The organism is Pseudomonas putida, from assembly GCF_028682635.1.
Taxonomy (GTDB): domain Bacteria; phylum Pseudomonadota; class Gammaproteobacteria; order Pseudomonadales; family Pseudomonadaceae; genus Aquipseudomonas; species Aquipseudomonas putida_AE.
Genome location: NZ_JANHLK010000002.1, coordinates 224,733 through 280,451, shown reverse-complemented (window position 1 = coordinate 280,451; position 55,719 = coordinate 224,733). Strand labels below are relative to the sequence as shown.

Sequence of the window (55,719 nt, the reverse complement as noted above, 5' to 3'; positions counted from 1 at the left end):
CGTCGAGTCCAGCGTCTACCGCCTGGTGGAGACCAGCCAGGTCAATGACCGGCGCCTGGAATTCATCCTGATCAACAGCCCGCAGCTCAACGCGTTCGCGGCGCCCGGCGGGATTGTCGGGGTCAACGGCGGCCTGTTCCTCAATGCGCAGACCGAAGGCGAGTATGCCTCGGTACTGGCCCACGAACTGGCTCACTTGTCGCAGCGCCACTTCGCCCGTGGCGTCGAGGCCCAACAGCGCATGCAGGTACCGATGATGGCCGCGCTGCTGGCCGGTATCGTGATTGCCGCGGCAGGTGCCGGCGATGCCGGTATTGCGGCGATTGCAGGGACACAGGCGGCAGCCATCCAGGAACAACGGCGATTCTCGCGCCAGAACGAACAGGAAGCCGATCGCATCGGTATCCTCAATCTGGAAAAGGCAGGCTACGACCCCCGCTCCATGCCTACCATGTTCGAACGCCTGGGGCGTCAGTACCGCTTCGACGCCAAGCCGCCGGAATTCCTGCTGACTCACCCGGTGACCGAATCGCGTATCGCCGACACCCGCAACCGCGCCGAGCAGGCCCCGCAGGGCGGCATCGAAGACACCCTGCGTTATCAGTTGATTCGTGCCCGGGTCCAGCTGATCTATGAAGAAACCCCAGGCCTGGGCGCCAAGCGCTTCCGCGCCCTGCTGGATGAAAACCCGAAAAGCGATGTGGCGCGCTATGGTCTGGCGATCGCCCAGATCAAGGGCGGACAGCTGAACGAAGCACGGGAAAACCTCAAGCAGTTGCTGGCCAAGGCGCCGAACGAGATCATCTACAACCTCGCCCAGGTCGATCTGGACATCACCAACAATCGCCTGCCGGATGCACAGTCCAGGGTTGACCGCCTGCTGACGCAATACCCCGGCAATTACCCGCTGAATCAGGTTCGCGTCGACCTGCTGCTGAAACAGAACCGCGCCGCCGATGCCGAAAAGGCCCTCGAAGGCCTGCTCAAATCGCGCCCGGACGATCCGGACGTGTGGTACCAGGTAGCCGAAACCCGCGGCCTGTCGGGCAACATCATCGGCCTGCACCAGGCGCGCGCCGAGTATTTCGCACTGGTGGGCGATTATCGCCAGGCCATCCAGCAACTGGATTTTGCCAAGCGCAAGGCCGGCAGCAATTTCCCGCTGTCGTCGCGAATCGATGCCCGCCAGCGCGAGCTGATGGAGCAGGAACGCATGATCAAGGACATGATGGGCTGACGTTTCCAGCGACAAAAAAAACCGCCTCATTCGAGGCGGTTTTTTATTCAACCAACAGGCGGGTTATTCAGCCAGCTTGAAGGTGATGAAGCTCGCGCGGTTCTGGCGCAGTACACGCATCGATACCGAACGGTTCTTTGGCAACGCCTTGGCAATGTCCGTGAACTCCTTGGCCGAACCGATCGCCTGATTGTTCAGGTGAGTGATGATATCGCCCGGCTGCAGGCCGATCATCGACGCAGGACCGTCCTGAACTTCCTTGATCAGCACGCCACCCTTGAGGTCGTAGGTTTTCTTCTGCTCGTCCGTCAGTTCGACTACCGAGACGCCAAGGCGGTTGCTGCTGCGCTCGATGCTCGACTGCGGCAGGTCATCAAGCTCCTTGCCTTCTTCCGGGATAGCGCCAACCGTCAGCTCGACATTCTTGCGCTTGCCTTCGCGGATCACTTCCAGATTGGCCTTGGAGCCGGCCTTCAATGCGCCCACCAGGTGTGGCAGATCGGCGGACATGATGATCGGCTGACCGTTCATGGTCAGGATCACGTCGCCTACCAGCAGCCCGCCCTTGGCAGCCGGGCCGTCATCCTGGATCTGCGCGACCAGCGCACCGGCTGGTTTTTCCAGGCCGAACGATTCGGCCAGGTCCTTGTTCACTTCCTGGATTACCACACCCAACCAGCCGCGACTGACCTTGCCACCGCTTTTGAGCTGATTGGAAACGTCCATGGCCACGTCGATAGGGATCGCGAACGATACGCCCATGAAACCACCGGAACGGGTGTAGATCTGCGAGTTGATACCGACTACCTCACCGTTGAGGTTGAACAGCGGCCCACCCGAGTTACCCGGGTTGATCGGCACGTCGGTCTGGATGAACGGCACGTAGTTTTCATTCGGCAGGCTGCGGCCGACGGCACTGACGATGCCCTGGGTCACGGTATGGTCAAAACCGAACGGCGAGCCGATGGCCACGACCCATTGCCCGGCTTTCAGATCCTGGGATTTGCCCAGCTTCAGGACCGGAAGATCCTTGCCTTCGATTTTCAACAGCGCCACGTCGGAGCGCGGATCGGTGCCGATCAGCTTGGCCTTCATTTCACTGCGGTCGGACAGACGCACGAGGATTTCGTCGGCATCGGCGATCACATGATTGTTGGTCAGGATGTAGCCATCAGGCGAAATGATGAAACCCGAACCCAGGGATTGCGCCTCGCGCTGGCGGTCGCCACGGGGGGATCGAGGTTGCTGTGGCGGCATGCCACGTTCGAAAAACTCGCGCAGCATCGGCGGCAAGCCTTCGAGGTCAGGCATCTGCTGGTTGACTCTGCGGTCAGGCAATTTTTGCGTGGTACTGATGTTCACCACCGCAGGCGATGCCTGTTCGACCAGTTGCGTGAAATCAGGCAGTTCGACCGCCTGGACAGCGGCCGCCTGACCGAGCACCAGCACGGTGGCAAAAATGGAGAGGTAAGACTTCAAGCGTGGTATCGACATACGGCTCCCGTTACGACGAGCATGGTTAAGCGATATGGAGCAAGGAACACCGGGAAAGATACGCCGGTATTTTTGTTCCGGGAACAACAAACAAGGCCAGAGCCGAGGGGCTCTGACCTATAAAAAATATTGGGGGGATTTGCAAATTGAAATGCTCACTAAACATTTCGATTTCAAGTCACTGCTGGGTTGCAGTAGCGTCGGTGCGCATGGACAAGGCGATCCGTTCAGCGGTGCCGATCGGGATCTCACCCACCACAGTCACCATCATCTCGCCTTGCGGCGTGCTCAAGCGCCGGGAGACGGCGGCGGTTGGGCCCAGTTGCGTACGGGTGTCGGTGGTACCTGCACCGCTCAAGGGCTCGAGGAACACTGAAAACCGCGCCAGACCATCGTCATACAGCAGGCTGTTGACCTGGGCCTTGGTCTCTGGATCCTTGCGGGTCGTACTGCTGGTCAGTTCAAAACCCGGTGGCAACCAGTCCGAATGCCAGACCCGGGCGTCCTTGACCGCCGAAGCCTTGTCGCTGTCGAGCTTGACCGCCTTGCAGTCAGCGCCCGGTTGCAGGTCACTGTCGGTGGGAACCGTGGCGGGATCGAGTCGAGTGAACTGGAAGCGCTCGAGCAGACGGCCCTTGTCATCAATCAGCAATGACTTCAGGGGCAGGCCGGTTTCCTGATCGAGATGCAGTTCAAAACCGTAACGATGCTGGTCACGGGGTGTCAGGGAAACAATCACTGCCGGGCGACCGGCCACGCGCGACTTGCCGATGACAGCAAGGTCATACCAATTCTTGAGCTTTTGTGGATCGAGTGCACGAGCGGTGGAGTTGGAGGTATCCCCCAGCCCTGCCATCAGGTTGCCGCTGACGCATTGAGTATGCCCATCAATGCGTACGACCTCCTGAGCGGAGCCGTCGAGCTGGATCAAACGCTCGCGGACCTTGCCATCCTGGACGCGGTGCCAGATGTTGTGGGTAGAGAAACTACCGTTACGCTCGTAGACAAAAGTACCTTGGAAGCTTTGCTTCTGCTCGGCCTGGCCCAGACGGGTCAACCAATCTTGAGCCTGATCGGCGTGGGCTGGAACAACGAACCAGCCACTGAGCAAAAGCGTAAGTAGAGGTATGGCGCGCATGATCCTCCTTAACGGTTTTCCAGGCTTGCTGCACGCGCGTAAGGCAGAGCGCTCTCGGTACCTTTCAGTGCAGCCTGTTGAGCATGTTGGCGCAAGTAGCCTGGCAAACGTTGATCGTTCCAGCCTGGCTGACCTTGCAACACACCATTGGCCATGGGACCAGTGGCTTCTGAACTCTCATTGTAGCCTGCCAGAACAGCCGGGCCCTTGACTTGTGGAACCGCCAGGCCAGGTTGGGTGGATTGCTGCGCCAACTCGACGCCTGCGATCTCGTCCTGGTTGTACAGACGAACACCTGCCAGCACCGCCAGGGTTACCGATGCGGCAACGGCCAGACGACCCAGGCTGCGCCATGGACCACGGGTGGCTTTTGCCGGTACGGCTTCGTCGGCCAATGCAGCAGAAACAGCCGCGGCAATGTCCAGGCGTGGAAGCAGCAGGTCCTTGTGCATCACTGCCCGAGCGATCTGATAACGAGCCCAGGTTTCACGGGTTTCAACATCGTCACAGGCACTGAGTACCCGACGCAATTCCAATTCGTCCGCTTCGTTATCCATCACTGCGGACAGCGATTCCTGCAGGGCTTCACGACTCATGGCGTTCCTCTCTTGGCTGTCGCCGCTGTCTTTAGTTTTCCTGCAACAAAGGCTGCAGGGCTTTATCGATGGCCTCCCGGGCGCGGAAGATCCGGGAGCGCACGGTACCCACCGGACATTGCATGACGCTCGCAATGTCCTCGTAACTCAGACCATCGAATTCACGTAAAGTTAAAGCCGTACGCAAATCTTCTGGCAGTTGCTGAATGGTTCGATGGACGGTGCCTTCGATCTCATCCCGCAGCAAAGCCCGTTCTGGCGACTCGAGATCCTTGAGGCCATGATCGCCATCGTAGAACTCTGCATCCTCGGAACTGACATCGCTATCCGGCGGCCGACGGCCGCGTGAAACCAGATAGTTCTTCGCCGTGTTGATGGCGATGCGGTAAAGCCACGTATAAAACGCGCTGTCTCCGCGAAAATTACCAAGTGCGCGGTAGGCCTTGATGAAGGCTTCCTGCGCTACATCCTGGGCTTCATGGGTGTCGTGCACGAAACGCACGATCAACCCGAGAATTTTGTGCTGATATTTCAGCACTAGCAGATCGAATGCACGCTTGTCGCCGCGCTGAACGCGTTCGACCAGCTGCTGATCCTCTTCCTGGGTTAGCATGAACACTCCTCGATAAGCTCGGAGGAGGCTTGCATTACTAAACGACCGGGCTTGCAAACATAGACTCGGGCTTTTCGCAAAAGTTCTCCCCCTCCAGGCAAGTTTCCTGCGGGCTCTGATTCGGCACGCACGAAAAACGCAGCTCGAGATTCCCCGGCTGCGCGAATAATCTTGTCATCGGTCTGACCGCCAGGGATCCAACCGCGATCCTGCGATGAAACCGACACTGTCCCTTGATTCAGGCAACCGTCTATTGATCTTGGGCCTTTGGCAAAAGTTCCAAATATTTATAGCTGCACAGAATCGACATTGTGCAACCCTGAAGCGAAAAAGAGTGTTAAATCCACGATACAGTTCGCTTGTCGCCGAACCGGTGGAAAAAACATCCGACGAAGCGTCGGCAGATTTCCGTCACAGTAATTTCACAATGCCATATCGGCTCGGCTATTGTGCCGCTCCCCCCCTCTATATACTAGTGGGCTGTGCGGTTGCCGGGCATGCCTGTCCAGATGTCTGGCGCCTACCCCGACCCGGGTCGCTTTGAGCGGAATCCTGAAATGAGCCAACAGTTTCAACACGATGTCCTGGTAATTGGCAGCGGTGCTGCCGGCTTGAGCCTTGCGCTGACCTTGCCCGGTCACTTGCGCATTGCCGTATTGAGCAAAGGCGACCTCGCCAATGGCTCGACGTTCTGGGCCCAGGGAGGGGTCGCCGCCGTACTGGATGACACCGACACCGTCGAGTCGCACGTCGACGACACCCTCAACGCCGGTGGCGGGTTGTGTCACGAAGATGCCGTGCGTTTTACCGTCGAGCACAGCCGGGAAGCGATTCAATGGCTGATCGACCAGGGCGTGCCGTTCACCCGCGACGAACAGTCCGGCACGGAAGACGGTGGATTCGAGTTTCACCTCACCCGTGAAGGCGGTCACAGCCATCGGCGCATCATCCATGCCGCCGATGCCACCGGCGCCGCGATTTTCAGGACGCTGCTCACCCAGGCCCAGCAACGGCCCAACATCGAGTTGCTGGAACAGCGGGTCGCGGTCGACCTGATTACCGAAAAGCGCCTGGGCCTTGAAGGTGATCGCTGCCTGGGTGCCTACGTGCTCAATCGTGGCACCGGGGAAGTCGACACCTACGGCGCCCGTTTCGTGATCCTCGCCTCCGGCGGCGCCGCCAAGGTCTACCTCTATACCAGCAACCCCGATGGCGCCTGCGGTGATGGCATCGCCATGGCCTGGCGCTCGGGCTGCCGGGTGGCGAACCTGGAATTCAATCAGTTCCACCCCACCTGCCTGTATCACCCGCAAGCCAAGAGTTTCCTGATCACCGAAGCCCTGCGCGGAGAAGGTGCGCACCTGAAGCTGCCCAATGGCGAACGCTTCATGCAGCGCTTCGACCCCCGCGCAGAACTGGCGCCACGGGACATCGTCGCCCGGGCCATCGACCATGAGATGAAGCGGCTCGGTGTCGACTGCGTCTATCTGGACATCAGCCACAAGTCCGAAGATTTCATCAAGACGCACTTCCCGACGGTATACGAACGCTGCCTCGAATTTTCCATCGACATCACCAAACAGCCGATCCCGGTGGTGCCCGCGGCGCACTACACCTGCGGCGGCGTGATGGTCGACCAGCAAGGTCGCACAGACGTGCCAGGGCTGTACGCGATTGGCGAAACCAGCTTCACCGGCCTGCACGGTGCCAACCGCATGGCCAGCAACTCGTTGCTGGAGTGCTTTGTCTACGCGCGCTCGGCGGCGGCGGACATCCTGGAGCAATTGCCACAGGTATCGGCCCCTGTCGCCCTCCCGGCTTGGGACGCCAGCCAGGTGACCGATTCCGATGAAGACGTGATCATTGCGCACAACTGGGACGAATTGCGCCGCTTCATGTGGGACTACGTCGGAATCGTTCGCACCAACAAGCGCCTGCAACGGGCCCAGCACCGGGTGCGCCTGTTGCTCGACGAAATCGACGAGTTCTACAGCAACTACAAAGTCAGCAGGGACTTGATCGAATTGCGCAACCTGGCCCAAGTGGCCGAGCTGATGATCCTGTCAGCCATGGAGCGCAAGGAGAGTCGCGGCCTGCACTACACCCTCGACTACCCGAACATGCTACCTGTCGCCATGGACACTATTCTGGTGCCGCCCACCTACGCCGAGTGAACTTGAGCCGCACCCGCAGGCGTCGGTGCAGATCCGCCGCCTGCGAGTCCCGGGGCACGCAGATTGTCCTGACCCGCCGCTCACCGCGCAGACGAAAGCGCAGCACCACGATCAACGGCAACGCCAGGCTGTCCGGGCGCAACTGCACCGGCTGCCACCCCTTCGCCTGACTCCACAGCTGCCAGCCATCGGCGTCACGACGCAAGCCGCGAAAAGCCTGTGGGTGGGTCAGTAGAATCTGGCGAGGCAACGCCCAGGCGCCGTGCAACAGACAGCACAAGGCACCGGGCAGACTGGCCCAGAGCGGTATGGCGAGCAGGAACAAGGAACCCAGCGCGAACGCCTGGGCCAAAAGGTACGCCGCCAGCAACTGCCGTGAGGCATGCCAGCGGCATTCGAACCCGTTACTTGGGCTGGACACGATCCAGGATCATGCGAACCATGCGCTGAAGTTCCGGATCTTCCGATTCGGCGCGCTCCATGAACCAGCCGAACATGTCCTGATCTTCGCATTCGAGCAGCCTGACGTAGCAGGCGCGATCCACTTCGTTGAGGTGCGGATAAACCTCTTTCACAAACGGCACCAGCAACACGTCAAGCTCAAGCATGCCGCGGCGGCTGTGCCAGTAGAGGCGATTCAGTTCAACATCTTCGACCATGGAGCGCTCCTCAAATAGGCCGCAAGTATACAGCCCCGCGCCCCATCGAACAGTCGGCTTTGGTCGGGCACGACGATCCTTTGTGAACTACCCATTTCAGGGGCAGCCCCTTATCATGTCTGCCAGACTCTTTACCCTGCGATGACCCATGGCCGATTCCGCTTTTTTCTGCACGTTGTCTCATGAAGGTGTCCTGGCGGTCCGCGGCGCGGACGCCGGCAAGTTCCTGCAAGGCCAACTGACCTGCAACCTCAATTACCTGAGCGACAACCGGGCCAGCCTCGGCGCGCGCTGCACGCAGAAAGGCCGGATGCAGTCGAGCTTTCGCATCCTGCTCGAAGGTGATGGCGTACTCCTGGCCATGGCCAGCGAGTTGCTCGAACCGCAATTGGCGGACCTGAAGAAGTACGCGGTGTTTTCCAAGTCCAAACTGACCGATGAAAGCGCTGCCTGGGTTCGCTTCGGCGTCGAGCAGGGCGATGAGGCATTGAAAAGCCTCGGCCTGGAACTGCCGGCAGAGACCGACAGCCTGGTGCGCCATGACGGTTTGATCGCCATTCGCGTCTCGCCCGAACGCGCCGAACTCTGGGTTGCCGCCGATCAGGCCGATGGCATCAAGGGCAAGCTGTCCGCCCTGCTGCCTGAAGGTGAACTCAATCAATGGTTGCTGGGCCAGGTCCGTGCCGGTATCGGCCAGGTGATGCCAAGTACCCGCGAGCTGTTCATCCCGCAGATGCTCAATCTGCAAGCGGTCGGCGGCGTGAGCTTCAAGAAAGGCTGCTACACCGGCCAGGAAATCGTCGCGCGCATGCAGTACCTCGGCAAACTCAAGCGCCGCTTGTATCGCCTGCAACTGGCTGGCGGCGAACTGCCAGAGCCCGGCACCCAGCTCTTTGCCCCGAGTCACGGCAGCTCGATCGGTGAAGTGGTGCTGGCCGCCAATGCCGCCAATCAGATTGAACTGTTGGCCGTGTTGCAAGCCGAAGCTGCAGAAGGCGGCGACATTCATCTGGGCGCACTCGACGGCCCGGCCCTGAATTTGCTCGACCTGCCGTATGAACTGGACCGCGATCGCGAAATCCAGCGTTAACCGCGGTACTTTTTTGCAACACCTAGAGAAGCGTAATGAGTGAGCTGGCGGAAAAGGTCCAACAGGATTTGGTTGAGGCCATCGATAACGATGACCTGGTTCTGCCAACGTTACCGGAAGTGGCCTTGCAGATTCGCAAGGCCGCTGAAGACCCGGAAATCAGTATCGGTAGCCTGAGCAAAGTGATTGGCCGCGATGCCGCGCTTTCAGCACGCCTGATCAAAGTGGTCAACAGCCCACTGCTGCGCGCGGCGCAGGAAGTCACCGATCTGCACACGGCGATCACGCGCCTGGGCATCAATTACAGCAGCAACCTGGCCATCGGCCTGGTCATGGAACAGATTTTCCATGCCCGCTCCGCGGTGGTTGAACAGAAAATGCGCGATGTCTGGCGCAAAAGCCTGGAAATTGCCGGCGTCAGCTATGCGCTGTGCCGCAACTACACCCAGCTCAAGCCCGATCAGGCGGCCCTTGGCGGGCTGGTGCACCAGATCGGGGTCTTGCCGATCCTGACGTACGCCGAAGATCACTATGAACTGCTGGCCGATCCGGTCAGCCTCAACCATGTGATCGACCGCATTCATCCAATGCTCGGCGATAAACTGCTGCGGGTCTGGGAGTTTCCGGAAAAATTGGTGCAGGTGCCGCAGCTCTATCTCGACTTCAAGCGACAGTCCGCGCGAGTCGATTATGTCGACTTGGTCCAGGTGGCCAGCCTGTACTGCCACAAAGGCACTGACCACCCGATTGCGCGCATCGACCCCTTTGGCGTACCGGCCTTCGTCAAGCTGGGGATTGATCCGGAGAACAAGGCGATGTGTGCTGACCTGGAAGAGACTCGGTTGATGTTTTATTGATTGATTGAAGACCGCGTCGCGCCCATCGCCAGCAGGCTGGCTCCCACAGGGATTTATGTAACGCCACAGATCCTTGTGGGAGCCAGCCTGCTGGCGATATGGCCAGAACAGGCCCCATCATTCCCCTGCCATAAAACTCACCCGCACCTTCAACCCCGCCTTCTCCCCATCATGCAGGCTGATCTGCGCCAGGTGCGCACGACAAATTTCGCCAACAATCGCCAACCCCAACCCTGACCCCGCCACCTGCTGATTGCGCCGGTAGAACCGTTCAAACACCCGATCCCGCTCATCAAGGGGAATCCCCGGCCCATCATCCTCGACCTCCAGCACCGCCGGGGCCGACACCCGCAAGATCACGTTGCCACCCGCAGGCGTATGGGCCAGGGCGTTATCCACCAGGTTGCTCAACAGTTCGTTGAGCAGCGTCGGTTCGCCGCGCAACCAGACCGGCTCGTCCGCTTCCAGCGCCAGGGCCACGCCGCGCTTGTGGGCCAGCGGCGCCATGGCCATGCCCAGCTCACGCGCCAACTGACTGAGGTCGAGCAATTGCGCGCCGCCCTCGGCAATCGCCCTGGCACCGTTTTCCACCCGGGCCAGCGAGAGCAGTTGATTGGCCAGGTGGGTCAGGCGATCCGTGCCCTGGGCGGCGGTTTCCAGCGTACTGCGCCAGGTTTGCGCATCGCTCGAGCGCAAGCCCAATTCCAGCCGGGCCTTGAGTGCCGCCAACGGCGTGCGCAGTTCGTGGGCGGCATCGGCGATGAATTGCGCCTGTTTCTCGAACTGCCCGCGCAGGCGCTCGGTGAAATGATTGAGTGCGCGCACCAGTGGCCACAGTTCGCGCTGCACTTCGACCAGGGGCAACGGCCGCAGGTCATCGGGCTGACGCTCCTCCACCGCGGTGCGCAAACGCTCCAGCGGACGCAGCGCCGCACTGACCGCAAACCACACGATCATCAAGGCCCCGATCGCCAGCATGCCCAGGCGCAGCAAAGTATCGCCGGCCAGACTGCGGGCCATGCTGACGCGGGCCTCATCGGTCTCCGCCACGCGAATTTCCGCCATGCCGTTCATGTTCGGCTCGCTGACCGCCTTGAGCAGGCTGACCACGCGCACGTTCTGCCCCTGGTAAGTCGCATTGTAAAAACGCGCCAGCGCAGGGTAGTCGTCGGTTCGCGGCGTACCGGGTGGCGGGGCCGGCAGGTTTTCGTAGCCGGAAATCAGCTTCTGGTTGATGTCGTTGACCAGGTAGAAAATCCGCCCCGCACTGTCGTAGGCGAACGTGTCGAGGGCCACATAAGGCACGTCCAGGCTAAGGCTGCCATCACGCTCGGACAGGCCGGCGGCGATGGTCCGCGCCGAGGCCAGCAACGTCCGGTCATAGGCCGTGTCGGCCGCTTCGCGCCCGTTCCAGTAAGCGCTCAAGCCACTGGCCAGCATCAATACCACCAGCAACAGCGCCAGGTTCCACAGCAACCGCCAACGCAGGCTGCTGGCCTTATGCATCACGACTTTCCAGCAGATAACCGAGACCGCGGAACGTGACGATGGCTACCGGGTGGCCGTCGAGTTTCTTGCGCAAGCGATGTACGTAGATTTCGATGGCGTCGGGACTGGCCTCCTCGTCCAGGCCGAAGACCTGCGAGGCCAGTTGTTCCTTGCTCATCACCCGGCCGGGACGGGCGATCAGGGCTTCGAGTACCGCCTGCTCGCGGGAGGTCAGGGTCAGCAACTCCTCACCGAGAGTGAAGCGCCGCGTCTCCAGGTCGTAGGCCAGCACACCACAGCGCTGCAGACGCTCTCCTCCCAACACGCTGCGGCGCAGCAAGGCCTTGACCCGGGCTTCGAGTTCGGTGAGCTCGAAAGGCTTGGCCAGGTAATCGTCGGCGCCCAGGTTCAGGCCATGGACCCGATCCTTGACGTCGCTGCGGGCGGTGAGCATCAACACCGGAAGGTTCTTGCCGCGGGCACGCAGGCGCGCCAGCACCTCGAAACCATCCATGCGCGGCAGGCCGACGTCGAGAATCGCCATGGCGTATTCCTCGCTGCCCAGCGCCAGGTCGGCCGCGACACCGTCGTGCAGCACATCCACGGTCAAGCCGGTGCTCTTGAGCGCCTGGGCGACGCTTTCGGCGAGCTGCAGATGGTCTTCGACGAGCAGGACACGCATGGATCATTACCTCGTTCAGGGATGGTCGACGCCATTGTTTGGCGCGGAGTTTACAGCGGCATTCACCTCTGTGAAGCCCGAAAAACCTTGAAACCCCGATGAAAGGTTAGCGAAAGGTTCGACCGTTAGAGTCGAGTTACGGATGGTTTCGATCGCAGCCATCGATCCTGCTTTGAAATGTAGCTCCCGAAAAACGCCTCGATGCGTTTTCGCCAATAAGAACAATAACGAGGTACTTCGCCATGCTGTCCACCCAGCGCCAGATTTGCCCGCCCCGCCCCTTTTCCCGCTCCCCATCGTTTACGCTTGCCGGCGCCGTCATCGGCTGCGCGAAGCGAAACCGCCGCATCTGAAACATCCCCAAAAACAACAACTCCCGTGGAGACAACAATGAATGGATCACTGCGCCGTTTCGCCCTCGCCGCCAGCGTCATGCTGTTTGCCGGCCAACTGATGGCTGAGCCCAAGCGCCCGGAATGCATCGCCCCGGCCTCGCCCGGCGGCGGTTTCGACCTGACCTGCAAACTGGCGCAGAGCGCACTGGTCAACGAAAAGCTGCTGACCAAGCCGATGCGCGTGACCTACATGCCCGGCGGTGTCGGCGCGGTGGCCTACAACGCAGTGGTCGCCCAGCGCCCGGCCGATGCCGGCACGCTGGTGGCCTGGTCCAGCGGTTCGCTGCTGAACCTGGCCCAGGGCAAGTTCGGTCGTTTCGATGAAACCAACGTGCGCTGGCTGGCCGCCGTCGGCACCAGCTACGGCGCCATCGCGGTGAAAAGCGATTCGCCCTACAAGAACCTCGACGATCTGGTGCAGGCGCTGAAAAAAGATCCGAGCAAAGTGGTGATCGGTTCCGGCGGCACCGTCGGCAGCCAGGACTGGATGCAGACAGCCCTGATCGCCAAGGCCGCCGGGATCAACCCGCGTGACCTGCGTTACGTCGCCCTCGAAGGCGGCGGTGAAATCGCCACCGCCCTGCTCGGCGGCCACATCCAGGTCGGCAGCACCGACATCTCCGACTCCATGCCGCACATCCAGAGCGGCGACATGCGCCTGCTGGCAGTGTTCTCCGACAAGCGCCTGGACGAGCCGGAAATGAAAGACATTCCGACCGCCCGCGAGCAAGGCTACGACATCGTCTGGCCAGTGGTGCGCGGTTTCTACCTCGGGCCAAAAGTCAGCGATGAAGACTACGCCTGGTGGAAAGATTCCTTCGACAAACTGCTGGCCTCGCCCGAGTTCGCCAAGCTGCGCGATCAGCGTGAACTGTTCCCGTTCGCCATGACCGGCCAGGAGCTGGACACCTACGTGAAAAAGCAGGTAGCGGACTACAAAGTGCTGGCCAAAGAGTTCGGCCTGATCCAGTGATCGTCTCTGTCTAGCGGCTGCGGCTCCGTCTGGCGGAGCCGCGGCACAGGAGTTCCCCATGCTCTTACAACGCATTTTTGCTTCGGTGCTGTTGCTGGCCTGTGTCGGCCTGGCGCTGATGGCCTGGCCGTATCAAGCGGCTTTTTCCTACGAACCGGTGGGGCCTCGGGCCTTTCCGCTGTTGATGCTGGGCCTGATGGGCTCGGCGCTGTTGTACATGGTGTTCCGTCCGGCACCGATCAAGCACAGTGATGACGAGCCGCCGCTGGATCGCGAAACCCTGACCAAGATCGGTATCTGTGTGGTGCTGTTGCTGGTGTTCGCCGGCACTTTCGAACCCCTGGGGTTCATCGTCGCCAGCATCCTGATCGGCGTGCCCATGGCCCGTCTGTACGGCGGTCGCTGGGTGCCAAGCAGCGTGATCATCAGTCTGATGGCCGTCGGCCTCTACCTGCTGTTCGACAAGTTGATGGACGTGCCGCTGCCCCTGGGCGTGCTCGACGTTCTGGAGAACTGATATGGATACTCTTGGCTATTTGGGTCAGGGCTTCGGCGTCGCGCTGAGCCCGTACAACCTGGTGACCGCCTTGTGCGGCACCCTGATCGGCACCGTGGTCGGCCTGTTGCCGGGCCTGGGGCCGATCAACGGCGTGGCGCTGCTGATCCCCATCGCATTCGCCCTCGGCCTGCCACCTGAGTCGGCGCTGATCCTGCTGGCGGCGGTGTACCTGGGTTGCGAATATGGCGGGCGGATCAGCTCGATCCTGCTGAACATTCCGGGCGAAGCCTCCACCGTGATGACCACCCTCGACGGCTACCCGATGGCCCGCAAAGGCTTGGCCGGTGTGGCGTTGTCGCTGTCGGCGTGGAGCTCGTTCATCGGTGCCTTCATCGCCACCTGCGGCATGGTGCTGTTCGCCCCGCTGCTGGCGAAATGGGCGATCGCCTTCGGCCCCGCGGAATACTTCGTGCTGATGGTGTTCGCGATTGTCTGCCTTGGCGGCATGGCCGGTGATCGACCGTTGAAAACCTTCATCGCGGCGCTGATCGGCCTCTTCCTGTCGACGGTCGGCATCGACGCCAACAGCGGCGTGTACCGCTTCACCGGGGACAACATCCACCTGACCGACGGCATCCAGTTCGTCGTGCTGGTGCTGGGCCTGTTCTCCATCAGCGAGATCCTCCTGCTGCTGGAGAAAACCCACCACGGCCAGGAAGCGGTGAAAGCCACCGGGCGCATGATGTTCAACTTCAAGGAAGCGGCATCGGTGTTCGTGGTGAACATCCGTTGCGGCGTACTGGGTTTCATCATGGGCGTGTTGCCCGGTGCCGGTGCAACCCTGGCCAGCGCCGTGGCCTACATGACCGAAAAACGCATGGCGGGCGCCAAGGGCACCTTCGGCCAGGGTGACATGCGCGGCCTCGCGGCCCCGGAAACCGCCATCGGCGGCGCGGCCTGCGGTGCGCTGGTGCCGATGCTGACCCTCGGCGTTCCGGGCTCGGGTACCACGGCGGTGATGATCGGTGCCCTGTCGCTGTACAACATCACGCCAGGGCCGCTGCTGTTCCAACAGCAACCGGACATCGTCTGGGGCCTGATCGCGTCGTTGTTCATCGCCAACGTGATGCTGGTGATCCTCAACATCCCGATGATCCGCATCTTCACCCGTATCCTCGCCGTGCCGAACTGGGCGCTGGTGCCAGTGATCGCGATCATTACCGGGATCGGCGTCTACGCGGTGCACGCCACCACCTTCGACCTGTTCCTGATGATCGGCATCGGCATCTTCGGTTACATCCTGCGCAAGCTGGACTTCCCGCTGTCGCCAGTCTTGCTGGGGTTCATCCTCGGCGGCCTGATGGAACAGAACCTGCGCCGCGCCCTGTCGATTTCCAACGGTGCGCTGGACATCCTCTGGTCGAGCCCGATCACGTTCGGTTGCTGGGTCCTGACGGCGATCATGCTGTTGATGCCGATCATCCGCATCTGGCGCAAACGCGCGGCCGCGCAACGCGTTATCGCCGATGTCCGATAGGTCTCCCTTCAAACTCTGGTGGGGAACCCCGCTGGTCGGCCTGCTGGGCGGTTTCCTCGCCAGCCAGGTCGGCTGGCCTTTGCCGTGGATGGTCGGCTCGTTGCTGGCGATCATCCTCGTGCGCTGCCTGACACCCTGGCAACTGGCGGAAATCCCTGGCGGGCGCAAGTGTGGCCAGTGGATCGTCGGCATCGGCATCGGCCTGCACTTTACCCCGGTGGTGATGGAGCAAGTACTGAGTCATTTCGGCCTGATCTTCTTCGGCGCCCTGGTCACCAGCCTGTCGGCGGTGGTCGGGGTGTGGTTGATGCGCCGTACCGGCGAAGATCGCGCCACGGCATTTTTTTCCAGCATGCCCGGCGGCTCCGGGGAGATGGTCAACCTCGGCGCGCGCAATGGCGCGGTACTCAGTCGGGTGGCTGCCGGGCAAAGCCTGCGGGTGCTGGTGGTGGTGCTGTGCGTACCGGCGGCGTTCAAGTATCTGTTGGGCGACGGTGCGCCGATTTCCCACGCGGGCAGCATCGATTGGTACTGGTTGGCGTTGTTGTTTCCGGCGGGGGCGCTGGCGGCCTGGATCTGGGAACGCCTGCGCCAACCCAATCCCTGGTTGTTCGGCCCCTTGCTGGTGAGCGCAGCGGTGAGCATCGGTTGGGACCTGCACATCGGCTTGCCCAACGGCGGCAGCCAGATCGGCCAATGGCTGATCGGCAGCGGCCTGGGCTGCCACTTCAATCGGCAGTTTTTCCGGCGTGCGCCATCGTTCATGGGGCGGACGTTGATCGGTACGGTGCTGACCATGCTGATCGCCACGGCGGCGGCGCTGGGCTTGAGTGCGCTGACCCACCTGGATTTGCGTTCGCTGACGCTGGGCATGATGCCCGGCGGGATCGCCGAGATGAGCCTGACGGCGGAAACCTTGCAATTGTCGGTGCCATTGGTGACGGCGATGCAGGTGATGCGGTTGTTGTTTGTGTTGTTTCTGGCGGAGCCGTTGTTCAAGTACTGGAACCGCAATCCAGAGTAAAGACCGCGTTGAATTCATCGCCAGCAGGCTGGCTCCCACCTTGATTGTGTGAACACTGAAGATCCAGTGTGGGAGCCAGCCTGCTGGCGATGCTTTTTTCAAATCGGCGGCAATCGCCACTCGATTGGCGTCTCGCCATTCTGCTCCAGAAACTTGTTGGTCCGGCTGAAGTGCCCGCACCCGAGAAAACCTCGATAGGCCGACAGCGGTGACGGGTGCACCGAGGTCAGCACCAGGTGCTTGGTGGCATCGATCAGCTTCTGTTTGCTCTGGGCATGGGCGCCCCACAGCATGAACACCAGGTGCGGTTGCTGCTGGCTGACCACTTCAATGATCCGGTCGGTGAAAAACTGCCAGCCCTTGTCCTTGTGCGCATTGGCGTTGGCACGCTCCACGGTCATGGTGGTATTGAGCATCAACACGCCCTGCTCGGCCCAGCTTTGCAGGTAGCCGTGGCTGGGGATGTCGATGTTCAGGTCGCGCTTCAACTCTTTATAGATATTGACCAGCGATGGCGGCGCCGGCACGCCCGGTTGCACCGAGAAGCACAGGCCGTGGGCCTGGCCCGGGCCGTGATAGGGGTCCTGGCCGAGAATGACCACCTTGACCTTGTCCAGCGGCGTGGAATTGAGCGCGTTGAAGATCATCGGGCCCGGCGGATAGATTTCCTTGCCCGCCGCCCGCTCGTCCTGGAGGAATTTTCGCAACTCTGCCATGTAGGGCTGGTCGAATTCGGCACGCAGTGCCTCCTTCCAGCTCGGTTCGAGTTTGATACGGTCGTCAGCAGTCATGGTTACATCCGGCAAAAACAATGGGGCGAACCCTAGGAAAGCCCATCACGCTTGTCAATTGATCTGACGCAGATCCGGCACTTTCCCACACAGCGATCATACTTACCCCTCAAATTCCCCAGCGAGGTCACCGATGAATCTGCACTTCGAAGAACTCACCGGCACTGACGGCGCCCGTATCGGCATTGCCACCCTGGATGCCGAGCAATCGTTGAACGCCCTGTCCCTGCCGATGATCAACGCCCTGCGCGACAGGTTGGACGCCTGGGCCAAGGAACCGCAAATCGTTTGCGTCCTACTGCGCGGCAAAGGCATCAAGGCCTTCTGCGCCGGCGGTGAAGTGCGCAGTCTGGTCGAGGCCTGTCGTGCCCATCCGGGCGAAGTGCCACCCCTGGCCGCCAACTTCTTCGCCGCGGAGTATCGGCTGGACTTCAGCCTGCATACCTATCCCAAACCGTTGATCTGCTGGGGGCACGGTTATGTGCTCGGCGGCGGCATGGGGCTCTTGCAGGGGGCGAGCATCCGGATTGTCACGCCGAGCAGCCGGCTGGCCATGCCGGAGATCACCATCGGCCTGTACCCGGACGTCGGCGCCAGTTGGTTCCTGTCACGCTTGCCCGGCAAGCTCGGATTGTTTCTCGGCTTGACCGGTGCCCACATGAACGGTCGCGATGCGATCGATCTGGACCTGGCTGATCGTTTCCTGCTCGATGAGCAACAGCCACAGCTGATCGAAGGCCTGCTGCAGTTGAACTGGCAGGAACAGACGCCGATGCAGCTCAACAGCCTGCTCAAGGCCTTGCAGCAGGAGGCGGTTGCGCAGATGCCCGAAGCCCAGTGGCTGCCACGCCGCCAGCAGATCGATGAACTGCTGGATGTCAGTGATGTGCGTTGCGCCTGGAAGGCCATCGCCACCCTGCGCGATCACGCCGACCCGCTGCTCAACCGCGCGGCGCGCAACCTGATCGAAGGCTCGCCGCTGACCGCGCATCTGGTATGGGAACAGATCAAACGCGCCCGCCACCTGTCGCTGGCGCAAGTCTTCGAGATGGAATACACCCTGAGCCTCAACTGCTGTCGCCATCCCGAATTCAGCGAAGGCGTGCGCGCGCGGTTGCTCGACAAGGACCAGAAACCCCACTGGCACTGGCCGGACGTCAACAACGTGCCGGATGCGGTGGTGGAGGCGCACTTTCACAAGGTCTGGGAAGGGCGTCATCCACTGGCGGATCTGTCGAATTACTGAAACTAAATGTGGGAGCGGGCTTGCTCGCGAAGGCGGAGTATCAGTCGACATTACCGTTGTCTGACACTCCGCCTTCGCGAGCAAGCCCGCTCCCACAAGGTATTGCGTTAATGCATGAGACTAGCGGTGGTTGCCGCGACCGTTATGGTCACCTCGACCACCGTGCTTGTTGTTGCGTCCACCCCGGTTATCGTTGTTCCAGCCGCCGCGGTTACGGCCGTCCCAACCATGTGCCCGGTAGTCTGGGCGAGCCTGGTAATAGCGAGGTGCCGGTTGGTAATAGCGTGGCGCCGGTTGATAAACCCGCGGCTGGTGGTAATAGCGCGGCGTTGGCTGGTAATACCGGGCAGGCGGCGCGTAGTACCGGCGTGGTGGTGTGTAATAACCACCGCCGTTGGAATAATAGGAGCCTCCACCGGCGTAATAAGGCGCTGGCGAGGTATAGACCTCGGACCTGTAGTAACCGGCTCCTCCATCGGAATAAGGCACACAACCACCCAGGAACAAACCCAACACGGCAATGAGAAGAATTTGTCGATGCATAGCGGCCTCCTGGACCGCGAATGAGCCAAACCAGCGACGCTGGCAGGCGACAGCCAAATGTTCCAACTGTCGATAGATCAGACCTCGAATCTGAGATCTGGTGCGTTCCTGCAACACGTTGAAACATCTCGCCGATGAAAGGTTTTTCATCTATTAACGCTGGCCAGCACGTCCCATTGCGGTGCACCCACGCACCATCACAAGGCAGGCGCAAGCAGCCTTGCTAGCACTTCAGTCGATCAATCCCGCATGCCAGAGCGCTTCAACCGACTTGGCACGGCTCTCGCTTTAGCAAATGCGTGCAGGAGTCAACACAGGTTCGCGGCACCACAATTTGCAATGGCTGACTAGGGTTCCGGCTCGCAAGCGCGAGTGGCTGGTCCGAGAGTTGGCGACCTCCAGTTGAGGTTACACGGCGGGACAAAAGCCCGGGAGACAAGCCACCGTTCGCGGTGCCGCTGCCTTCCTGTCCGCCCTTGATCAACTGGAGAACCACCATGTCCCAGCATCGTTTACCCGCCCTGCTCGCCGCTGCCTTCGCCGCCCTGGTGAGCCTCTCGTCCCCCGCCGCCCAGAAAGACCAGTTCAGCGTCTGCTGGACGATCTATGCCGGCTGGATGCCCTGGGAATACGCCGGCAGCCAAGGCATCGTCGACAAGTGGGCGAAGAAGTACGGCATCAAGATCGATGTGGTCCAGCTCAATGACTACGTCGAATCGATCAACCAGTACACCGCCGGCCAGTTCGATGGCTGCACCATGACCAACATGGATGCGCTGACCATTCCGGCCGCTGGCGGCGTCGACAGCACTGCGCTGATCGTCAGCGACTTCTCCAACGGCAACGACGGCATCGTGCTCAAGGGCGAAGGCAAGAAAGTCGCCGACCTCAAGGGCACCGATGTCAATCTGGTCGAGCTTTCGGTGTCGCACTACCTGCTGGCCAGGGCCCTGGATTCGGTGGACCTCACCGAGAAAGACCTGAAAGTGGTCAACACCTCCGACGCCGATATCTCCGCCGCTTTCAACACCGATCAGGTCAGCGCCGTCACCACCTGGAACCCGATGCTTTCGGACATCAAGGCCCAGCCCGGGGTGACCGAGGTGTTCAATTCCAGCCAGATCCCCGGCGAGATCATGGACATGATGGTGGTCAACTCCCAGACCCTCAAGGACAACCCGGCCCTGGGCAAGGCGCTGACCGGCGCCTGGTTCGAAGTGGTCGAGTTGATGAATGCGAAAAACGCCGCGGGCAAGGCCGCACTGGAGCACATGGCCAAAGCCTCGGGCACCGACCTGGCCGGTTTCCAGGCGCAACTGGACACCACCAAATTGTTCGCCACCCCGCAGGAAGCCCTGGCGTTCAGCACCAGCAAACAACTGCCGGAAACCATGCGCAAGGTGGCCGAGTTTTCCTTCCAGCACGGCTTGCTCGGTGAAGGCGCCAAAGACACCAGCGCGGTGGGCATGGCCTTCGCCAACGGCGTGACCAGCGGCGACAAGGGCAACCTCAAGCTGCGCTTCGACCCCAGTTACGTGCAGATGGCTGCCGACGCCAAGTTGTAACCAGAGGACTTGGCCATGCGCCTGATCAATCGCCACCCTGATCGCCCGAGCCGCCTGTTGCTGGTGATCCTGCCCTTCGCCCTGCTGCTGTTCGCCTACTTCATGGGCTCGGCGGAGCGCCTGGCGGATAACCCCAACGACAAACTGCTGCCCAGCGCCGTACAGATGAGCGACGCGGTGCAGCGCCTGGCCTTCGTGGCCGACAGCCGCACTGGCGACTACCTGCTCTGGCAGGACACAGCGTCCAGCCTGCGACGCCTGGCCATCGGCCTGGGCATCAGCGCGCTGGCCGGTCTGTGCCTGGGCATCGCCGCCGGGACGCTGCCGTTGTTCGGCGCGCCGTTGTCACCCTTGCTGACCGTGCTGTCGATGGTGCCGCCGCTGGCGATCCTGCCGATCCTGTTCATCGTCTTCGGTTTGGGTGAGTTGTCGAAAGTGATGCTGATCGTGATCGGCATCACACCGGCCCTGGCCCGCGACCTGGAACAGCGCGCCCGGGAAATTCCCGTGGAACTGCTGATCAAGGCCCAGACCCTCGGTGCCTCGACCTGGACCCTGATGCTGCGGGTGGTGCTGCCGCAATTGCTGCCACGCCTGCTGATCTCGCTGCGCCTGATGCTGGGTTCGGCGTGGCTGTTCCTGATCGCCGCCGAAGCCATCGCCTCCACCGATGGCCTCGGCTACCGGATTTTCCTGGTGCGCCGCTACCTGGCGATGGACGTGATCCTGCCGTACGTGGTGTGGATCACCCTGCTTGCCTGGCTGATGGATTGGGGCCTCAAGCGCCTGACCCTGCGTGCATTCCCTTGGTATGAAGGAGCGCGGGCATGAGTTTCATCACGGTGAAAAACGTCTGGCAGCAATACGCCGACCAGGTGGTGCTCGAAGGCCTGAACCTGAGCGTCGCCGAGGGTGAGTTCTGCACCCTGGTGGGCGCCTCCGGTTGCGGCAAGTCAACCTTCCTGCGCCTGCTGCTCGGCCAGGAAAAAGCCAGTCGCGGCGAAATCCTGCTCGACGGCCAGCCCTTGGCAGCAGAGCCGGACGCCAGCCGTGGCGTGGTGTTCCAGCGTTATTCGGTGTTCCCGCACCTGAGCGTGCTGGACAACGTCGCCCTCGGCCTGGAACTGCCGCGATCCCCTTTGCTCGGGCGCCTGTTCGGCAGCGCTAAAAAAGAGGCTCGCGAACAGGCTTCGGTGCTGCTGCACAAAGTCGGTCTCGGTCACTCGCTGGACAAGTACCCGGCGCAACTGTCCGGCGGCATGCAACAACGCCTCGCCATCGCTCAGGCGCTGATCATGAAGCCGCGGGTGTTGCTGCTCGACGAACCCTTCGGCGCCCTCGATCCGGGCATCCGCAAAGACATGCATGCCCTGCTGCTGGAGCTGTGGCGCGAGACCCGACTGACGGTGTTCATGGTCACCCATGACCTGTCCGAAGGTTTCAGCCTCGGCACTCGCCTGCTGGTGTTCGACAAGGTCCGCCTCGACCCGCACGCCCCAGGTGCCTATGGCGCACGCATCACCTACGACATCCCTTTGAACAGCGACCGCCGCACCTGCCGTGCCGCCGTCGACGCCTTGCCCGTGCAACTGGCAAGCACGCTTCGTATCGCTTAGAGGAATATGAAAATGACCGACTCGACTCAAATGTTCCCGCCCTTCGCCGAAGAAATGCTGCCCGGCGGCGGCCACCGTTCCTTCGTGCTCAAACGCGGCCAGCTGTTGCGGCTGACCGACCTGCGCGGCGGCGCCAACGTCAGCCTGACGTTGCTCAACGCCAACGAAAAAACCGAACGCCTGAACCTGCCCGATAGCCTCAAATGCCAACACACCGCCAAGCTCACCGCCGGCCATTGCCTGTACTCGGACATGGGCCGCGTGCTGGCCGCCATCACCGCCGACACCTGCGGCTGGAGCGATAGCCTTGGCGGCGTGCTCTGTGCTGAAGAAGTGGCGGAAAAATATGGCCAGGGCCGCTATCAGGAACTGCGCAACGGCTTCTTCCGCAACGGCACGGACAACCTGCTGGTGGAGTTGGGCAAGTGGGGGTTGGGGCTGTCCGACCTGCTGATGACCCTCAACCTGTTCAGCCGGGTGAACGTCGACGACGCCGGGCGCTTTCACTTCGTCGAGGGCAACTCCAAGGCTGGCGACTACATCGAGTTGTACGCGCCGATGGACACCCTGGTGGTGCTCACCGCCCTGCAGCATCCGATGGACCCGTCGCCGGAATACGCACCTAAACCCTTGAAGCTCAGCTGGATGAACGCCGACCCCAGCGTCGCCGAACACTGCCGCACCTCGCGCCCGGAAAACGAGCGCGGCTTCATCAATACCGACCGTCTGTTCGCCTGAGGATCGCTGCCATGTCACTCGCTATCGCTACCGCTGACGTTACTACGAGCAGGCAACCCGAAACCGCGGTCTACCGCGCCACCATCCCCGCCGGCGAACCCTGGCTGATGGAGGTCAAGGCCGGCCAGACCCTGCGCATCCTCGACCTGGAAGGCAACCAGGCGGTCGACACCCTGTTCTACAGCGTCGCCAATCCCAAGGAACGCTACGACGTGCAGCGCACCCTGCGCCGCCAGAACAGCGTGTACCTCACCACCGGCAGCGTGCTGTATTCCAACCTCGGCAAACCGATGCTGACCATCGTCGCCGACACCTGCGGCCGTCACGACACCCTCGGCGGCGCCTGCGCGCAGGAGAGCAACACCGTGCGCTACGCCCTGGAAAAACGCCACATGCACAGCTGCCGCGACAACTACCTGCGCGCCTGCGTGCATGACGGGCGCCTGGGCAAAGGCGACATCGGGCCGAACATCAATTTCTTCATGAACGTACCGGTCACGGCTGACGGCGGGCTGACCTTCGAAGACGGGATTTCCGCACCGGGCAAATACGTCGACCTGCGGGCCGAGATGGACGTGATCGTGCTGATCTCCAACTGCCCGCAACTGAACAACCCGTGCAACGCCTACAACCCGACCCCTGCGGAGCTGCTGGTATGGAACTGAAATTCCCGAAATTGCGCCGCTGGTTGTTTGCCCTGTGCCAGGCCCGCTCAAGCCAGTGCCTTGTAGGAGCTGGCTCGCCAGCGAATGGGCCAGCACATTCAACAATGGTGTGACTGACACTCCGCCTTCGCTGGCAAGCCAGCTCCTACAGGGGGCGGTGGTGTTTGAAGAAAGTTGATTTTCCCGTCGGGGACGACCCTGGCGCTCATCGAAAAACTGCGGGACGGCCCGCATCCCCTCCAGGGGTTATGCCATGTTCGAAAAAGTCCTGATTGCCAACCGTGGCGCCATCGCCTGCCGCATCCTGCGCACCTTGCGCGAACTGCAGGTGGCAGGTGTTGCCGTGTATTCCGAAGCCGATGCCGCGAGCCTGCACATCCTGCAAGCCGATGAGGCCCATTGCCTCGGTGAAGGCGCGGCCGCTGGCACCTACCTCGCGGTGGAAAAAATCCTCGCCATCGCCAAAGCCTCGGGCGCCACCGCAATCCACCCCGGCTACGGCTTTCTCTCGGAAAACGCCGCATTCGCCGAAGCCTGCGAAACCGCCAACATCGCCTTCATCGGCCCGACGCCAGAACAGCTGCGGGTGTTCGGCCTCAAGCACACCGCCCGCGCCCTGGCCAAACAACACGGCGTACCGATGCTCGAAGGCACCGAGTTGCTCGACAGCCTCGATGCCGCCTTGATCGCAGGCGAACAAGTCGGCTACCCGGTCATGCTCAAAAGCACCGCCGGCGGTGGCGGCATCGGCATGCGCGTGTGCCGCAGCGCGGCCGAATTGAGCGAATCCTTCGAGGCGGTCAAGCGCCTCGGGCAGAACAATTTCAGCGACGCCGGCGTGTTCATCGAGAAGTACATCCAGCGCGCCCGGCACCTGGAAGTGCAGGTATTTGGCGACGGCCGTGGAGAGGTGATAGCCCTCGGCGTGCGCGACTGTTCGGTGCAGCGGCGCAACCAGAAAGTCCTCGAGGAAACCCCGGCGCCGAACCTGCCCGAGGGCATGGCCGATGAACTGTGCGCGGCGGCGATCAAGCTGGCCAAGGCGGTGAACTACCGCAGCGCCGGCACCGTCGAGTTCGTCTTCGACAGCGATGCCCAGCGTTTCTACTTCCTGGAAGTGAACACCCGGTTGCAGGTGGAGCATGGCGTCACCGAGCAAGTCTGGGGCGTCGACCTGGTGCGCTGGATGGTGCAACTGGCCGCGGGTGATCTGCCGCCGTTGAGCGAGTTGAGCCGAGGTTTGAAAGCTGACGGCCATGCGATTCAGGCCCGACTTTATGCCGAGGATCCGGGACGGGATTTTCAACCGAGTCCGGGCTTGCTGACCGCCGTTGATTTTCCCGTCGCCGACGGCAAACAGCTGCGCATCGACACCTGGGTCGAGGCCGGTTGCGAGATCCCGCCCTACTTCGATCCGATGATCGCCAAGGTCATCAGCTGGGCATCGACCCGCGAACAAGCGGCTGCCGATCTGCATCAAGCCTTGGGTGACAGCCTGCTGTACGGGGTGGAAACCAACCGTGACTACCTGAGGCAGATTCTGCTCGATGCGCCCTTCGCCAGCGGCCAGCCGTGGACCCGTTGCCTGGAAGGCCTGGAGTACCGGGCCAACACCTTCGAAGTGCTCAGCGCCGGCACCCAGACCAGCGTCCAGGACTATCCCGGCCGCCTCGGCTACTGGGCGGTCGGCGTGCCGCCATCGGGGCCGATGGACAGCCGTGCGTTGCGCCTGGGCAACCTCCTGCTGGGCAATGACGAAGGCGCCGCAGCGCTGGAAATCACCATGAGCGGGCCGTTGCTGCGGTTCAATTGTGATGCGGTGGTGGCGGTAACCGGTGCGATGATTCCGTTGACGCTGAACGGTGAAGCCGTGCCGATGAACACCGCGCTACTGGTTCCGTCCGGTGCGTCTTTGAGCCTCGGCACGATCGCCGGTGCTGGCGCGCGCAGCTATCTGTGCGTACGCGGTGGCTTGCAGGTTCCGGATTATCTGGGGAGCAAAAGCACCTTTACCCTCGGTCAGTTTGGTGGGCATGGCGGTCGTGCCTTACGGGCGGGTGATGTGTTGCATCTGCCGGCGTTGAACGACCGTAGCGTCGGTGCGCAACTGCCTGAAATCGCAGAGTTGCCCGCCGTACGGCAAATCCGCGTGATCTACGGCCCACACGGCGCACCGGAATACTTCACCGAAAACTACATCGGCACCTTCTTCGCCACGCAGTGGGAAGTACACTTCAACTCCAGCCGCACCGGCGTGCGCCTGATCGGGCCGAAGCCTGAGTGGGTGCGTGCCGACGGTGGTGAAGCCGGTTTGCACCCTTCGAATATCCACGACAATCCGTACGCCATCGGCGCTGTGGATTTCACCGGTGACATGCCGGTGATCCTGGGGCCGGACGGCCCAAGCCTGGGCGGTTTCGTGTGCCCGGTGACGGTGATCGAAGCGGATCTTTGGCAGCTGGGCCAGCTCAAGGCTGGGGACAAGGTGCAGTTCCACCCAGTCGATCTCAAGACCGCCCGCACCCTCGCCTGCAAATGGGAAACCTGTAGGAGCTGGCTTGCCAGCGAAGAGGCCCTAACAGACACCGCATCAACTTCTTCGCTGGCAAGCCAGCTCCTACAAGGGGTTGTGTCGCCTGTGGTGCTGGATTTGGGCCAGGGGGATACGCGACTGGTCGCGAGGCTGTCGGGGGATACTCATCTTCTTCTCGAAATCGGCGCCCCCGAACTCGACCTCGTCCTGCGCTTTCGCGCCCACGCCCTCATGCAAGCCCTGGAAAGCAAACACCTGCACGGTGTAATCGACCTGACCCCGGGCATCCGCTCGCTGCAAGTGCACTACCAACCCGAGCAACTTCCGCTCGCCGACCTGCTCGGCATCGTCGCCGGCGAATGGGACGCCGTGTGCGCGGCCAAGGACCTGCAGGTGCCCTCGCGCATCGTCCACCTGCCGCTGTCCTGGGACGACCCGGCCTGCCAGTTGGCGATCGAAAAATACATGACCACCGTGCGCAAGGACGCCCCCTGGTGCCCGAGCAACCTGGAGTTCATCCGCCGCATCAACGACCTGCCGAACCTCGATGAAGTGCAACGCACGGTGTTCGACGCCAGCTACCTGGTGATGGGCCTGGGTGACGTCTACCTCGGCGCACCGGTCGCCACTCCGCTCGACCCGCGCCATCGCCTGGTGACCACCAAGTACAACCCGGCGCGCACCTGGACCGCGGAAAATTCGGTGGGCATCGGTGGCGCCTACATGTGCGTGTACGGCATGGAAGGCCCCGGCGGTTATCAGTTTGTTGGACGCACTTTGCAGATGTGGAATCGCTATCGCGAAGTCGCCGCGTTCGATGGTAAGCCCTGGCTGCTGCGCTTCTTCGACCAGATCCGTTTCTACCCGGTCAGCGCCGATGAACTGCTGCGCATCCGCCGGAATTTCCCCCTCGGGCGTTTCGATCTGAACATCGAGCACAGTCAGCTGAACCTGGCGGATTACCAGGCGTTTCTGGCGCAAGAAGCCGAGACCATCGCGGCCTTTCGCGATCAACAACAAGGCGCCTTCAACGCCGAACGAGAGCGCTGGATCGCCAGCGGCCAGGCGCATTTCGACAGCGAAGAGCTGGTTCCAGAGGCGAGCGAAGACGCCCCTCTGGCCAACGGTCAACAGAGCGTCGACAGCCACATCGCCGGCAACCTCTGGCAAGTCCAGGTGCAGGCCGGCAGCCGCGTCGAGGCCGGTGACGTGCTGGTGATCCTGGAGTCGATGAAGATGGAAATCCCGCTGCTCGCGCCGATGGCCGGCGTGGTGCGCGAGATTCGCGTGCAGCCGGGTTCGGCAGTGCGTGCCGGACAACGCGTCGTGGTGCTGGAACTCGACTGAACCCCTTTCGAAAGGACGAATAGCATGAACATCAATCTGCAACTCGACGCCCTGCGCAACGCCTACCGCGACGGCAGCACCACGCCTCGTCAACTGCTATCAAGCCTGCGCGATAAAGCAGCGGCACTGAACCCGGACTATCACCTGTTCATCCATCTGCTCAGCGCCGAAGAACTGGAACCCTACCTCGCCGCCCTCGACGGCCGCGACATCGACAGCCTGCCTTTGTACGGCGTGCCGTTCGCGATCAAGGACAACATCGACCTGGCGGGCATCCCGACCACGGCGGCCTGCCCGGCATTTGCCTACGTGCCGCAACGTTCGGCGACCATCGTCGAGCAACTGCTGGCCCTGGGCGCCGTGCCGCTGGGCAAGACCAACCTCGATCAATTCGCCACCGGCCTCAACGGCACGCGCTCGCCCTATGGCGCGTGCCCCAATAGCGTGTTGCCGGAATACCCGTCGGGCGGTTCCAGCGCCGGTTCTTCCCTGGCGGTGGCGCTCGGTGTGGCGAGTTTTGCCCTGGGCACCGACACCGCGGGCTCCGGGCGCGTGCCGGCGGCGTTGAACAATCTGGTGGGGATGAAAGCCACCAAGGGCCTGATTTCCACCGCGGGCGTGGTGCCGGCCTGTCGCACGCTCGATTGCGTGACGACCTTTACCGCGACCGCCCGGGAAGCGAGTCAGTTGCTCGCATTGACCGCCAAACTCGATCCACGGGACAAGTACAGCCGCGCTAATCCGCTGTGGAATGACGGCTCGGCGTTCGGCGCAGTGCGTGGGTTCCGTTTCGGTGTGCCCCGTGCGCAAGACCTGGAATTTTTTGGCTGCGCTCAAGGCCCGCAGCTATTTTCCGATGCGATCGATCGACTCAAGGCCCTGGGTGGCGAAGCGGTGGAATTGGACCTGTCGCCCTTTCTCGAAGCGGCGCGTTTGCTCTACGAAGGCCCTTGGGTGGCCGAACGCTACAGCGTGGCCGGCGAATTGATGGAACACAATCCCGAGGCCGTACTGCCTGTCATTCGCGCCGTACTGGCCAAGGCCCCGGCCGTCACGGGCGTGCAGACCTTCCGCGCCCAATACCGGCTGCAAGCGCTGAAAGCCTTGTGCGACAAAGCCCTGCAAGGTCTCGATTGCGTGGTCACGCCGTCCATTGGCCGCCCGGTCACCCTGGCAGAACTCGACGCCGAACCGGTACAGCGCAACTCCGAACTGGGCTACTACACCAACTTCATGAACCTGCTCGACTACGCCGCCGTCGCGGTGCCCAGCGCGTTCATGGACAACGGCTTGCCCTGGGGCGTGACCCTGTTCGGGCGGGCGTTCACCGATCAGTACCTGTTGAGCCTGGCCGATGGATTGCAGCGCCAGCAAGGACTGGCGGCCCCGGCACCGACCGCCGTTGCGCGCCATGACCGCGCGCGGCTGGTGGTCTGTGGCGCGCACCTGGATGGCCTGGCGTTGAACTGGCAGCTGAAACAGCGCGGCGCGCGCCTGGTGGAAACCACGTTCAGCTCGGCCGATTATCAGCTGCATGCGTTGGCCGGTGGCCCGCCGTTGCGTCCGGGCATGGTTCGGGTCAAGCACGGCGGCGTGGCGATTGCCGTGGAAGTCTGGGAATTGCCAAGCAGCGAACTGGGCTCGTTCCTCACCGGCATCCCGGCACCGTTGGGGCTGGGCAAGGTGCAGCTGGCGGATGGTCGCTGGGAAAGCGGATTCATCTGTGAGGCCTATGGGTTGGAGGGCGCGGTGGACATCAGCCATCTGGGCGGATGGCGCGCCTACCTCAAAACTCTAGCCTGACCCCGCCCCCTGTAGGAGCTGCCGCAGGCTGCGATCTTTTGACTTTGTTTTTGATCGCAGCCTGCGGCAGCTCCTACAGGGATTGTTTGCGTCATGCATGGGAACGACCATTCGCGACGCACATGGAGCAGTTATTTCCCGCGCCAGCCCTTAGAATGCTTGCCATCGGATTGCTGACAATGGAACTGCCATGCCACTTCGTTCGCCGCTGTATTCCCAACGGTCGTTGGTCCTCACGTTGGTCGCGTTGCTGGGCGCAGGCTTCCTGGCCACTTCCTTTCTCAGTTACTACGCCTCGCGAGCGTCGATCCGCGACAACATCGTCAACACCGAGCTGCCGCTGACATCGGACACCGTCTACTCGGAAATCCAGAAAGACCTGGTCCGGCCCATCCTGATTTCCTCGATGATGTCCCGCGACACCTTCATGCGCGACTGGGTGGTCAATGGCGAACGCGACACCGGGCAGATGACCCGCTACCTCGACGAGGTCATGACCCACTACGGTGCCTACACGGCGTTTTTCGTCTCCGACGCGAGCCTCACCTACTACCACGCCAAGGGTGTGCTCAAGCAGGTCAGGGTCACCGAACCCCGGGATGCCTGGTACTTCCGTGTCCGTGACATGAAGGATCCCTACGAGATCAACGTCGATCCAGACCTCGCCAACAAGGACAACCTGACCGTCTTCATCAACTACAAGGTCTACGACTACCACAACCGCTTCATCGGCGCCGCGGGTGTCGGGCTGACGGTGGATGCGGTGATCAAGCTGATCGACAAATACCAGCAGCGCTACCAGCGCAGCGTCTACTTCGTCGACACCTTCGGTCGCCTGGTGCTCACCGGGGCCGAGGGCGGGCCACAAGGAGCCCTGGCCGGGCAGACCCTGGCCGAGCTCGACAGCATGAAAAACCTGCTCAGCCAGCTGCCCAAGCCCCACAGCGGCAGCTACGAATACTCCGGCCAGGGCCAGGGCCATTTCCTCAACGTGCGCTTCATCCCGGAGCTGAACTGGTACCTGTTCGTCGACAAGCGCGAAGACGGCGACCTCAGCGACATCCGCCGCTCGCTGTACCTCAACCTGCTGATTTGCCTGATCGTCACACTGATCGTGCTGGCCCTGCTCAACCGCGTGATCAAGCGCTACCAGGGACAGATCCAGACCCAGGCCACGCTCGACAGCCTGACGGAACTGCCCAACCGCCGCGGCTTCGACCTGCTGGCCGCGCAAGCGATGCAAGAAGCCCAGCGTGAACCCAGGCCGCTGACGGCGCTGCTGCTGGACCTGGACCACTTCAAGGCCTTGAACGACACCTACGGCCACCTGGCCGGCGATCAGGTGCTGATCGGCTTCGCCCGGGACCTGGAAAGCTGCCTGCGCCACTCCGACATCGTCTGTCGTTGGGGCGGTGAAGAATTCATCGTGCTGCTCAAGGACACCGACGGTGACGGCGGACAGGTGATCGCCGAGAAAATACGCCAGCATGTGGAGCGACAGCCCTATGCGTACAATGGCCACCGCCTGCAACTGACCGTCAGCATCGGCCTGACCACCCTGCAGCCCGATGACACCTTGCACACCCTGCTGTCCCGGGCCGATCATGCGATGTACCGGGCCAAACAATCGGGCCGCAACCGAATCTGCGTGGAACTGCCTCAACCTGCCTATGAAAAAGCCTGACCTCTGCCCCGCCTGCGGCGCAGCCAACGACTGCACCCTGGCCGACCCGCGAACCGCTGACCGGGCCTGCTGGTGCTACGGCGTCAGCATCGACCCGGCGGTGCTCCAGGCGCTGCCCGCCGAACTGCGCAACACAGCCTGCCTGTGTCCGCGTTGCGCCAAGGTTGACTCGCAGTTGCAAGCAACGCCGCCGTCGATCAAGTAAGATGCGCGCCCCCTTTCTTCACTGATCCTCACGTCATGCGCGTCGACCGTTTTCTCAGCAACCTGCCCTGCTTCAACCGCAAGCAGGTGCGCCTGTTGCTGGTGGAAAAACGCGTCCGGATCGACGGCAAGACCGTCAGCGATCCCCACACTGACGTGCGCGAATTCAGCCGCGTCGAAGTCGACAACGAAGTGCTGCAAGCCGGCAAGCCGCCGCGCCACTTCATGCTCAACAAACCCGCCGGCTGCGTCAGCGCCACCCGCGACCCGCAGCACCCCACCGTACTGGACCTGATCACGGAGCCGGATAAAGATGACCTGCACATCGCCGGACGCCTGGATTTCAACACCACCGGGCTGATGCTCATCACCAACGACGGCAGTTGGTCGCGACGCCTGACCCAGCCGCAGACCAAACTGGCGAAGGTCTACTACGTTGAAACCGAGCAGGACATCGGCCCCGAATACGCGATCACCTTTCGCGAGGGGCTGTACTTCGCCTTCGAAGACCTCACCACCCAACCTGCCGGGCTGGAGCTGCTGGGGCCGAAATGCGCACGCCTGAGCATCGTCGAAGGCCGCTACCACCAGGTCAAGCGCATGTTCGGTCACTTCGACAACAAGGTGCTGCGCCTGCATCGCGAATCCATGGGCCCACTGGTGCTCGACAACGCGTTGAAACCGGGTGAATACCGCCCGCTGAGCGTTGATGAGATCGAATTGATCTAAGCAGCCTACCGCTGAGCAGAAGTTGTCGAACAATTTGCCAAAGGCACTTGCGCGATGACGTGACCCCTGCTTGAATCAGGACGTCGGCCGAAATGTGACCGATGAGTCACAAGCTGTATCTAAGAAACTTTTTGCCGGTAGGGACCCTTGGGTTCCGGCCTCACCCGGCAAACTGCCCGCCAATAACAATACCCGTCGACCGGACTGCATTGGATCGACATGGGCTAACAATTTCCAGGGCGTATGCCTACCTGTCACAAAGCTCGTGCAATCTCTTTTGCGCGCATACCCGCTTGCCAGGAGTCTTATGACATGAGGCCAGAAATCGCTGTGTTGGATATACAGGGTCAGTATCGGGTTTACACGGAGTTCTATCGCGCAGACGCCGCAGAAAAGACCATTATCCTGGTCAACGGCTCGATGGCCACGACTGCGTCGTTTGCTCAAACCGTGAAGAATCTCCACCCGCAGTTCAATGTGGTCTGCTACGACCAGCCCTACGCGGGCCGGTCCAAAGCCCACAACCTGCACGAGAAATTGCTGACCAAGGAAGTCGAAGGGCAGATCCTCCTGGAGCTGATCGACCACTTCGCCGCCGAACACGTGCTGTCGTTTTCCTGGGGTGGCGCCGCGACCCTGGTCGCCCTGGCCCAACAGCCTCGGCGCATCGAAAAAGCCGTGATCAGCTCGTTCTCCCCGGAGATCAATGCGCACATGCTCGACTACCTCGAGCGCGGCGTGGATTACCTGGGCAGCCGTGACGGTGAGCGGGTCGGCAACCTGGTCAACAGCACCATCGGCAAACACCTGCCGACACTGTTCAAGCGCTTCAACTACCGCCACGTCAGCAGCCTGGCCGATCACGAATACGGGCAGATGCACTTCCACATCAGCGACCTGCTGCACAGCGACCGCCAGTGCTTCTTCAAGGCGGCGCAGAAAATCAACGTACCGGTGCTGTTCATGAACGGCGAATGGGACGAATACACCGCCGCCGATGGCGCCCGGTTGTTCGCCGACCACGTGCAAGACGCCACCTTCACGACCCTGGGCGCTACCGGCCACTTTCTCGACATGGAACACAAAGCCGCCTGCCGAGACAGCCGCAACGCATTACTGGGGTTCCTGAAGCCGGCACAGCACGATAGCCGACCGCGTTACCACTACGTTCAGGACCACCATGCATTGTCCCTCTGAAACAGCGTCATCGCGAGCAAGCCCCGCTGCCCTTACGTAATCCGTAGGCGCGAGGCTTGCCCGCGAACGACCGTCACAGGGTCCGTGCATGTGCTTCACCCGCGCTAAAGCCATCAAACGCAAAGAAAAACTTCATTTCCACGCGCACATCTGGTACAAAGTCTCCGCTCTGAGCGGGTGTCGTATAATGGCATTACTCCAGCTTCCCAAGCTGATAACGAGGGTTCGATTCCCTTCACCCGCTCCAACCGAATTCTTGTCTCACGTTGTTTTTTGACGGGGGATGCAGGTAAAGAAAAAACCGGCTTAGATGGCCGGTTTTTTTGTGTCTAATATTTGGTGAAATTCAGCGTTTCATTTCCACTTTCGATAAGCATGTAACCCCACCGCTGTAGTGACTAATCTGGACTCGTTAGCGTTTTTTTCTCAGAACCCGGTTTTAGTATCATTTTTCATCAAACATTAGCCTTTTCACACCTGCATAAATTAGCGTTTTCGCATAGGATCGACGTTCTGTTAGCGTTTTTCTTTCCTCAGTAAAGGATCTCGTCAATGCAAGTCGGTTTTAACACCCTCGCGAACCGCTACGACATCGCATTGGCGCAGCCTCTGCGCGTCGAGTCCACGATCGGCAGCACACGGGTCAGACGCGAAAGCGACGGGCATGTGGAGAACCGGTATCCGCCAAGCTACCGACCCGCAGACGACTTTGCAGGACATTTCGAATTCGGCCTCAAGTACGAAGACATTCATCTCGAATTTTTTGCCCGCCTGTTTGCGGTCGTAGGGCCGCAGCCTGTCGAAGACTGGTGTCGACGAGAGCCTTTCGGCCAGTACGCCCGTCGCACAGGATTCCTTTATGAATGGCTGACAGGTGAACACCTGGATGTGCCGGACGTGACCAATGGTGCCTACGTTGATGCACTTTCGCCAAAAAAATACCTGACTCGTCGCCAGTCGTTACGAATTCGGCGTTGGCGAATCAATAACAATCTGCCGGGAACGGCTCAGTTCTGTCCCTTGGTTCGTCGAACAGCGCCCGTGCAGGACGCTCTGCAATTTGATTTGCGCGAAGCATTGGCCGAGTTGGATCAGACCTTTGGCGCTGACATCCTGATGCGTACGGCCAGTTGGCTGACGTTCAAGGAATCGCGCGCTAGTTTTCTGATCGAAAAGGAAGCCGACCAGGCTGATCGCATCCAACGGTTTGCCCATGTCATTGCCCAATACTGCGGTCATATCGAAAACCCGTTGAGCAACAACAGCCTGCAGTCCCTGCAAGCCGGCATTCTGGGACATGACGCCATCGGCCTGGGTTTGCGGCGCTCTCCTGTATTTGTGGGGCAAGCCACGATGCGCGAGGACATCGTGCACTACATTGCGCCCCACTCCAGGGACCTTGACTCACTACTGGCGGGCCTCAACGAATTTGAGATTGCAACACGTGGTGCGGAATCGCTGGCGCGTGCCGCTGTGTTGGCATTTGGCTTCGTCTATATCCATCCCATGCGCGATGGCAATGGTCGGATCCACCGTTTCCTGATCAACGACACCTTGATTCGAGACAAGGCAGTGCCCGACGGCGTCATTCTGCCGATATCAGCCACCATCACCAGCTCGATTGACTTCCGGGCCGGCTACGACCGTACACTCGAAGTGTTCTCGCGACCTTTCATGCGCCGTTACGCGACGGCCTATCGCTTCGGCGAACTGGTGACCTACGAGGACGGGACCCTCAGCAACTTCATCTTCGATGAATATGAAGATGGCTGTTTTGCCTGGCGGTACCCGGACCTGACTGAACATGTCCTGTACACCGCACATGTTGTCGAGCATACGATTCGCACGGAAATGGCGGATGAAGCGCGCGTACTGTTGATCTTTCAGCGAGCACAGGAGCAGTTGAAAGAGGTGCTGGAGATGCCCGACCAGGATGCGAATCGCATCATCCGCTCCATCAAGGAGAATGGTTGGGTGGTTTCGGGCAAGCTGAAGAAAGGGTATCCGCAGCTTGAGGATGAGCGCATGGCGGAACGAGTTGTGGAGGCTGTGCGTTCGGCGTTTGAAGATCGCGAGATGGGAAGCAGTGAAGAGAAATAAATCCGTCCCCTGTCCCCTTTGTCCCCTGTCCCCTTTTCCCTCCTTTTCCCTACTTTTCCCTGTTTCAAGATCCTCGCCGCTCTCGCTAAATGTAGACTGGAGCTAGGCCAAGGTACTATCAGTTCTGCTAGTACCGACGCGGGACCATAATCTGTAAAACAACAGTATCGTCCTTTCAGTATCCAGAAGCCCCTTATGGTCACGCCCACTCGAATCGAGAAAAACGAACCAAAAACGATTCTACTTGCGACCCATCAGAACCAATCCGTTGTGGCGCAGGTGAGTCAAGGCGAGGTGAATCCATTGGCATACACTGCCTATGGGTACCGATCAGGCGATCACCGTTGTACCCGTCTTGGTTTCAATGGTGAGTTTAAGGAAGCACAGACTCATTGGTATTTATTGGGGAACGGTCATCGAGCCTACAACCCGGTGCTGATGCGGTTCCACTCTCCTGACAAATTGAGCCCATTCGCCGCCGGTGGATTAAACGCGTACACCTATTGCGTCGCAGATCCAGTAAATCATCGAGATCCCACAGGGCGCTTCGCTATACCGGCTGTTGTGAATATTCTTTCAGGCGTTGCAGGCGCGGCATCCTCGACAGGAGGAATGGCGCTTTCCCTGTCTACAAGTGGTCGTTTTCGAGGGCAAGGAATTTTGGCTCTGGGTACGGGAGCGTCAGGCTTGCTGCTCAGTGCCGCGGCAATTGCAAACCCTGCCTCGGTAATAGCACCCGTTCTGGCGGGTGCGAGTGTTACAGCAGGGGCAGCCACCATAACGCTGGCTTTCAGAGCGGCAAGAGAAGCAACGGCAAGAAGCACTCAATGGTTTCAGACGGTGGCTAGGGTCCTGGATCGTCCGCCTCGATATTCAACTTTGTCATTGCCGGGTTTGCCGCCATCGTTCTCCACCTTGAACCTTGATCCACCGCCACCATATAGTCCACCGATAGCCCTGACTCCCATTGCCCCCATACATTCGACTGCACGCGGTGCACCACCTCAAACTGGACGTCTATCGCAAAACACACGGTTTGCGAGAGACCAGGAGAACCTCTTGAATCAACCCGAGCTTCCCACAGCCCGGATGAGTGAGCTTTCGCAACTGCAATTCATAGATGAAACTAATTCCGCAGCCAGGACAATCAGACGCTCAAGCTAAGACGTGGATTTGCTCTCGAATCTCATCAGGCATTAGCCTTTCCACAAGCACTGGATCTATAGGTGCCGGCTTGTTGGCTCCTGCACGCAAAACCTCGCAATACACCCAACCCTCTCCTTTCAGGCTTGCCCAAAGCCATGTCCGCAGCGGCCTTCTAGACTCGATTCCTATCGCTGTCCCACCGAGCCAGGACGACTTGGTGGTTATAGTGTTGATTAAAAACAACCAGTAGGTATAGTAACCACAAGCACACCACAGGGAGGTGATGTGAATAGCCGATTTTTGATAAGCCAACTCGTTGCGGACGGCTGGTATCTGGTACGAATCAGAGGCAGCCATCATCACTTCAAGCATCCGACCAAACCGGGGCTGGTGACAGTCCCTCACCCGAAGAAAGATCTTCTCAAGAAAACGGCCATCAGTATTTTGCAGCAGGCGCTGCTCTGACAGACGCTGTGCCGAGTCCTCGGAGGACAATGACAATGCTTTACCCGATTGCGATTTCAATGGGAGATGAGGAGCACGCCTGGGGCGTTGAAGTCCCTGACATCCCGGGCTGCTTTTCCGCCGGGGAAGATCTGGATGATGCGATGGCGATGGCCCGAGAAGCCATAGAAGGCCATTTCGAGATCTTGGCCGAAGGGGGTTCAGCCATTCCCCCCGCAAATAAAGTGACACTGCACGCAGCCAACCCAAAGTACGCGGGATGTGCGTGGGCTCTGGTGGACATCGACGTTACCAAATATTTGGGCAAGGCCCAGAAGCTGAACATCACACTGCCTGGGTACCTGCTAAACCGTATCGATGAATACGTGCTGCACCATCCGGAAGAGAAAAGCCGTTCGGGCTTTCTGGCTTCGGCAGCACTCAAGGTATTGCAGCAGAGCTGATAAGCTTACTGCAGCGATCTATCAACCGGCCCGAGTGGCCGGTTTTTTGTGGCCGGAATTTAATGAATGTTGGATCTCAGGCGACACCATTTCTAAAAAAAGCAACGTCCTACAATAGTCTGGGAAATGTCCGTACACTCGCGCATTGCTGTGCCATTGTCATGAGATCTATAGTCCGAGCGCGCCCCAAATGGCGTATCGGGTTTGGCGACTCGATGGCAAGGCACAGAAATCTCCGGCTAGCTCGGAGCGTTTCTGAACGCACTTGGCTACCTGTTTTTTGGTGGCTGTGCGTGGGAGATCTTCGGGTCTGCCGGTTTGTGCCTTGTCCGGTTCGCCAACCCGCGTACAGCTACCACCCTTTGTTTGGCGACGATGAGTGGTAGTTCACCTAACTTCAAGGTAATCACTCATGAACGAATATATGGCTCTAACCAGCAACGCCGACGACCTCCCCTCGTTTTACGTCAACACCACTCAACCGCTGCACTCGCTGCTCAGCAGTGCCCGTTACCGAATCGGTGCCGTGACGCAGGTTCTCGAAAACCTCGCGATGCGAGGTGAAATCAGCACCGACTCGGTCATCTTCAGCGACTTCGCATTGTTGTGTTGCATTCCTTTGCGCGATGGCTGCGATGTGCTGGACGTAATTGCTCGGCGCATGGACGCCGAACCGTCCTGACGTAACACTTTGCTCACGATGGTGGTCTGGCAGGCAACACGGATGTGACTGTGCGACCGTCATCGCGAGCAGGCTCGCTCCCACAGGGTTTGCGATACCCAAACCATCTCAGCAGAGCACCACTACCATGACTCAAAACATCTACGACGATCCCGGATTTTTCCACGGCTACAGCCAGATGGCCCGCTCGATTGGCGGCCTCGATGCCGCACCGGAATGGCCGGCGCTGCAGTCGATGTTGCCGCTGATGCATGGCTTGAAGGTGGTGGATCTCGAGTGCGGTTATGGCTGGTTTTGCCGTCGGGACAGCGAGCACGTTCAGCGCTGAGTGTTTGTCGCAAGCACTTGTATAGGTTGCGTATGGATCCGCGCACGCCAGTAAAGATGCTGTATAGCTGCGTTTCGCCAGACAACAGATCCCTTATTCTCCCTGCTCACCGTTCGCCTAGAGGTCAGCATGGACAGTTCAGAGTTGGGGATCATGGTCATTTCAATGATCGGGTTGTTCGGCTTTGCTTCGTTTATTTTTGAATACCTCGGTGCCAGGCGCGCAAGGAAAAGGCAGAGATGACACGATCGTCATCTCTGCCTTTTTCACCTCAGCGCGTCGCCACCAGAAACAAACGCGGGAACGGCAGCAATACCGAACCATCGGCCAATGCCGGATAGGCCTGCTCGATTGCAGTCTGATACTGCTGCAGATACTGCACCCGTTGCGTCTCATCCAATGGTTCGAGGAACGGCCGCAAGCCGCTGCCCTTGAACCACTCCACCACACCCGACGCGCCGCCCGCCAGCGGATGATGGTACGTGGTGCGCCATACATCGACGCGGGTGCAAGAGGCTTTGAGCATTGAGTAATACGCGCTGGCATCGGCCATTTCGGTCCGTTGTGCGGCGACGCTCGCCAGTTTTTCGGCCCACGGGCCTTGTGCCGCGACTTCGCGCATCAAGCGGTGCGAGGGTTGATTGAGGTTGTCCGGCATCTGGATCGCCAGGCTGCCACCGGGGGTGAGTTTGCTCACCAGCGCAGGCAGCAATGTGGCGTGATCGGGTACCCACTGCAGCACGGCGTTGGCGAAAATCACGTCGAATGGGCCGGTGTCATTCCAGATGTCGATGTCCGCGATGTCGAACTGCACTTGGGGCAGGCGCTTGCGTGCGGCCTCGATCATGTCGGTTGAACTGTCCAGCCCGCGCACCGTGGCGTCGGGGAAGCGTTCCACCAGCAACTCGGTCGAGTTACCGGGACCGCAACCGATGTCGATGGCCGAGCGCACTGATCCAGCGGGGATGGCGGCCAGCAGGTCGCGAGCGGGACGGGTGCGTTCATCTTCAAAAGCGACGTATTGTTTGGCGGACCAACTCATTGCGTTCTCCTGTTGGTGCGTTGTCTGGGGCTTGGCTGACAACGGGTTCGCTACGATACATCGACTGGTGGGTGGTGCTCTATTGCACCTTGAACATTGCGGTAGTCTTTCCGCCGCCTTCGCTGGCAAGCCAGCTCCTACAGTGGATTGGTTGCGGCCGCGGAGATTGGTCGGTTATGAGGACGCCTACGGGATTTTCCATTGGAGCGGGTAAAAAGCCGAATTTTCATCTCGCCACCGATGTCTGAATTTCAGGTGCATCCCCAATAAGGAAAACGGCCATGAAATTCGCAAAAATCGCCCAGAAACTGGCTCTCTGGACCGGCAGCCCCACGACGTTCCTCGGGGCGATTATCCTGATTTTAGTGTGGGGGTTAAGTGGGCCGATTTTCGGTTTCAACGATACCTGGCAGCTGGTCATCAACACCTCGACCACCATCATCACCTTCCTGATGGTGTTCCTGATCCAGAACACCCAGAACCGCGACACGGACATCCTGCATCTGAAGGTCGATGAGTTGCTGCGGGTAACGAAAGAGGCGCAGAACGCGATGCTCGGGCTCGAGGCGCTGGACCTCAAGGAGCTGGAAGCCTTGAGAAAACACTACCGCAGCCTCGGCGAAGGCCAGACCATTTCCATCGACGGCACCGTGGTCCAGGAGAAAGGTAAACAGGATCTGAATAAATGCTGATAAATGTTACGCGGGTGACCCAAGGTCACCCGCGCATGCGAAGGGTCAGCGACTGGCTTGCAGGGCCCTGGCCATCTGCAGGTGATTTTGCAGCTTTGGCAGGGTCTCTTCAGCGAACGCCTTGATCTGCGGCACGTCGGTGGTCTGCGCCGTTTGCTCGAGCTGCTCGATGGCTTGCTCGGTGGTCTTGACCTGACTGGCCGCGTAAGCCTCATCGAAGGACACACCTTCCGAGACTGGCGGCATCAGGGCCTTGGCTTTTTCCACCACCTCTTCGCGCGGTGCCACCGGCAGATCCAGTTGCTTGGCGATTTTCGCCAGATGCTGGTTGGCGGTGGTGCGATCGTTGATCACCACGATGGTGTAGTCCTTGACCTCCTTGGACTCGGACTTCTGGTGCGCCAGGCGACTGGCTTCGATGTCGGCAATGCCCTGGGCCGACGCATCGTTGATGAATTCGGTGGGGCTCTGGGCGAAGGCGCTGGTGGCACACAGGCCCAGTAATGCGGCCAGGCCGCCATTGCGTAATCGGGTGGCCATGCGGTTCATGGTCGCGCCCTCCTCGGTAAAAATTCAAACGGGAGCTTTCGCTCCCGCTTCTCGATCAAAACCACCTGCATCGATTACTTGGACTTCTGTCCAGGCTTGCGGCCCATCGGTTTCGTAGGCTCTTTATCGACGGTCGTGGTAGTGGTTTTCCCACCTTTGCGACCGGCTTCAGACGCCTTCGTTCGATCATTGGCGAAGTTTCCCGAGTTCGAGTTTCTTGAGTTAGGCATGATTCTCTACCTCTTGATGATGATCTCGGCGAGCTGTAGCCCGCATAGAATCTGAATTTGCGCGCATCAAAAGGTTTAGAAAACCTGGAATCGTCTCGACGAACGGTGGCGAAATTTTCAGACGAGTCGCAGTGCAACTGACGCGTCCCTACGTCCAGCGTCAAGCCTTGTTCGTCACCAGCCCAGGCAGTGCATGCGCCAAGGCGTTGATGGCAAAACCGATGAACATTACCCCGCACAAGCGGGTGATAGCCAACTCATGGCGTTGATACAAGGTGCGTACCTGGCGCGCACCGACGATGCCGATGAGGATAGCGTAGGCCATCAGGCCGCCGACGAAGCTCAACACGATCAGCCACGGCAACATCGACCAGGTCAGCAACTCTGCCCGGCTGGACAATAGCGCCGTGAAAGTGGCCACAGCCACCGGGTAGGCTTTCGGATTGGTCAGGCCAAACAGAATGCCGTGCCAGAACGGCCGCCGCGCCGGCCCCTGCGGCGCCTCGACACCCCGTTGACGCGCGCGCACCGCACGCCAGCCGAGCCAGAACAGGTAGAGCCCGCTAAGCACGCCCAGCACATCGAACGCGGTGCTGCCGATTTCCCGCGCACCGACGATCGCCACCAGCGCGGTGCTGCACCAGACCACGTCGCCCAACAAATGCCCGCAGAGAAACCCCGCTCCTGCCCGGCGCCCGTGCGCCGCGCCGATACCGAACACCGCCAATACGCCCGGCCCTGGCGTGATGCCATAAATGAAGCCCGAGGCGAGAACGGCCATTAGCAGTGAGGGGGTCATGGGGAGTCCTTATGAGTTGTTTTGCTGAATGGGCGCCAGTCTATATCACCTGCGGCGCGCTCGATTTGTGCATTCAACCAGTTCAGGGCCTGATCCCCGCCTCGCCGCTTGTGCCACACCAGGACAAAGGTGAACGACGGAATGTGAAACGGTGGCGGGATGACGATCAACGACGACTCGTCGATGTCGCGCAAACCCCGGGAAGCGACGGTGAGGATCAGGTCGGTGCCGCTGATGAATTGCGGCGCGACGCTCCAGTGCGGCAGGCTGATCGCGACGCGACGGCGCTCGCGCAAGGTGGTCAGGGCTCGTTCGATTTCCGGGGTGCCGCTGCCGCGCATTTCCAGCAGCACATGGGGCCGCACCAGGTAGCTCGGCAGGTCGAGGACAGCGTCAGCGGGGAGGCTGTGGCGGTCCACCAGGCAGGCGTAGTGTTCCTCGAACAGCGCCGTGCTGCGCAGCTCGTTGGGAATTTCCGGAAACACCCCGGCGGCGACATCGATATCGCCGTTGAGGACTCCATCGAGCATGCCTTCACGGCTGCCATGACTGATTTGCAGGTCGATGCCAGGCGCTTCGCGACGCAGCGTACGGATCAACCCTGGCAGGACGATGGCGGCGCCGTAATCGGACATCGCCAGGCGAAAGGTTCGTTTGGCCGTGGCCGGATCGAAGGTGTTCGGAGCCAGCAGCGACTGCACCTGGGCCAGGGCCTCGGCCAGCGGCGCCGTCAACTCCAGCGCTCTTGGCGTCGGCACCAGGCTGGCGCCGGCGCGCACCAGCAGCGGGTCGTCGAGCAGATCACGCAGCCGCGCCAATGCATGGCTGACGGCAGGCTGGCTCAGGTGCAGGCGCTCGGCCGCACGGGTCACATGTTGCTCGTTGAGCAAGGCGTCGAGGATCACCAGCAGGTTGAGATCGATGCGGCGCAGATCATTCATCTGATGCATGTTCTGGATAGTAAAACGGAATTTAAATCTGCGCGACGAATACTCTAGAGTCCAGCAAAACCTGTTGGAGAATGACCATGAGTACGTTGCATTGGGCGGGCCTGTTGCTGCTTGCCGCGTTCGCCGGTGCGGTAGTGCCGTTTCAGAGTGCGATCAATGTCAATCTCGGGCGCGGCCTGGGTCATCCGTTGTGGGCGACCCTCGCTTCATTGGTGGTGAGCATTTTGGTGTTGCTGCCGATCATGCTGGCAATGCGCTTGCCGTTGCCATCGCTGGCGTTCATCGCCAGGGCGCCGATGTGGATGTGGGCTGGCGGGGCGTTTGGGGTGTGTTTTATTTCGTTGGCGCTGGTGTTGCTGCCCAGGCTAGGCGCTTCAGGGTTCATGGCGTTGGCGCTGGCGGGGCAAGTGGTGGCGTCGCTGCTGCTGGATCACTTCGGGTGGTTTGGGTTGGTGGAGCGGCAGGTGACATTGCCCAAGCTGTTGGGGGCGGTGTTGTTGATCGGCGGTGTGGTGTTGATTCAGTTTGGTGATTCGGCTGGAAAAGCGATGACTGCGACGTCTTGAGGATCAAAAGATCGCAGCCTGCGGCAGCTACAAGGATGCGTGGTCCTTGTGGGTGCTGCCGTAGCCTGCGAATCGTTAAAACTTGTCGAGGGTGCGCAGCTTCTGCGGCAGGCCCCAGAGCAACAGCGCCACGGCGATCAGCGCGCAGACACCGATGACGTACAGTGCCGGTGTGGTGCTGCCGGTCAGGTCCTTGATCCGTCCGACCATGACCGGGCTGACGATGCCACCGAACTGCCCCAGGGTGTTGATCACCGCGATCCCGCCCGCCGCACCTGCGCCGGCACCGGCCAGCAGTTTCGGCGGCAGGGTCCAGAAGCTCGGGATGGAGGCGATGATGCCGGCACCGAGCAAGCCCAGGGCGACGATCAGGAAGGTCGTGTGGTTGGCGAAGATACCGGCACAGAAGAACCCAATTGCGCCGACGGCGACCAGACCGGCGACAAACTTGCGTCGCTCGCCAGAGGCATCGGACAGGCGCCCGATCACCACCATGCTGATGGCGCCGCAGATGTACGGGATGGCCGTCAGCAGGCCGATCATCACCGGGCTCTCGGTACCCGCGCTGCGGATCAGTTGCGGCGCCCAGAAGTTCAGGCCGTAGGACGCCACCTGGATCAGGAAGTAGATCAGGCCGAGGGTCAGGAAGCCCGGAATCCGCAGCGCGGCGAGCAGCGAGCCGCCACTCTTGTGCGGTTCATGGTGGGCGATGCGGCTGGCCAGCAGGGTCTTCTCCGACGGGGTCAGCCAATGGGCGTCTTCGATGCGGTCCTTGAGCAAGGTCAGCACCAGCAGGCCGAGGCCGATGCACGGTACGCCACCGAGCAGGAACAACCAGTGCCAGCCACGCATGTCCAGGAAGCCATCGAGGTGTTGCAGCACCAATCCGGAGAACGGTGCGCCAACCAGGCCGGCGAAGGCCGAGGACAGGAACAGCATCGAGGTGATGCGCCCGCGATAGTGCTGCGGGAACCACAGCGTCAGGTAATACAACACGCCCGGGGCAAAACCCGCCTCCATCGCGCCGATCACGAAACGCAGGGTGTAGAACTGCCATTCGCTGTTGACGAAGACCATGAGCGCGGTGGCCAGGCCCCAGGACATCATGATCCGGGCGATCCAGCGACGGGCGCCGACCTTGTACAGCATCATGTTGCTCGGCACTTCGAAAATCACATAACCGACCACGAACAACCCGGCGCCGAGGCCGTAGGCGGTGTCGCTCAGGCTCAGGTCGGCCTGCAACTGAAACTTGGCGAAGCTGATGTTGATGCGGTCGAAAAACGCGAACAGGTAGCAGACCATGATCAGCGGCATCAAGCGCCAGGCGACCTTGCTGACCAGGGCTTTTTCTTCATCGTGGCTAACGGCCGGGCTCGCCCCGGCCTCCAGTGCATTGAGGCTCATTGCGGTTCTCCAGGCGGACTGCCCTTGGGGTGTCCGATTGTTTTTGTTGTCTGGTTGGTGACGATGTTCTTCTGTAGGAGCCGGCTTGCTGGCGATGTGGTGGGTCAGTCGACATTGATTTTGACTGGACGGGCCTCATCGCTGGCAAGCCAGCTCCTACAGGTTCGCGGTGGTCAGGAGGGCACGGGGTGCAGGTCGCAATTGCGTCCGGCCTTGGCCAGCTGGCCCGGCACTTCGTGGCCGAGCAGCGCCGGCAATCCTCGGGACAGCTTGAGCAACAGCGGCAGGTCGATGCCGGTCGTTATGCCGATTTCATCGCACAGGTTCACCAGGTCTTCAGTACAGATATTCCCCGAAGCACCCGGCGCAAACGGGCAGCCGCCAAGACCACCCAGCGCCGCGTCGAAACGTCGGGCGCCGGCCTCGTAGGCGGCCAGCACGTTGCACAGGCCCAGGCCGCGGGTGTTGTGGAAGTGCAGGGTCAGGTCCGCTGGTGATACCCGCTGCAACACCCGCCGCACCAGGCGCTCGACCTGCCGCGGATTGGCCATGCCGGTGGTATCGGCCAGGGTGATGCCCTGGATGCCGAGCTCCTGATAGGCCTCGACGATTTGCAACACCCGGTCCTCATCGATCTTGCCTTCGAACGGGCAACCAAAAGTGGTGGCGATGCTCGCGTTCAGGCGAACCGGCGTGCCCTGCGCAAACTGGACGATCTCGCCAAACGCCGCCAACGAGTCTTCGCAGCGCATGCGCATGTTCGCCAGGTTGTGGGTCTGGCTGGCGGACATCACCAGGTTCAATTCATCGGCACTACAGGCCAGTGCCCGTTGCGCACCCTTGAGATTGGGGATCAGCGCGACATAGATCACCCCCGGTTGGCGGCTGATGCCCTTGAACACCAACTCTCCGTCGCGCAATGCCGGTATGGCCTTGGGCGACACGAACGAGCCGGCCTCGATACGGCTGAACCCGGCCAGCGACAGTTGATTGATGAGCGCGATCTTGTCGACGGTTTCCACCCAGGTCGGCTCGATCTGCAAACCGTCGCGCGGGGAGACTTCCTGGACGATCAGGCGCTCGGAATAATCAGTGATCATTGCACCACTCCTTCGACTTTCAGGCGTTCGATGTCCGCCACGGTGAGGCCCAGTTGAGCAAGGATGCCGTCGGTGTGCTGGCCCAGTCCCGGGCCCGACCAGTTGACGCCACCGGGGGTCTCCGACAATTTCGGCACGATGCCCGGCATCTTCACCGTGGCGCCGCCCGGCAGTTCGGCATTGAGCAGCATGTCCCGCGCCTGATAATGCGGATCGGCGACGATGTCGGCCACCGAATAGATACGTCCGGCCGGCACTTCGGCGGCTTCCAGCGCTGCCAGTACGTCGTTGATCGGCAGGCTGCTGGTCCAGTGGGTGATCGCCGCATCGAGCAGGTTGCTCTTGGCCGCACGGCCGTCGTTATGGGCGAATTCGGGGGCTTCGGCCAGGTCCTGGCGGCCGATGGTCAACATCAGGCGCTTGTAGATCGGGTCGCTGTTGCCGGCGATCACCACGTAGGCACCATCGGCCGTGAGGTAAGTGTTGGAGGGTGCGATGCCCGGCAAGGCACCGCCGCTGCGCTCACGCACATGGCCGAGCATGTCGTATTCCGGCACCAGGCTTTCCATGACGTTGAACACGCTTTCGGCCAGCGACACATCGACGATCTGTCCACCGCCCTGCCCGGTCTTGACCCGCAGCAGCGACATCAACGCGCCGATCACGGCGTGCAGCGAGGCCAGGGAATCGCCGAGGCTGACGCCCACCCGCGCCGGTGGCGAACCGGGGGTGCCGGTGGTGTAGCGGATGCCGCCCATGGCCTCGCCTATGGCACCGAAACCCGGACGATCACGGTACGGACCGGTCTGGCCGTAACCGGAAATCCGCACCAGGGTCAGGTTGGGGTTGAGGGCGTGCAGCACGTCCCAACCGAGGCCGAGTTTTTCCAGGGCGCCGGGACGCAGGTTTTCGATCAGCACGTCGGCGCTGGTTGCCAGTTGCTTGACCAGCTCAATGCCTTCGGCGGATTTGAGGTTCAGCGCCAGGGACTTCTTGTTGCGCGATTGCAGGTACCACCACAGCGAGGTGCCTTCGTGCAGCTTGCGCCATTTACGCAGGGGATCACCCTGGCCCATGGCTTCGATCTTGATCACTTCGGCGCCGAACTCAGCGAGCATGCGCGCGGCGAACGGCGCGGCGATCAGCGTGCCGATCTCAATCACTTTGATCGCACTCAAGGGGGCAGTCATCGCGGGGTACCTCTTGTTCTTGGAATATGCGCCAAGGCTAGAGGACAGGGAGCTTGGGAATCCAACCTTCAGTTGGCAACGGGCGTTCGCGAAACGCGAATGCTTTGGGAGATTGTCGTGACCTCAGGGCCGCCTTCGCGAGCAAGCCCGCTCCCACATTTGGAATGCATTTCCCTGTGGGAGCGGGCTTGCTCGCGAAGACGCCGGCCCGGCCAATGAACAACTCAGAGTTGCCCCCGCAAATGCTCAAACAACATCCGGCTCACCGGCGACAGCAGTGCCTCATCACGCACCACCACGATCAAGGCGCGATCCGACCACTCATCGGTCAATGGCACGGCCGCCAGCCCAAGGGCCCGACCGAACAATTCATAAGCCCGCTGCGGGAGAACGCCAATCCCCATGTTGGCCTGGACCATGCGGCACATGGCGTCGAAGCCCGGCACATGGATCCGCACCCGCAGCACCCTGCCCGCCTCACGCGCCGCCGCATGGGTGCGCATGTTGATGGAACTGGCGGCGTGCAACCCGACGTAATCGCTGTCCAGCGTATCGGCAAACGCCAGGCTCGACCGGCTCGCCAATGGATGATGCGGCGGCATCAACACCACCAGTTTGTCCTGGCGATACAGCACGCTGTGCAGGCCCTTGATGTCGCTGTCAGCGGAGCAGATGCCGAGATCCGCCACACCGTCCAGGACACCCTGGATCACCCCGGCACTGGGCCGTTCCTCGAGATCGGTCTTGACCTGCGGATGACGCTCGGAAAAATCCCGCAAGTCTTCCGGCAGGAATTGAATGATCGCCGACAGATTGGCGAGCATCCGTACATAACCGCGCACACCGTGGCTGTGCTCCCCCAGTTCCAGGCCCATTTTCTCGACGTTGAACAACATCTGCCGGGCATGGTGCAGTAAGGTTTCACCCGCCGGCGTCAGCGTCATGCCCTTGGCCTGGCGCACGAACAGGCTGATACCCAGCGCCTCCTCCAGCTCCATCAAGCGCTTGCTCGCCGCCGACACCGCAATCGCCTCACGCGCGGCAGCACGGGTGAGCGTGCCCTCCTCGTGGACCGCGACAAACAGTTGCAGGGTGATCAGGTCGAGACGGCGGATCAGGCTTTTTTGCAGCATCGGACACTCGGCTAAGGTGGCTCGGGCGAAAGTCGCAGCATAGCGCCCTTCGCCCGCGAGGTGCCGTGGTTGAACCGCCCGACCATGATAAAGTCGCCGCCCATCAGACCTTTTGCTTCGAGACGACCACCGCAATGACCGATTTCCACGATGTCGATGCCCAACTTGAAGACTGGAACGCCCTGCGCGCCAGCGCTGCGTTCGACGGTCTGCTGGTGGGTAATGGGGCCAGCCGTGCGGTGTGGGACGACTTCGGCTACGACTCGCTGTTCGAAAACGCCCGCACCGTCGAGGAAAAACCCCTCAGCCCGTCCGAGCTGAGCGTGTTCGAGGCGCTGCAGACGCGCAGTTTCGAGCAGGTGCTCAGCGCCTTGAAAACCACCAGCCGGGTCAACAAGGCCCTGGCGGTCAGCTCCGCCGCGCCGCGCAATCGTTACTACGCGATCAAGGAAGCGCTGATCAACACCGTGCACGCGGTGCACATTCCGTGGCGGTTGGTCGAGGCGTCGAGCCTGGCGACCATCAGCCAGGAACTGGGCCGCTATCGCACGGTGTTCACCACCAACTACGACTTGCTCAATTACTGGGCGATCCAGCAGCAACCGGAGGCGATCACCGATCTGTTCCAGGGGGCAGAACCGGCCTTCGACCTGAGCGTTACCGCCACCGACAAGACCCGCCTGCTGTACCTGCACGGCGGTCTGCACCTGGTGCGCAACCAGGACGGCACGGCGCGCAAACTGATGTCGACCGAGGGCACGTTGCTGGGCAACTTCGCCATCAACAACACGATCAAGACCCTCGATGACGTGCCCTTGTTCATCAACGAAGGGCCGAGCGCGGACAAGCTCAAGACCATCCGCAGCTCCGATTACCTGTCGTTCTGCTATGACCAGTTGCTCGGCCATGGCGATGGCTTGTGCATCTTTGGGCATGCACTGGGTGAGCAGGACAGCCACATCGTGCATGCCTTGCGCCAGGCAAAACCCAAGGTGGTGGCGATCTCGATCTACCCGCGCAGCAAGGCGTTCATCCAGCATCAGAAGCGGCATTACGCGAAGGTGTTCGAGGGGACCGGGGTGGAGTTGCGGTTTTTTGATTCGAAGACACATGGGCTGGGTAACCCGAAGCTATCGGTACCAGTCGAAGTTTAGTCTTGCCCGATCTGACGCTTTCGCGAGCAAGCCCGCTCCCACAGTTGATCTGCGGCGTTCACAAATTCCCTGTGGGAGCGGGCTTGCTCGCGAAGCTCTTAAAGCTGACTCATTCCTCGCTGCTATGCACCACCACCAGCAACTGCGCCTGCACCTCGCCCACCGAGCGTATCCGGTGCGGTTTCTGTGAGTTGAAGTGCAGCGCATCGCCCCGGCTGAGCAGCACCCGCTCGTTGACGAAATCCACTTCCACCTGCCCCTCGTGGACGAATAGAAATTCTTCGCCCAGGTGTTCCTTGAAGGCTTTGTCGGTAAATTCTGTCGGTGGGTAAATGATGAACGGCAGCAGGCTGCGTTCGCTGACCTGATGGGCCAGCACCGCGTAACCCGGATTGTCGCCGCTGGCACCCAGTGGCTGGCGCTCATGGCTGCGCACCAGGCTGTAGCTGTCGAGGCTGACCTTGTCTTCGGAAAACAGCTCCTCGACCTTCACGTTCAGTGCCTTGGCCAGTTTCAACGCGGTCGCAATCGACGGCGTGTTCAGGCCGCGTTCGACTTTCGACAGATAACTCTTGGTCATGCCGGATTTTTCCGCCAATGCCTCAAGGGTTACGCCAAGTTTTTTTCTCAATAATTTCAAACGGATAGACATGTAGAACGATTAATCCATCAAGGAGGTGACGAATTGTCCTTGCTCATGACACAAGGTGTCATATAGCATCTTTCGTGTCATCTGCATGACCCAGCCAAAGAGGACATCGATATGGCCACGACATTAGCACTGCCCAAAGATCAACTGGTCAAGCAAGCGCTGAACCAGATGCAAAACACCCTCGCGGATAATACGTGGACCGACCGGCAAAAGCTGGCCCTGACCTGCCGCATTCTGTTCGAGAATGGCCATGACTCCGGCCTGGCCGGGCAAATCACCGCCCGTGGCCCGCAGCCTGGCACCTATTACACTCAACAACTGGGCCTGGGTTTCGACGAAATCACCGCGGGTAACCTGCTGCTGGTCAACGAAGACCTGGAAGTGCTCGAAGGCCACGGCATGCCCAACCCGGCCAACCGCTTCCACAGCTGGGTGTACCGCGCCCGCCCGGATGTGAATTGCATCATCCACACCCACCCGACCCACGTCGCGGCGTTGTCGATGCTGGAAGTGCCGCTGCAGATTTCCCACATGGACCTCTGCCCGCTCTATGACGACTGCGCGTTTCTCGAAGGCTGGCCCGGCGTACCGGTGGGTAATGAAGAAGGCGAATTGATTGCCGGTGCCCTGGGCGACAAGCGGGCGATCCTGCTTTCCCACCACGGCCAGTTGTCCACCGGCACCACCATCGAGGAGGCCTGCGTGATTGCCCAACTGATCGAACGTGCCGCCAGGTTGCAGTTGCTGGCGATGAGCGCCGGAACCATCAAGCCGATCATTCCCGAGCTGGGCCGAGAAGCCCATGACTGGATCGCCCGGCCCAAGCGCCACGCCGCCGCCTTCAATTACTACGCCCGGCAGAACCTGCGTCGACACGCCGATTGCCTGAACTGAACCCCAGACCTTTTTTGTACGGAGAGACCCCATGTCCACTGCAAACATTCACGGCATCATCGGCTACACCATCACCCCTTTTACCACTGATGGCGAAGGCGTTGACCTGGACGCGCTCGGGCGCTCGATCGACTGCTTGATCGACGGCGGCGTGCATTCCATCGCGCCCCTGGGCAGCACGGGCGAAGGCGCTTACCTGAGCGACGCGGAGTGGGACCAGGTCGCCGAATTCAGTATCAAGCACGTGGCCAGGCGAGTGCCGACCATCGTCAGCGTGTCCGACCTGACCACCGCCAAAGCGGTGCGTCGCGCCCGTTTCGCCGAAGCCCATGGCGCCGACGTGGTGATGGTGCTGCCGACGTCGTACTGGAAACTCAGCGAAGCGCAGATCCTCGCGCACTACCGCGCCATAGGCGACAGCGTCGGCGTGCCGATCATGCTCTACAACAACCCGGCCACCAGCGGCACCGACATGTCGGTGGACCTGATTCTGCGCATCGTCAAAAGCGTGGAGAATGTGACCATGGTCAAGGAGAGCACCGGTGACATCCAGCGCATGCATCAACTGCAACGCCTGGGCGAAGGTCAGGTGCCCTTCTACAACGGTTGCAACCCGCTGGCGCTGGAAGCCTTCGCGGCCGGGGCAAAAGGCTGGTGCACCGCGGCGCCGAACCTGATCCCGCAGCTCAATCTCGACCTGTACGACGCCGTGCTGGCCAACGACCTGAACAAGGCACGTGAACTGTTCTATCGCCAATTGCCATTGCTGGATTTCATTCTCAAGGGGGGGTTGCCGGCGACGATCAAGGCTGGTTTACGAGCGACAGGGCTGGAGGTGGGTGATCCGCGGTTGCCGGTGTTTCCGTTGGATGAGGCCGGTGTCAGTCAGCTGCAAGGGCTGCTGAAAGCCCTGCGCTGATCTCCAAATCACACCCTCCTGTAGGAGCCGGCTTGCTGGCGATGGTGGGTCAGCGACGCAAGTGTCGACTGACACACCATCGCCAGCAAGCCGGCTCCTACAGGGGGCGTCGCGTGGTGTTTTCAGAGTACGGGCAGGGTTTTGTCCTTGATCACCTTGCTCGGCCCATTGGCCTTCACACTGGCGATGCCTTTCTCCATGGCGGCATCGGAGGAATAGGATTCACTGCTGCCGATAATCTCGTGGTTACCGGCCTTGAGGTTGAAATAAGGATGGCCATCCTTGGTGGTTTTTTTCTCGTAGCGCTCATCGAGCGGGCTGTTGGCCTGGACTGACGATATGCCTTTGTCGGCCGCGGCGCGGGTGGTGTACAACTCGCTGTTCAGAATGGTTTCGGCATTCGCCGCCTTCAGCACAAACCTGAACTGACCGCTGCTGCTCTTGCTCACTTCGTACCATCCGGACATGCTCTTTCTCCTTGGCGATTGGAAGGTTGCGCGCTTCAGAGTAAAGACCAGCCTGCTGTTTCTGTCGCCTGTGTGGGCCCTATCGCCAGCAGGCCAGCTCCCACATTGGACTGATGCACACCAATCCACTGTGGGAGCCAGCCTGCTGGCGATGGGGCCCGTAAGCAAGCTGCAAACCTAATTGACTGAACGCTTCACCACCGACAACTCCGGAGCAGCTACCCGCCGCTGACTCAGATACCGCGTACAACTCACCCGCAGGAACGAAGCAAAATTGACCACCTCGCCGCGATAGTCCATGACCTCTTCATACAGCTTGGCAATCAGCTGGTTGGTGGTCATGCCGTCGGTCTCGGCGATTTCGCTGAGGATGTCCCAGAACTGATTCTCCAGCCGCAGGGTGGTAACCACCCCGCAGATGCGCAGCGAGCGCGAGCGCGATTCGTAGAGGATCGGATCGGCTTTGACGTACAGCTCGCACATGGACGGGTCCCCCGTTACAGCGTGATTTTGGTGCCCAGCAAACCGAGGAATCCGGCCAGCCAGCTAGGGTGGGCAGGCCAGGCTGGCGCCGTGGCCAGATTGCCTTGAACATGGCCGTCCGTCACCGGGATATCGATAAACGTACCGCCCGCCAGGCGTACTTCCGGCGCACAGGCCGGGTAAGCACTGCATTCACGCCCTTCGAGAATTCCCGCGGCGGCGAGCAACTGTGCACCGTGGCACACGGCGGCGATCGGCTTGCCGGCCTTGTCGAAGTCGCGCACCAGTTCCAGGACTTTTTCATTCAGGCGCAAGTACTCCGGCGCACGACCGCCCGGGATCAGCACCGCATCGTAATCCGCCGCCTTGACCTTGGCAAAATCGAAGTTCAGGGCAAACAGGTGACCGGGCTTTTCGCTGTAGGTCTGGTCGCCTTCGAAGTCATGGATGGCTGTGCGCACGGTCTGGCCGGCGGTCTTGTCCGGGCAAACGGCATGCACCGTGTGACCGACCATCAGCAGGGCCTGGAATGGCACCATCACTTCGTAGTCTTCGACGTAATCGCCGACCAGCATCAGAATTTTTTTCGCCGCCATGGGGAGGACTCCTCTGGGAAATGCGTAGGAGTATTCAAGGTAGTCCTTATCCGCTGGGGTGGGTAATAACCTGCTACTACGCGATCTCCTTGTGCAGGAGCTGCCGGAGGCTGCGATCTTTTGATCTTGATCTTGAAAGCAAGATCAAAAGATCGCAGCCTGCGGCAGCTCCTACGTTGGGAGCTTCGCTCCCAACTGTACGGATAACTCTGCACTTAGCTGTAACAGCGCAGACGCCACGGTTTATGGCTAGATGAAGGCACTTCCCATCACCCACGATTCTGGTTGCCATCATGACCTCGCGCGAAAACACCGGCATGGCCCTGGGCCTGCTCGGCGTTGTGATCTTCAGCCTCACCCTGCCCTTCACACGCATCGTCGTGCAGGAACTGCATCCACTGCTCAATGGCCTGGGCCGGGCGCTGTTCGCGGCGATTCCCGCGGCGTTGCTGTTGCTGTGGCGGCGTGAGAAATGGCCAACCTGGCAGCAGGTCAAGGGCCTGACGCTGGTCATTGCCGGGGTGATCCTCGGGTTCCCGGTGCTGTCGGCCTGGGCCATGCAAACCTTGCCGGCGTCCCATGGCGCCCTGGTCAATGGCTTGCAGCCACTGTGCGTGGCACTGTATGCCGCGTGGCTGTCCCACGAACGCCCATCGAAAGCCTTCTGGGCCTGCGCCGCGCTGGGCAGTGCCCTGGTGCTCGGTTATGCGCTGATCAGCGGGGCCGGCAGCATCCAGGCCGGTGACTTGTTGATGCTGGGCGCGATTGCGGTGGGCGGCCTGGGGTACGCCGAGGGTGGCCGGTTGGCCAAGGAAATGGGCGGCTGGCAAGTGATCTGCTGGGCGCTGGTACTGTCGACGCCGCTGTTGATCGGGCCGGTGCTGTACCTTGCGTTGCAACATCAGGGCGAGATTTCCGCCAAAACCTGGTGGGCCTTCGGCTACGTCTCGCTGTTTTCGCAATTCATCGGCTTCTTTGCCTGGTATGCCGGGCTGGCCATCGGTGGCATTGCCCGGGTCAGCCAGATCCAGCTGTTGCAGATTTTCTTCACCATCGGCTTTTCCGCACTGTTCTTTGGCGAACAGGTCGAGCCGATCACCTGGCTGTTCGCCGGCGGGGTGATCGTGACCGTCGTGTTGGGCCGCAAGACGGCGGTCAAGCCCGCACGCATCGCCACCGCGTAATACCTACGGGATCAGAGGTAACCGTCAGCCCGCAACAGGGTTTCCAGGCAATGCTCGGTGATGTGGTAGAACGCCTTGAGTTCCTCGATCTTCGCCAGCAGCTGGGCGGGATCACCCGGCTCGGCGCGCTTGACCGCCAGGATCATCTTGTTCTTGTTGGTGTGGTCCAGCGAGATGAACTCGAACACCTTGGTCTCGTAGCCGCAGGCTTCGAGGAACAGTGCACGCAAGCTGTCGGTGACCATTTCCGCCTGCTGTCCCAGGTGCAAGCCGTATTGCAGCATCGGCTTGAGCAATGCCGGGCTCTGGATTTGCAGGCGAATCTGTTTGTGACAGCACGGCGAACACATGATGATCGAGGCGCCGGAACGAATGCCGGTATGGATCGCATAGTCCGTGGCGATGTCACAGGCATGCAGCGCGATCATCACATCCAGCTCGCTCGGTGCCACGCTGCGCACATCCCCGCACTTGAAGACCAGCCCTGGATGCTCCAGCTTGGCCGCGGCGGTGTTGCACAGGGTGACCATGTCTTCGCGCAGCTCGACGCCGGTTACCTGCGCTTCGGCCTTCAAGGTATTGCGCAGATAGTCATGGATCGCGAAGGTCAGGTAACCCTTGCCGGATCCGAAGTCCGCCACCCGCACCGGGCTGTCCAGCGCCAGGGGCGACGAGGTCAGCGCATGGCTGAAGACCTCGATGAACTTGTTGATCTGTTTCCACTTGCGCGACATCGCCGGGATCAGTTCATGCTGCTTGTTGGTGACGCCCAGGTCGGCGAGAAACGGCCGCTCCAGATCGAGAAAGCGGTTTTTCTCGCGGTTGTGCCCGGCGGACGGCACTTCGCGCAATTGCTGGGGTTTGCTCTTGAACAGCGAAGACTTGCCCTTTTTGCTGTATTCGAGCTGGGCTTCGTCGGTCAATGACAACAAATGCGCATTCTTGAACGACGCCGGCAACAAACCGGCGATGACTGCCACACCTTCGGTCAATGGCAGGTTCTTGGTGATGTCGCGGGTCTTGTACCGATAGACGAAGGACAGGCAAGCCTGCGCCTTGACCGTCACCGGCTTGATGATGATCCGCTGCAGGTCCGCTTCCTCGCCGGCGTACTTGGCCAGCACCAGCTTGATGAAGGCATTCTGGTCGAGGCTCGATTGCAGCAGGCCGATGAACTGGGCGTGGTGGTCCGGCGCGAGGCTGGCGGGAGTAGCGGTGACGGACATGGAAAAACGGCCTCGGGCAATGCAAATCGGAGAATGGCCGATATTTTAGGGGGGATGCGGGTTTTGGGCACGGGGTTATTTTTCGCAGGCCCGCAAATGCCCCTCGGACCTGCGAGTATCCGGCGTGCCATCAGGGCTCCACCAGCCTAAGTTTGCGATTGATCGGTGAATTGATCACATACCTGACGATCAATCCCACCGGTAC

At 60.9% G+C, this 55,719-nt stretch carries 56 protein-coding genes, 1 tRNA gene, 1 pseudogene and 1 riboswitch (2 of these 59 running past the window's edge); of the genes and pseudogenes, 33 read left to right on the top strand and 25 right to left on the bottom strand.

The features are described from left to right. Window positions 1-1,237: the 3' portion of a M48 family metalloprotease gene (locus NPS56_RS03725; RefSeq protein WP_274073519.1), read on the top strand. It extends 197 nt beyond the left edge of the window; the window shows 1,237 of its 1,434 coding nt (coding positions 198-1,434); the start codon falls outside the window, past its left edge; it ends in the stop codon at window positions 1,235-1,237. A 63-nt stretch (window positions 1,238-1,300) separates the two neighbouring features. Here the strand turns inward: NPS56_RS03725 and NPS56_RS03720 are convergent, their stop codons facing one another. The 4 genes from NPS56_RS03720 to rpoE form a co-directional block, all read right to left on the bottom strand. Continuing rightward, a complete protein-coding gene (locus tag NPS56_RS03720; RefSeq protein WP_274073518.1) occupies window positions 1,301-2,731 on the bottom strand; it encodes a DegQ family serine endoprotease in 1,431 nt (476 codons plus the stop codon). Between the two features lie 178 nt (window positions 2,732-2,909). Further along, window positions 2,910-3,869 carry a MucB/RseB C-terminal domain-containing protein gene (locus tag NPS56_RS03715; protein ID WP_274073517.1) on the bottom strand — a complete coding sequence of 320 codons (960 nt, stop codon included), beginning with the start codon at window positions 3,867-3,869 and terminating at the stop codon, window positions 2,910-2,912. 8 nt (window positions 3,870-3,877) lie between these two features. Next, on the bottom strand, window positions 3,878-4,465 hold the full coding sequence (locus NPS56_RS03710; protein WP_077184187.1) for a sigma-E factor negative regulatory protein: 588 nt from the start codon (window positions 4,463-4,465) through the stop codon (window positions 3,878-3,880). A 31-nt stretch (window positions 4,466-4,496) separates the two neighbouring features. After that, window positions 4,497-5,078 carry an RNA polymerase sigma factor RpoE gene (gene rpoE / locus NPS56_RS03705; protein ID WP_003172477.1) on the bottom strand — a complete coding sequence of 194 codons (582 nt, stop codon included), beginning with the start codon at window positions 5,076-5,078 and terminating at the stop codon, window positions 4,497-4,499. Between the two features lie 557 nt (window positions 5,079-5,635). Between rpoE and nadB the strand changes: the two genes are divergently transcribed. Continuing rightward, on the top strand, window positions 5,636-7,252 hold the full coding sequence (nadB, locus tag NPS56_RS03700; RefSeq protein ID WP_274073516.1) for an L-aspartate oxidase: 1,617 nt from the start codon (window positions 5,636-5,638) through the stop codon (window positions 7,250-7,252). Here nadB and NPS56_RS03695 read toward each other — a convergent pair. Continuing rightward, window positions 7,221-7,673, bottom strand: coding sequence for a protein YgfX (locus NPS56_RS03695; protein WP_274073515.1), 453 nt, complete (start codon window positions 7,671-7,673; stop codon window positions 7,221-7,223). The two genes, nadB and NPS56_RS03695, sit on opposite strands and share 32 nt — an antisense overlap. Beyond that, window positions 7,657-7,911, bottom strand: a complete 255-nt coding sequence (locus NPS56_RS03690; protein ID WP_007898624.1) for a succinate dehydrogenase assembly factor 2 — start codon at window positions 7,909-7,911, stop codon at window positions 7,657-7,659. The genes NPS56_RS03695 and NPS56_RS03690 overlap by 17 nt, the downstream gene beginning before the upstream one ends. A gap of 148 nt (window positions 7,912-8,059) precedes the next feature. Here NPS56_RS03690 and NPS56_RS03685 point away from each other — a divergent pair, with 148 nt between their 5' ends. Both NPS56_RS03685 and NPS56_RS03680 read left to right on the top strand, forming a co-directional pair. After that, window positions 8,060-9,001, top strand: coding sequence for a YgfZ/GcvT domain-containing protein (locus NPS56_RS03685; RefSeq protein WP_274073514.1), 942 nt, complete (start codon window positions 8,060-8,062; stop codon window positions 8,999-9,001). Window positions 9,002-9,036: 35 nt separating this feature from the next. Continuing rightward, complete coding sequence (locus tag NPS56_RS03680) at window positions 9,037-9,858, top strand: HDOD domain-containing protein (protein WP_274073513.1); 822 nt, start codon at window positions 9,037-9,039, stop codon at window positions 9,856-9,858. Between the two features lie 117 nt (window positions 9,859-9,975). Here the strand turns inward: NPS56_RS03680 and NPS56_RS03675 are convergent, their stop codons facing one another. Continuing rightward, window positions 9,976-11,364, bottom strand: coding sequence for a sensor histidine kinase (locus tag NPS56_RS03675; protein ID WP_274073512.1), 1,389 nt, complete (start codon window positions 11,362-11,364; stop codon window positions 9,976-9,978). Further along, window positions 11,357-12,028 (bottom strand): response regulator, encoded by a 672-nt coding sequence (locus NPS56_RS03670; RefSeq protein ID WP_008055965.1) that lies wholly within the window; start codon window positions 12,026-12,028, stop codon window positions 11,357-11,359. The genes NPS56_RS03675 and NPS56_RS03670 overlap by 8 nt, the downstream gene beginning before the upstream one ends. A gap of 390 nt (window positions 12,029-12,418) precedes the next feature. Here NPS56_RS03670 and NPS56_RS03665 point away from each other — a divergent pair, with 390 nt between their 5' ends. Genes NPS56_RS03665 through NPS56_RS03650 form a run of 4 tightly spaced genes read left to right on the top strand, consistent with a single transcriptional unit; the run spans window position 12,419 to window position 16,456 of the window. Then, a complete protein-coding gene (locus NPS56_RS03665) occupies window positions 12,419-13,396 on the top strand; it encodes a Bug family tripartite tricarboxylate transporter substrate binding protein (RefSeq protein WP_274073511.1) in 978 nt (325 codons plus the stop codon). A gap of 58 nt (window positions 13,397-13,454) precedes the next feature. Further along, on the top strand, window positions 13,455-13,913 hold the full coding sequence (locus NPS56_RS03660) for a tripartite tricarboxylate transporter TctB family protein (RefSeq protein ID WP_274073510.1): 459 nt from the start codon (window positions 13,455-13,457) through the stop codon (window positions 13,911-13,913). Window position 13,914: 1 nt separating this feature from the next. Then, the gene (locus tag NPS56_RS03655; protein ID WP_274073509.1) at window positions 13,915-15,432 is read left to right on the top strand and encodes a tripartite tricarboxylate transporter permease; all 1,518 of its coding nucleotides are present in this window, start codon (window positions 13,915-13,917) and stop codon (window positions 15,430-15,432) included. Further along, window positions 15,422-16,456 (top strand): AbrB family transcriptional regulator, encoded by a 1,035-nt coding sequence (locus tag NPS56_RS03650; RefSeq protein WP_274073508.1) that lies wholly within the window; start codon window positions 15,422-15,424, stop codon window positions 16,454-16,456. Before NPS56_RS03655 ends, NPS56_RS03650 begins: the two co-directional genes overlap by 11 nt. Before the next feature lie 98 nt (window positions 16,457-16,554). Here the strand turns inward: NPS56_RS03650 and ung are convergent, their stop codons facing one another. Next, window positions 16,555-17,247 carry a uracil-DNA glycosylase gene (gene ung, locus NPS56_RS03645; protein WP_274073507.1) on the bottom strand — a complete coding sequence of 231 codons (693 nt, stop codon included), beginning with the start codon at window positions 17,245-17,247 and terminating at the stop codon, window positions 16,555-16,557. Between the two features lie 133 nt (window positions 17,248-17,380). Here ung and NPS56_RS03640 point away from each other — a divergent pair, with 133 nt between their 5' ends. Next, entirely contained in the window at window positions 17,381-18,493 is a 1,113-nt protein-coding gene (locus tag NPS56_RS03640; RefSeq protein ID WP_274073506.1) for an enoyl-CoA hydratase/isomerase family protein, read from the top strand. Window positions 18,494-18,613: 120 nt separating this feature from the next. On the opposite strand, the gene NPS56_RS03635 is transcribed toward NPS56_RS03640, so the two are convergent. Then, window positions 18,614-19,036: a hypothetical protein gene (locus NPS56_RS03635; protein ID WP_274073505.1), complete on the bottom strand. Its 423-nt coding sequence runs from the start codon at window positions 19,034-19,036 to the stop codon at window positions 18,614-18,616. A 336-nt stretch (window positions 19,037-19,372) separates the two neighbouring features. Next, window positions 19,373-19,473, top strand: a riboswitch (guanidine-I (ykkC/yxkD leader). A gap of 60 nt (window positions 19,474-19,533) precedes the next feature. On the opposite strand from NPS56_RS03635, the gene NPS56_RS03630 reads away from it, so the two are divergent. The 18 genes and pseudogenes from NPS56_RS03630 to NPS56_RS03550 all read left to right on the top strand — a co-directional run. After that, entirely contained in the window at window positions 19,534-20,601 is a 1,068-nt protein-coding gene (locus NPS56_RS03630; RefSeq protein WP_274073504.1) for a putative urea ABC transporter substrate-binding protein, read from the top strand. 15 nt (window positions 20,602-20,616) lie between these two features. Further along, a complete protein-coding gene (locus NPS56_RS03625) occupies window positions 20,617-21,432 on the top strand; it encodes an ABC transporter permease (protein ID WP_274073503.1) in 816 nt (271 codons plus the stop codon). After that, window positions 21,429-22,217: an ABC transporter ATP-binding protein gene (locus tag NPS56_RS03620; RefSeq protein ID WP_274073502.1), complete on the top strand. Its 789-nt coding sequence runs from the start codon at window positions 21,429-21,431 to the stop codon at window positions 22,215-22,217. The genes NPS56_RS03625 and NPS56_RS03620 overlap by 4 nt, the downstream gene beginning before the upstream one ends. Window positions 22,218-22,229: 12 nt before the next feature. Next, window positions 22,230-22,955, top strand: a complete 726-nt coding sequence (locus NPS56_RS03615; RefSeq protein ID WP_274073501.1) for an urea amidolyase associated protein UAAP1 — start codon at window positions 22,230-22,232, stop codon at window positions 22,953-22,955. 11 nt (window positions 22,956-22,966) lie between these two features. Continuing rightward, the gene (locus tag NPS56_RS03610; RefSeq protein WP_274073500.1) at window positions 22,967-23,620 is read left to right on the top strand and encodes an urea amidolyase associated protein UAAP2; all 654 of its coding nucleotides are present in this window, start codon (window positions 22,967-22,969) and stop codon (window positions 23,618-23,620) included. Between the two features lie 253 nt (window positions 23,621-23,873). Beyond that, complete coding sequence (uca, locus tag NPS56_RS03605; RefSeq protein ID WP_274073499.1) at window positions 23,874-27,500, top strand: urea carboxylase; 3,627 nt, start codon at window positions 23,874-23,876, stop codon at window positions 27,498-27,500. A gap of 24 nt (window positions 27,501-27,524) precedes the next feature. Next, window positions 27,525-29,303 carry an allophanate hydrolase gene (atzF, locus tag NPS56_RS03600; RefSeq protein WP_274073498.1) on the top strand — a complete coding sequence of 593 codons (1,779 nt, stop codon included), beginning with the start codon at window positions 27,525-27,527 and terminating at the stop codon, window positions 29,301-29,303. Between the two features lie 190 nt (window positions 29,304-29,493). Then, entirely contained in the window at window positions 29,494-30,987 is a 1,494-nt protein-coding gene (locus tag NPS56_RS03595; protein ID WP_274073497.1) for a sensor domain-containing diguanylate cyclase, read from the top strand. Continuing rightward, window positions 30,974-31,192, top strand: coding sequence for a cysteine-rich CWC family protein (locus NPS56_RS03590; RefSeq protein WP_274073496.1), 219 nt, complete (start codon window positions 30,974-30,976; stop codon window positions 31,190-31,192). Before NPS56_RS03595 ends, NPS56_RS03590 begins: the two co-directional genes overlap by 14 nt. A gap of 35 nt (window positions 31,193-31,227) precedes the next feature. After that, window positions 31,228-31,920 carry a pseudouridine synthase gene (locus NPS56_RS03585; RefSeq protein ID WP_274073495.1) on the top strand — a complete coding sequence of 231 codons (693 nt, stop codon included), beginning with the start codon at window positions 31,228-31,230 and terminating at the stop codon, window positions 31,918-31,920. A gap of 312 nt (window positions 31,921-32,232) precedes the next feature. After that, a complete protein-coding gene (locus NPS56_RS03580; RefSeq protein WP_274073494.1) occupies window positions 32,233-33,117 on the top strand; it encodes an alpha/beta fold hydrolase in 885 nt (294 codons plus the stop codon). A gap of 173 nt (window positions 33,118-33,290) precedes the next feature. After that, a tRNA-Gly gene (locus NPS56_RS03575) sits at window positions 33,291-33,364 on the top strand. 305 nt (window positions 33,365-33,669) lie between these two features. Further along, a complete protein-coding gene (locus tag NPS56_RS03570) occupies window positions 33,670-35,217 on the top strand; it encodes a Fic family protein (protein ID WP_274073493.1) in 1,548 nt (515 codons plus the stop codon). A 195-nt stretch (window positions 35,218-35,412) separates the two neighbouring features. Beyond that, entirely contained in the window at window positions 35,413-36,381 is a 969-nt protein-coding gene (locus NPS56_RS31280) for an RHS repeat-associated core domain-containing protein (protein ID WP_425313619.1), read from the top strand. 267 nt (window positions 36,382-36,648) lie between these two features. Continuing rightward, window positions 36,649-36,828, top strand: coding sequence for a type II toxin-antitoxin system HicA family toxin (locus NPS56_RS03565; protein ID WP_077184214.1), 180 nt, complete (start codon window positions 36,649-36,651; stop codon window positions 36,826-36,828). A 35-nt stretch (window positions 36,829-36,863) separates the two neighbouring features. Continuing rightward, window positions 36,864-37,271 (top strand): type II toxin-antitoxin system HicB family antitoxin, encoded by a 408-nt coding sequence (locus NPS56_RS03560; RefSeq protein WP_274073492.1) that lies wholly within the window; start codon window positions 36,864-36,866, stop codon window positions 37,269-37,271. Window positions 37,272-37,683: 412 nt separating this feature from the next. Continuing rightward, complete coding sequence (locus NPS56_RS03555; protein ID WP_274073491.1) at window positions 37,684-37,953, top strand: short-chain dehydrogenase; 270 nt, start codon at window positions 37,684-37,686, stop codon at window positions 37,951-37,953. Window positions 37,954-38,080: 127 nt separating this feature from the next. Next, window positions 38,081-38,266, top strand: a pseudogene (locus NPS56_RS03550) (SAM-dependent methyltransferase); the annotation flags it as partial. 286 nt (window positions 38,267-38,552) lie between these two features. Here the strand turns inward: NPS56_RS03550 and tam are convergent. Beyond that, window positions 38,553-39,323 carry a trans-aconitate 2-methyltransferase gene (tam, locus tag NPS56_RS03545; RefSeq protein ID WP_274073490.1) on the bottom strand — a complete coding sequence of 257 codons (771 nt, stop codon included), beginning with the start codon at window positions 39,321-39,323 and terminating at the stop codon, window positions 38,553-38,555. 281 nt (window positions 39,324-39,604) lie between these two features. Here tam and NPS56_RS03540 point away from each other — a divergent pair, with 281 nt between their 5' ends. Further along, window positions 39,605-40,015 carry a low affinity iron permease family protein gene (locus NPS56_RS03540; protein WP_274073489.1) on the top strand — a complete coding sequence of 137 codons (411 nt, stop codon included), beginning with the start codon at window positions 39,605-39,607 and terminating at the stop codon, window positions 40,013-40,015. Between the two features lie 45 nt (window positions 40,016-40,060). On the opposite strand, the gene NPS56_RS03535 is transcribed toward NPS56_RS03540, so the two are convergent. From NPS56_RS03535 to NPS56_RS03520, 4 genes are all read right to left on the bottom strand, one after another. Continuing rightward, complete coding sequence (locus NPS56_RS03535) at window positions 40,061-40,564, bottom strand: DUF4142 domain-containing protein (RefSeq protein WP_274073488.1); 504 nt, start codon at window positions 40,562-40,564, stop codon at window positions 40,061-40,063. Between the two features lie 74 nt (window positions 40,565-40,638). Next, complete coding sequence (locus NPS56_RS03530; RefSeq protein ID WP_077184220.1) at window positions 40,639-40,794, bottom strand: KGG domain-containing protein; 156 nt, start codon at window positions 40,792-40,794, stop codon at window positions 40,639-40,641. Between the two features lie 160 nt (window positions 40,795-40,954). After that, complete coding sequence (locus NPS56_RS03525) at window positions 40,955-41,593, bottom strand: LysE family translocator (protein ID WP_274073487.1); 639 nt, start codon at window positions 41,591-41,593, stop codon at window positions 40,955-40,957. Further along, window positions 41,590-42,543, bottom strand: a complete 954-nt coding sequence (locus tag NPS56_RS03520; RefSeq protein WP_274073486.1) for a LysR substrate-binding domain-containing protein — start codon at window positions 42,541-42,543, stop codon at window positions 41,590-41,592. Before NPS56_RS03520 ends, NPS56_RS03525 begins: the two co-directional genes overlap by 4 nt. A gap of 77 nt (window positions 42,544-42,620) precedes the next feature. Between NPS56_RS03520 and NPS56_RS03515 the strand changes: the two genes are divergently transcribed. Then, on the top strand, window positions 42,621-43,109 hold the full coding sequence (locus NPS56_RS03515) for a DMT family transporter (protein ID WP_274073485.1): 489 nt from the start codon (window positions 42,621-42,623) through the stop codon (window positions 43,107-43,109). A 75-nt stretch (window positions 43,110-43,184) separates the two neighbouring features. On the opposite strand, the gene NPS56_RS03510 is transcribed toward NPS56_RS03515, so the two are convergent. The 4 genes from NPS56_RS03510 to NPS56_RS03495 form a co-directional block, all read right to left on the bottom strand. Further along, window positions 43,185-44,516 (bottom strand): MFS transporter, encoded by a 1,332-nt coding sequence (locus tag NPS56_RS03510; RefSeq protein WP_274073484.1) that lies wholly within the window; start codon window positions 44,514-44,516, stop codon window positions 43,185-43,187. 173 nt (window positions 44,517-44,689) lie between these two features. After that, entirely contained in the window at window positions 44,690-45,616 is a 927-nt protein-coding gene (locus NPS56_RS03505; protein ID WP_274073483.1) for a hydroxymethylglutaryl-CoA lyase, read from the bottom strand. Beyond that, window positions 45,613-46,806 carry a CaiB/BaiF CoA transferase family protein gene (locus tag NPS56_RS03500; RefSeq protein WP_274073482.1) on the bottom strand — a complete coding sequence of 398 codons (1,194 nt, stop codon included), beginning with the start codon at window positions 46,804-46,806 and terminating at the stop codon, window positions 45,613-45,615. The genes NPS56_RS03505 and NPS56_RS03500 overlap by 4 nt, the downstream gene beginning before the upstream one ends. Before the next feature lie 224 nt (window positions 46,807-47,030). Then, window positions 47,031-47,939: a LysR family transcriptional regulator gene (locus NPS56_RS03495; RefSeq protein ID WP_274073481.1), complete on the bottom strand. Its 909-nt coding sequence runs from the start codon at window positions 47,937-47,939 to the stop codon at window positions 47,031-47,033. 134 nt (window positions 47,940-48,073) lie between these two features. Here NPS56_RS03495 and NPS56_RS03490 point away from each other — a divergent pair, with 134 nt between their 5' ends. Further along, window positions 48,074-49,093: a DUF4917 family protein gene (locus NPS56_RS03490; protein WP_274073480.1), complete on the top strand. Its 1,020-nt coding sequence runs from the start codon at window positions 48,074-48,076 to the stop codon at window positions 49,091-49,093. Window positions 49,094-49,202: 109 nt separating this feature from the next. Here the strand turns inward: NPS56_RS03490 and NPS56_RS03485 are convergent, their stop codons facing one another. After that, the gene (locus tag NPS56_RS03485; RefSeq protein WP_274073479.1) at window positions 49,203-49,745 is read right to left on the bottom strand and encodes a helix-turn-helix domain-containing protein; all 543 of its coding nucleotides are present in this window, start codon (window positions 49,743-49,745) and stop codon (window positions 49,203-49,205) included. 111 nt (window positions 49,746-49,856) lie between these two features. Here NPS56_RS03485 and NPS56_RS03480 point away from each other — a divergent pair, with 111 nt between their 5' ends. Both NPS56_RS03480 and NPS56_RS03475 read left to right on the top strand, forming a co-directional pair. Next, window positions 49,857-50,639 (top strand): aldolase, encoded by a 783-nt coding sequence (locus NPS56_RS03480; protein WP_274073478.1) that lies wholly within the window; start codon window positions 49,857-49,859, stop codon window positions 50,637-50,639. 31 nt (window positions 50,640-50,670) lie between these two features. Next, window positions 50,671-51,558, top strand: a complete 888-nt coding sequence (locus tag NPS56_RS03475; protein WP_274073477.1) for a dihydrodipicolinate synthase family protein — start codon at window positions 50,671-50,673, stop codon at window positions 51,556-51,558. A gap of 122 nt (window positions 51,559-51,680) precedes the next feature. Here NPS56_RS03475 and NPS56_RS03470 read toward each other — a convergent pair whose 3' ends face one another. From NPS56_RS03470 to NPS56_RS03460, 3 genes are all read right to left on the bottom strand, one after another. Beyond that, entirely contained in the window at window positions 51,681-52,025 is a 345-nt protein-coding gene (locus NPS56_RS03470; RefSeq protein ID WP_274073476.1) for a YegP family protein, read from the bottom strand. A 177-nt stretch (window positions 52,026-52,202) separates the two neighbouring features. Further along, window positions 52,203-52,508 carry a ribbon-helix-helix domain-containing protein gene (locus NPS56_RS03465; protein WP_274073475.1) on the bottom strand — a complete coding sequence of 102 codons (306 nt, stop codon included), beginning with the start codon at window positions 52,506-52,508 and terminating at the stop codon, window positions 52,203-52,205. Between the two features lie 14 nt (window positions 52,509-52,522). Further along, window positions 52,523-53,104 carry a DJ-1/PfpI family protein gene (locus NPS56_RS03460; RefSeq protein ID WP_274073474.1) on the bottom strand — a complete coding sequence of 194 codons (582 nt, stop codon included), beginning with the start codon at window positions 53,102-53,104 and terminating at the stop codon, window positions 52,523-52,525. A gap of 293 nt (window positions 53,105-53,397) precedes the next feature. Between NPS56_RS03460 and NPS56_RS03455 the strand changes: the two genes are divergently transcribed. Continuing rightward, window positions 53,398-54,288 (top strand): DMT family transporter, encoded by an 891-nt coding sequence (locus NPS56_RS03455; RefSeq protein WP_274073473.1) that lies wholly within the window; start codon window positions 53,398-53,400, stop codon window positions 54,286-54,288. A gap of 11 nt (window positions 54,289-54,299) precedes the next feature. On the opposite strand, the gene NPS56_RS03450 is transcribed toward NPS56_RS03455, so the two are convergent. Next, on the bottom strand, window positions 54,300-55,514 hold the full coding sequence (locus tag NPS56_RS03450) for a class I SAM-dependent methyltransferase (protein WP_274073472.1): 1,215 nt from the start codon (window positions 55,512-55,514) through the stop codon (window positions 54,300-54,302). A gap of 130 nt (window positions 55,515-55,644) precedes the next feature. Then, a protein-coding gene (locus NPS56_RS03445; RefSeq protein WP_274073471.1) for a hypothetical protein crosses the window boundary here: on the bottom strand, window positions 55,645-55,719 show its 3' end. It continues 288 nt past the right edge of the window; only the last 75 of its 363 coding nucleotides appear in the window; the start codon falls outside the window, past its right edge; it ends in the stop codon at window positions 55,645-55,647.

Bases quoted from the DNA above. Each gene is read 5' to 3' on its own strand.
- NPS56_RS03720 (WP_274073518.1), bottom strand. From the start codon at position 2,731: ATGTCGATACCACGCTTGAAGTCTTACCTCTCCATTTTTGCCACCGTG.
- NPS56_RS03715 (WP_274073517.1), bottom strand. From the start codon at position 3,869: ATGCGCGCCATACCTCTACTTACGCTTTTGCTCAGTGGCTGGTTCGTT.
- NPS56_RS03710 (WP_077184187.1), bottom strand. From the start codon at position 4,465: ATGAGTCGTGAAGCCCTGCAGGAATCGCTGTCCGCAGTGATGGATAAC.
- rpoE (WP_003172477.1), bottom strand. From the start codon at position 5,078: ATGCTAACCCAGGAAGAGGATCAGCAGCTGGTCGAACGCGTTCAGCGC.
- nadB (WP_274073516.1), top strand. From the start codon at position 5,636: ATGAGCCAACAGTTTCAACACGATGTCCTGGTAATTGGCAGCGGTGCT.
- NPS56_RS03690 (WP_007898624.1), bottom strand. From the start codon at position 7,911: ATGGTCGAAGATGTTGAACTGAATCGCCTCTACTGGCACAGCCGCCGC.
- NPS56_RS03685 (WP_274073514.1), top strand. From the start codon at position 8,060: ATGGCCGATTCCGCTTTTTTCTGCACGTTGTCTCATGAAGGTGTCCTG.
- NPS56_RS03680 (WP_274073513.1), top strand. From the start codon at position 9,037: ATGAGTGAGCTGGCGGAAAAGGTCCAACAGGATTTGGTTGAGGCCATC.
- NPS56_RS03675 (WP_274073512.1), bottom strand. From the start codon at position 11,364: ATGCATAAGGCCAGCAGCCTGCGTTGGCGGTTGCTGTGGAACCTGGCG.
- NPS56_RS03670 (WP_008055965.1), bottom strand. From the start codon at position 12,028: ATGCGTGTCCTGCTCGTCGAAGACCATCTGCAGCTCGCCGAAAGCGTC.
- NPS56_RS03665 (WP_274073511.1), top strand. From the start codon at position 12,419: ATGAATGGATCACTGCGCCGTTTCGCCCTCGCCGCCAGCGTCATGCTG.
- NPS56_RS03660 (WP_274073510.1), top strand. From the start codon at position 13,455: ATGCTCTTACAACGCATTTTTGCTTCGGTGCTGTTGCTGGCCTGTGTC.
- NPS56_RS03655 (WP_274073509.1), top strand. From the start codon at position 13,915: ATGGATACTCTTGGCTATTTGGGTCAGGGCTTCGGCGTCGCGCTGAGC.
- NPS56_RS03650 (WP_274073508.1), top strand. From the start codon at position 15,422: ATGTCCGATAGGTCTCCCTTCAAACTCTGGTGGGGAACCCCGCTGGTC.
- ung (WP_274073507.1), bottom strand. From the start codon at position 17,247: ATGACTGCTGACGACCGTATCAAACTCGAACCGAGCTGGAAGGAGGCA.
- NPS56_RS03640 (WP_274073506.1), top strand. From the start codon at position 17,381: ATGAATCTGCACTTCGAAGAACTCACCGGCACTGACGGCGCCCGTATC.
- NPS56_RS03635 (WP_274073505.1), bottom strand. From the start codon at position 19,036: ATGCATCGACAAATTCTTCTCATTGCCGTGTTGGGTTTGTTCCTGGGT.
- NPS56_RS03630 (WP_274073504.1), top strand. From the start codon at position 19,534: ATGTCCCAGCATCGTTTACCCGCCCTGCTCGCCGCTGCCTTCGCCGCC.
- NPS56_RS03625 (WP_274073503.1), top strand. From the start codon at position 20,617: ATGCGCCTGATCAATCGCCACCCTGATCGCCCGAGCCGCCTGTTGCTG.
- NPS56_RS03620 (WP_274073502.1), top strand. From the start codon at position 21,429: ATGAGTTTCATCACGGTGAAAAACGTCTGGCAGCAATACGCCGACCAG.
- NPS56_RS03615 (WP_274073501.1), top strand. From the start codon at position 22,230: ATGACCGACTCGACTCAAATGTTCCCGCCCTTCGCCGAAGAAATGCTG.
- NPS56_RS03610 (WP_274073500.1), top strand. From the start codon at position 22,967: ATGTCACTCGCTATCGCTACCGCTGACGTTACTACGAGCAGGCAACCC.
- uca (WP_274073499.1), top strand. From the start codon at position 23,874: ATGTTCGAAAAAGTCCTGATTGCCAACCGTGGCGCCATCGCCTGCCGC.
- atzF (WP_274073498.1), top strand. From the start codon at position 27,525: ATGAACATCAATCTGCAACTCGACGCCCTGCGCAACGCCTACCGCGAC.
- NPS56_RS03595 (WP_274073497.1), top strand. From the start codon at position 29,494: ATGCCACTTCGTTCGCCGCTGTATTCCCAACGGTCGTTGGTCCTCACG.
- NPS56_RS03590 (WP_274073496.1), top strand. From the start codon at position 30,974: ATGAAAAAGCCTGACCTCTGCCCCGCCTGCGGCGCAGCCAACGACTGC.
- NPS56_RS03585 (WP_274073495.1), top strand. From the start codon at position 31,228: ATGCGCGTCGACCGTTTTCTCAGCAACCTGCCCTGCTTCAACCGCAAG.
- NPS56_RS03580 (WP_274073494.1), top strand. From the start codon at position 32,233: ATGAGGCCAGAAATCGCTGTGTTGGATATACAGGGTCAGTATCGGGTT.
- NPS56_RS03570 (WP_274073493.1), top strand. From the start codon at position 33,670: ATGCAAGTCGGTTTTAACACCCTCGCGAACCGCTACGACATCGCATTG.
- NPS56_RS31280 (WP_425313619.1), top strand. From the start codon at position 35,413: ATGGTCACGCCCACTCGAATCGAGAAAAACGAACCAAAAACGATTCTA.
- NPS56_RS03560 (WP_274073492.1), top strand. From the start codon at position 36,864: ATGCTTTACCCGATTGCGATTTCAATGGGAGATGAGGAGCACGCCTGG.
- NPS56_RS03555 (WP_274073491.1), top strand. From the start codon at position 37,684: ATGAACGAATATATGGCTCTAACCAGCAACGCCGACGACCTCCCCTCG.
- tam (WP_274073490.1), bottom strand. From the start codon at position 39,323: ATGAGTTGGTCCGCCAAACAATACGTCGCTTTTGAAGATGAACGCACC.
- NPS56_RS03540 (WP_274073489.1), top strand. From the start codon at position 39,605: ATGAAATTCGCAAAAATCGCCCAGAAACTGGCTCTCTGGACCGGCAGC.
- NPS56_RS03535 (WP_274073488.1), bottom strand. From the start codon at position 40,564: ATGAACCGCATGGCCACCCGATTACGCAATGGCGGCCTGGCCGCATTA.
- NPS56_RS03530 (WP_077184220.1), bottom strand. From the start codon at position 40,794: ATGCCTAACTCAAGAAACTCGAACTCGGGAAACTTCGCCAATGATCGA.
- NPS56_RS03525 (WP_274073487.1), bottom strand. From the start codon at position 41,593: ATGACCCCCTCACTGCTAATGGCCGTTCTCGCCTCGGGCTTCATTTAT.
- NPS56_RS03520 (WP_274073486.1), bottom strand. From the start codon at position 42,543: ATGCATCAGATGAATGATCTGCGCCGCATCGATCTCAACCTGCTGGTG.
- NPS56_RS03515 (WP_274073485.1), top strand. From the start codon at position 42,621: ATGAGTACGTTGCATTGGGCGGGCCTGTTGCTGCTTGCCGCGTTCGCC.
- NPS56_RS03510 (WP_274073484.1), bottom strand. From the start codon at position 44,516: ATGAGCCTCAATGCACTGGAGGCCGGGGCGAGCCCGGCCGTTAGCCAC.
- NPS56_RS03505 (WP_274073483.1), bottom strand. From the start codon at position 45,616: ATGATCACTGATTATTCCGAGCGCCTGATCGTCCAGGAAGTCTCCCCG.
- NPS56_RS03500 (WP_274073482.1), bottom strand. From the start codon at position 46,806: ATGACTGCCCCCTTGAGTGCGATCAAAGTGATTGAGATCGGCACGCTG.
- NPS56_RS03495 (WP_274073481.1), bottom strand. From the start codon at position 47,939: ATGCTGCAAAAAAGCCTGATCCGCCGTCTCGACCTGATCACCCTGCAA.
- NPS56_RS03490 (WP_274073480.1), top strand. From the start codon at position 48,074: ATGACCGATTTCCACGATGTCGATGCCCAACTTGAAGACTGGAACGCC.
- NPS56_RS03485 (WP_274073479.1), bottom strand. From the start codon at position 49,745: ATGTCTATCCGTTTGAAATTATTGAGAAAAAAACTTGGCGTAACCCTT.
- NPS56_RS03480 (WP_274073478.1), top strand. From the start codon at position 49,857: ATGGCCACGACATTAGCACTGCCCAAAGATCAACTGGTCAAGCAAGCG.
- NPS56_RS03475 (WP_274073477.1), top strand. From the start codon at position 50,671: ATGTCCACTGCAAACATTCACGGCATCATCGGCTACACCATCACCCCT.
- NPS56_RS03470 (WP_274073476.1), bottom strand. From the start codon at position 52,025: ATGTCCGGATGGTACGAAGTGAGCAAGAGCAGCAGCGGTCAGTTCAGG.
- NPS56_RS03465 (WP_274073475.1), bottom strand. From the start codon at position 52,508: ATGTGCGAGCTGTACGTCAAAGCCGATCCGATCCTCTACGAATCGCGC.
- NPS56_RS03460 (WP_274073474.1), bottom strand. From the start codon at position 53,104: ATGGCGGCGAAAAAAATTCTGATGCTGGTCGGCGATTACGTCGAAGAC.
- NPS56_RS03455 (WP_274073473.1), top strand. From the start codon at position 53,398: ATGACCTCGCGCGAAAACACCGGCATGGCCCTGGGCCTGCTCGGCGTT.
- NPS56_RS03450 (WP_274073472.1), bottom strand. From the start codon at position 55,514: ATGTCCGTCACCGCTACTCCCGCCAGCCTCGCGCCGGACCACCACGCC.